47 protein-coding genes (1 of these 47 cut by a window edge) are annotated in these 47,952 nt (G+C 39.4%); 10 read left to right on the top strand and 37 right to left on the bottom strand.

Annotated elements, in window-relative coordinates; translation table 11 throughout:
• The 4 genes from H6G14_RS01600 to H6G14_RS01615 form a co-directional block, all read left to right on the top strand.
• A protein-coding gene (locus H6G14_RS01600) for an iron uptake porin (protein WP_190565394.1) crosses the window boundary here: on the top strand, positions 1–1,667 show its 3' portion. It extends 97 nt beyond the left edge of the window; only the last 1,667 of its 1,764 coding nucleotides appear in the window; the start codon falls outside the window, past its left edge; it ends in the stop codon at positions 1,665–1,667.
• A 327-nt stretch (positions 1,668–1,994) separates the two neighbouring features.
• On the top strand, positions 1,995–2,819 hold the full coding sequence (ssuC, locus tag H6G14_RS01605) for an aliphatic sulfonate ABC transporter permease SsuC (protein ID WP_190565395.1): 825 nt from the start codon (positions 1,995–1,997) through the stop codon (positions 2,817–2,819).
• Positions 2,820–2,867: 48 nt separating this feature from the next.
• Complete coding sequence (locus H6G14_RS01610; RefSeq protein ID WP_190565396.1) at positions 2,868–3,650, top strand: ATP-binding cassette domain-containing protein; 783 nt, start codon at positions 2,868–2,870, stop codon at positions 3,648–3,650.
• A 213-nt stretch (positions 3,651–3,863) separates the two neighbouring features.
• On the top strand, positions 3,864–4,463 hold the full coding sequence (locus H6G14_RS01615; protein WP_190565397.1) for a thioredoxin family protein: 600 nt from the start codon (positions 3,864–3,866) through the stop codon (positions 4,461–4,463).
• A 119-nt stretch (positions 4,464–4,582) separates the two neighbouring features.
• On the opposite strand, the gene H6G14_RS33450 is transcribed toward H6G14_RS01615, so the two are convergent.
• Positions 4,583–4,918, bottom strand: a complete 336-nt coding sequence (locus H6G14_RS33450; RefSeq protein WP_242053322.1) for a hypothetical protein — start codon at positions 4,916–4,918, stop codon at positions 4,583–4,585.
• A gap of 145 nt (positions 4,919–5,063) precedes the next feature.
• Positions 5,064–5,573, bottom strand: a complete 510-nt coding sequence (locus H6G14_RS01625; protein ID WP_190565398.1) for a GNAT family N-acetyltransferase — start codon at positions 5,571–5,573, stop codon at positions 5,064–5,066.
• A gap of 139 nt (positions 5,574–5,712) precedes the next feature.
• Between H6G14_RS01625 and H6G14_RS01630 the strand changes: the two genes are divergently transcribed.
• Complete coding sequence (locus H6G14_RS01630) at positions 5,713–6,060, top strand: DOPA 4,5-dioxygenase family protein (RefSeq protein WP_190565399.1); 348 nt, start codon at positions 5,713–5,715, stop codon at positions 6,058–6,060.
• Here H6G14_RS01630 and H6G14_RS01635 read toward each other — a convergent pair.
• A complete protein-coding gene (locus H6G14_RS01635; RefSeq protein WP_190565400.1) occupies positions 6,057–6,725 on the bottom strand; it encodes a class I SAM-dependent methyltransferase in 669 nt (222 codons plus the stop codon). The two genes, H6G14_RS01630 and H6G14_RS01635, sit on opposite strands and share 4 nt — an antisense overlap.
• Before the next feature lie 221 nt (positions 6,726–6,946).
• Between H6G14_RS01635 and tnpA the strand changes: the two genes are divergently transcribed.
• From tnpA to H6G14_RS01650, 3 genes are read left to right on the top strand one after another with little or no spacing between them, the layout of a single operon-like run.
• On the top strand, positions 6,947–7,351 hold the full coding sequence (gene tnpA, locus H6G14_RS01640) for an IS200/IS605 family transposase (RefSeq protein ID WP_190565401.1): 405 nt from the start codon (positions 6,947–6,949) through the stop codon (positions 7,349–7,351).
• A complete protein-coding gene (gene tnpB / locus H6G14_RS01645; RefSeq protein WP_190565402.1) occupies positions 7,335–8,543 on the top strand; it encodes an IS200/IS605 family element RNA-guided endonuclease TnpB in 1,209 nt (402 codons plus the stop codon). The genes tnpA and tnpB overlap by 17 nt, the downstream gene beginning before the upstream one ends.
• 36 nt (positions 8,544–8,579) lie before the next feature.
• Positions 8,580–9,140, top strand: a complete 561-nt coding sequence (locus H6G14_RS01650) for a putative antibiotic biosynthesis monooxygenase (protein ID WP_190565403.1) — start codon at positions 8,580–8,582, stop codon at positions 9,138–9,140.
• Between the two features lie 119 nt (positions 9,141–9,259).
• Here the strand turns inward: H6G14_RS01650 and recJ are convergent, their stop codons facing one another.
• From recJ to H6G14_RS01685, 7 genes are all read right to left on the bottom strand, one after another.
• Positions 9,260–11,578 carry a single-stranded-DNA-specific exonuclease RecJ gene (gene recJ / locus H6G14_RS01655; RefSeq protein WP_190565404.1) on the bottom strand — a complete coding sequence of 773 codons (2,319 nt, stop codon included), beginning with the start codon at positions 11,576–11,578 and terminating at the stop codon, positions 9,260–9,262.
• A 17-nt stretch (positions 11,579–11,595) separates the two neighbouring features.
• A complete protein-coding gene (locus H6G14_RS01660; protein WP_190565405.1) occupies positions 11,596–12,237 on the bottom strand; it encodes a GNAT family N-acetyltransferase in 642 nt (213 codons plus the stop codon).
• 69 nt (positions 12,238–12,306) lie between these two features.
• Positions 12,307–13,176, bottom strand: a complete 870-nt coding sequence (locus tag H6G14_RS01665; RefSeq protein WP_190565406.1) for a PD-(D/E)XK nuclease family protein — start codon at positions 13,174–13,176, stop codon at positions 12,307–12,309.
• A gap of 193 nt (positions 13,177–13,369) precedes the next feature.
• Positions 13,370–13,573 carry a hypothetical protein gene (locus tag H6G14_RS01670; protein WP_190565407.1) on the bottom strand — a complete coding sequence of 68 codons (204 nt, stop codon included), beginning with the start codon at positions 13,571–13,573 and terminating at the stop codon, positions 13,370–13,372.
• Positions 13,574–13,585: 12 nt separating this feature from the next.
• Complete coding sequence (def, locus tag H6G14_RS01675) at positions 13,586–14,149, bottom strand: peptide deformylase (protein WP_190565408.1); 564 nt, start codon at positions 14,147–14,149, stop codon at positions 13,586–13,588.
• 132 nt (positions 14,150–14,281) lie between these two features.
• Positions 14,282–15,286 (bottom strand): DUF2278 family protein, encoded by a 1,005-nt coding sequence (locus H6G14_RS01680; RefSeq protein WP_190565409.1) that lies wholly within the window; start codon positions 15,284–15,286, stop codon positions 14,282–14,284.
• A gap of 129 nt (positions 15,287–15,415) precedes the next feature.
• Positions 15,416–16,039 (bottom strand): hypothetical protein, encoded by a 624-nt coding sequence (locus H6G14_RS01685; protein ID WP_190565410.1) that lies wholly within the window; start codon positions 16,037–16,039, stop codon positions 15,416–15,418.
• Between the two features lie 291 nt (positions 16,040–16,330).
• Here H6G14_RS01685 and psbP point away from each other — a divergent pair, with 291 nt between their 5' ends.
• On the top strand, positions 16,331–16,876 hold the full coding sequence (gene psbP / locus H6G14_RS01690; protein ID WP_190565411.1) for a photosystem II reaction center PsbP: 546 nt from the start codon (positions 16,331–16,333) through the stop codon (positions 16,874–16,876).
• A gap of 146 nt (positions 16,877–17,022) precedes the next feature.
• Here psbP and H6G14_RS33455 read toward each other — a convergent pair whose 3' ends face one another.
• On the bottom strand, positions 17,023–17,187 hold the full coding sequence (locus H6G14_RS33455) for a PEP-CTERM sorting domain-containing protein (RefSeq protein ID WP_338421175.1): 165 nt from the start codon (positions 17,185–17,187) through the stop codon (positions 17,023–17,025).
• Between the two features lie 40 nt (positions 17,188–17,227).
• Here H6G14_RS33455 and H6G14_RS01700 point away from each other — a divergent pair, with 40 nt between their 5' ends.
• Complete coding sequence (locus tag H6G14_RS01700; protein WP_190565412.1) at positions 17,228–17,821, top strand: nucleoside triphosphate pyrophosphatase; 594 nt, start codon at positions 17,228–17,230, stop codon at positions 17,819–17,821.
• Between the two features lie 176 nt (positions 17,822–17,997).
• Here the strand turns inward: H6G14_RS01700 and lpxD are convergent, their stop codons facing one another.
• From lpxD to H6G14_RS01830, 26 genes are all read right to left on the bottom strand, one after another.
• Positions 17,998–19,047: a UDP-3-O-(3-hydroxymyristoyl)glucosamine N-acyltransferase gene (gene lpxD / locus H6G14_RS01705; protein WP_190565413.1), complete on the bottom strand. Its 1,050-nt coding sequence runs from the start codon at positions 19,045–19,047 to the stop codon at positions 17,998–18,000.
• A gap of 65 nt (positions 19,048–19,112) precedes the next feature.
• The gene (locus H6G14_RS01710; protein ID WP_190565414.1) at positions 19,113–20,087 is read right to left on the bottom strand and encodes a glycosyltransferase family 2 protein; all 975 of its coding nucleotides are present in this window, start codon (positions 20,085–20,087) and stop codon (positions 19,113–19,115) included.
• Positions 20,088–20,215: 128 nt separating this feature from the next.
• Positions 20,216–21,487: a lipopolysaccharide biosynthesis protein gene (locus H6G14_RS01715; protein WP_190565415.1), complete on the bottom strand. Its 1,272-nt coding sequence runs from the start codon at positions 21,485–21,487 to the stop codon at positions 20,216–20,218.
• Between the two features lie 53 nt (positions 21,488–21,540).
• A complete protein-coding gene (locus H6G14_RS01720) occupies positions 21,541–22,497 on the bottom strand; it encodes a glycosyltransferase family 2 protein (RefSeq protein ID WP_190565416.1) in 957 nt (318 codons plus the stop codon).
• Between the two features lie 39 nt (positions 22,498–22,536).
• The gene (locus tag H6G14_RS01725) at positions 22,537–23,493 is read right to left on the bottom strand and encodes a glycosyltransferase family 2 protein (protein WP_190565417.1); all 957 of its coding nucleotides are present in this window, start codon (positions 23,491–23,493) and stop codon (positions 22,537–22,539) included.
• A 22-nt stretch (positions 23,494–23,515) separates the two neighbouring features.
• On the bottom strand, positions 23,516–24,697 hold the full coding sequence (locus H6G14_RS01730; RefSeq protein ID WP_190565418.1) for a glycosyltransferase: 1,182 nt from the start codon (positions 24,695–24,697) through the stop codon (positions 23,516–23,518).
• Between the two features lie 233 nt (positions 24,698–24,930).
• Positions 24,931–25,881, bottom strand: coding sequence for a glycosyltransferase family 2 protein (locus H6G14_RS01735; protein WP_190565419.1), 951 nt, complete (start codon positions 25,879–25,881; stop codon positions 24,931–24,933).
• Positions 25,882–25,934: 53 nt separating this feature from the next.
• A complete protein-coding gene (locus H6G14_RS01740) occupies positions 25,935–26,879 on the bottom strand; it encodes a glycosyltransferase family 2 protein (protein WP_190565420.1) in 945 nt (314 codons plus the stop codon).
• A gap of 42 nt (positions 26,880–26,921) precedes the next feature.
• The gene (locus H6G14_RS01745; protein WP_190565421.1) at positions 26,922–28,052 is read right to left on the bottom strand and encodes a polysaccharide pyruvyl transferase family protein; all 1,131 of its coding nucleotides are present in this window, start codon (positions 28,050–28,052) and stop codon (positions 26,922–26,924) included.
• Between the two features lie 10 nt (positions 28,053–28,062).
• Positions 28,063–29,328 carry a lipopolysaccharide biosynthesis protein gene (locus H6G14_RS01750; RefSeq protein ID WP_190565422.1) on the bottom strand — a complete coding sequence of 422 codons (1,266 nt, stop codon included), beginning with the start codon at positions 29,326–29,328 and terminating at the stop codon, positions 28,063–28,065.
• Complete coding sequence (locus tag H6G14_RS01755) at positions 29,315–30,727, bottom strand: glycosyltransferase family 4 protein (RefSeq protein WP_190565423.1); 1,413 nt, start codon at positions 30,725–30,727, stop codon at positions 29,315–29,317. Before H6G14_RS01755 ends, H6G14_RS01750 begins: the two co-directional genes overlap by 14 nt.
• The gene (locus tag H6G14_RS01760; RefSeq protein ID WP_190565424.1) at positions 30,724–31,707 is read right to left on the bottom strand and encodes a glycosyltransferase family 2 protein; all 984 of its coding nucleotides are present in this window, start codon (positions 31,705–31,707) and stop codon (positions 30,724–30,726) included. The genes H6G14_RS01755 and H6G14_RS01760 overlap by 4 nt, the downstream gene beginning before the upstream one ends.
• A 44-nt stretch (positions 31,708–31,751) precedes the next feature.
• Entirely contained in the window at positions 31,752–32,717 is a 966-nt protein-coding gene (locus H6G14_RS01765; protein WP_190565425.1) for a glycosyltransferase family 2 protein, read from the bottom strand.
• Positions 32,718–32,783: 66 nt separating this feature from the next.
• Positions 32,784–33,863 carry an acyltransferase family protein gene (locus H6G14_RS01770; RefSeq protein ID WP_190565426.1) on the bottom strand — a complete coding sequence of 360 codons (1,080 nt, stop codon included), beginning with the start codon at positions 33,861–33,863 and terminating at the stop codon, positions 32,784–32,786.
• A 68-nt stretch (positions 33,864–33,931) separates the two neighbouring features.
• On the bottom strand, positions 33,932–35,341 hold the full coding sequence (locus tag H6G14_RS01775; RefSeq protein ID WP_190565427.1) for an O-antigen ligase family protein: 1,410 nt from the start codon (positions 35,339–35,341) through the stop codon (positions 33,932–33,934).
• 2 nt (positions 35,342–35,343) lie between these two features.
• The gene (locus H6G14_RS01780; protein WP_190565428.1) at positions 35,344–37,527 is read right to left on the bottom strand and encodes a GumC family protein; all 2,184 of its coding nucleotides are present in this window, start codon (positions 37,525–37,527) and stop codon (positions 35,344–35,346) included.
• A 194-nt stretch (positions 37,528–37,721) separates the two neighbouring features.
• Positions 37,722–38,912: a glycosyltransferase family 4 protein gene (locus tag H6G14_RS01785; protein WP_190565459.1), complete on the bottom strand. Its 1,191-nt coding sequence runs from the start codon at positions 38,910–38,912 to the stop codon at positions 37,722–37,724.
• A 71-nt stretch (positions 38,913–38,983) separates the two neighbouring features.
• On the bottom strand, positions 38,984–40,198 hold the full coding sequence (locus H6G14_RS01790) for a glycosyltransferase (RefSeq protein WP_190565429.1): 1,215 nt from the start codon (positions 40,196–40,198) through the stop codon (positions 38,984–38,986).
• A gap of 505 nt (positions 40,199–40,703) precedes the next feature.
• Positions 40,704–40,874: a hypothetical protein gene (locus H6G14_RS01795; protein ID WP_190565430.1), complete on the bottom strand. Its 171-nt coding sequence runs from the start codon at positions 40,872–40,874 to the stop codon at positions 40,704–40,706.
• A gap of 254 nt (positions 40,875–41,128) precedes the next feature.
• The gene (locus tag H6G14_RS01800; RefSeq protein ID WP_190565431.1) at positions 41,129–42,250 is read right to left on the bottom strand and encodes a sensor protein KdpD; all 1,122 of its coding nucleotides are present in this window, start codon (positions 42,248–42,250) and stop codon (positions 41,129–41,131) included.
• Positions 42,251–42,512: 262 nt separating this feature from the next.
• On the bottom strand, positions 42,513–44,072 hold the full coding sequence (locus tag H6G14_RS01805; RefSeq protein ID WP_190565432.1) for an ATP-binding response regulator: 1,560 nt from the start codon (positions 44,070–44,072) through the stop codon (positions 42,513–42,515).
• Positions 44,073–44,210: 138 nt separating this feature from the next.
• On the bottom strand, positions 44,211–44,753 hold the full coding sequence (locus H6G14_RS01810; protein ID WP_190565433.1) for a pentapeptide repeat-containing protein: 543 nt from the start codon (positions 44,751–44,753) through the stop codon (positions 44,211–44,213).
• 59 nt (positions 44,754–44,812) lie between these two features.
• The gene (locus tag H6G14_RS01815) at positions 44,813–45,187 is read right to left on the bottom strand and encodes a hypothetical protein (RefSeq protein ID WP_190565434.1); all 375 of its coding nucleotides are present in this window, start codon (positions 45,185–45,187) and stop codon (positions 44,813–44,815) included.
• Positions 45,188–45,202: 15 nt separating this feature from the next.
• Positions 45,203–45,748, bottom strand: a complete 546-nt coding sequence (locus tag H6G14_RS01820; protein WP_190565435.1) for a hypothetical protein — start codon at positions 45,746–45,748, stop codon at positions 45,203–45,205.
• Between the two features lie 5 nt (positions 45,749–45,753).
• Positions 45,754–46,083 (bottom strand): TrkA C-terminal domain-containing protein, encoded by a 330-nt coding sequence (locus tag H6G14_RS01825; RefSeq protein ID WP_190565436.1) that lies wholly within the window; start codon positions 46,081–46,083, stop codon positions 45,754–45,756.
• Between the two features lie 352 nt (positions 46,084–46,435).
• Entirely contained in the window at positions 46,436–47,629 is a 1,194-nt protein-coding gene (locus tag H6G14_RS01830; RefSeq protein WP_190565437.1) for a histidine kinase, read from the bottom strand.
• Between the last annotated feature and the right edge of the window lie 323 nt (positions 47,630–47,952).

Below are 47,952 nucleotides of genomic sequence, written 5' to 3' on the forward strand. Positions count from 1 at the left end.
ATGTATCTGAGACAAAACCAGAAGTTGAGGAAATTTCGTCAAATAGTGCAACTCAAATTGCCAATGTAGAGGTAATTGAAACGCCAAATGGTTTACCATCTCAAACAGATAGTTTACTTGATCAAGAGAATCTCACAGAAGAAGAAAACTCCCTAGAACAAGTTACATCTGTTTCTCAGTTATCTGATGTTCAGCCTACAGATTGGGCATTTCAGGCTTTACAGTCTCTAGTGGAACGCTACGGCGCGATCGCTGGCTATACAGATGGTACATTCAAAGGCGATCGCGCTCTTAGCCGCTATGAATTTGCGGCTGGTCTAAATAGTGCTTTAGACCGATTCAATCAAATCATCGCCAATTCTACAGCAGACTTAGTTAGACAAGAAGACTTAGACACAATCAAGAAGTTAAGAGAAGAATTTTCTACAGAATTGGCTGCACTTCGAGGAAGACTTGATACAGTAGATGCAAAGTTAGAAACCATCAAAGAACAACAATTTTCGCCTGTAGTGAAACTCACAGGTCGAGCGCAGATTGTTCTTGGCTCACTGTTTGCTGGCAATAATGTTGTAACTGGACGGCCAGCACCCCGCGTAGTAACACAGCAAGGATCAGTATCTTTGCGATTAAATGCCAGCTTTACAGGTAAAGATTCACTGGGTATAACCCTGGGGGGCGGAAACATTCAATCATTGGGACAAACAAGAGCTGGATTATTAGGTACTTTTGATGGCAGAACTGCTGATAACTCCAGTATTACCAGACCACCTAATGATATTTCTGTTGGTGGTGTACGCTATCGGTTTCCATTTGGTTCAAATACCCAAGTCAACATCTATGCTTTATCAGATGGAGCTAATGAGCTAGGTTTTACTGTTCCGATTAATCCATACTTTGAAAGTAGTCTAGCAACTGGTTCTAATGGGATTTCCCGATTCTCACGACGAGCTTTAGTCTATCAATATGGAGACGCTGGCGGTGGAATAGCAATACTCCACAGATTAAATCAACAGTTCCAGTTGGGAGTAGCTTATAGCGCACCTAACGCCAATAACCCTGGACCAAATACTGGCTTCTTCACAGGGCGATATTTAGCCTTGGGACAGATACTATACACCAGCCCTGAGAAGAATTTTCGAGCGGCTCTAACTTACGTTAATACTTATAGTCCACCAAACGCCCAAGGTTTAAGTGGAACAAACTTTGGCCCAGCAGCAGGAAGTAACTTAGTCAATAGCACCGTAGCGGGGACGGGGACAGTAGCAAATCTTTATGGCATACAAGCTTTTTATCAATTTAGTCCCAAGTTTGCTATGAATGGTTGGGTAAGTTATGGCGCACACCGCTATTTAGGACGTGGTGATGGCCGAGCTATGGATTGGGCTGTAGGAATGTCGTTCCCTGATCTTGGAAAAAAGGGAAGTCTAGGGGGATTGTTTGTGGGTATGGCTCCAACACTTATCAATCTTAGCAAAAATGTGGATTTGGGAGCAGGCTTAGGACAAGCGGATAAAGACCTTTCCTTACATATTGAGGGATTCTACCAATATAAAGTTAACGATAGGATTGACATTACACCGGGTTTTATTTGGGTTACAGCACCCGATTCCAATGCAAACAATCCTGATAGTCTATATGCTTGGATTCGTACTGTCTATAGGTTTTAGGGATCATCAAGAGATATGAGGTGGGTTGTTTTGTCGCTAACCCACCGTTATTTCGGAACCTCTATCTTTTCAGGTTGCTTTTTACAAAATTTGGTGTAAAATTTTGATTGTAATCTACGGTAAATCGGTCAATATACTGTATTTAACAACTAAATACCCAAAGATAGGGGAAATTTTATAGGCACAATCACTAAAGAGTTTTTCAGGACTGAGTAAGAAAAATTTAGGGTTTAGTAAATTTTTATGGGGAATGTAAGGGGTATGTAAATCGGAATTTTGTAGGCGAAAACCTTGTTGTAGACTATTTTGAATTGGGAGCGTAGCAACGTGACTATTAGTCTGAGAAATACCAAAAGTTACAATTTATCACTCAAATTACTCATCGAGCATCCATATATCCAAAAAATAGTTCCTTGGATTGTGCCTTTCTTAGTCCTAACACTTTGGGAAACAGCTTCTAGGTTCGGTATACTTTCCAGTAGAATTTTGCCCGCACCAAGTGGTGTGTTGTTCACAGCATTTAAATTAGCTGCTAGTGGTGAACTTTTCCATCACGTAGGAATTAGTGCTGCACGGGCGATATCGGGTTTTATAGTTGGTGGTAGTATTGGGTTTAGTTTGGGTTTGCTCAATGGCTTTTCTCGCGTAGCAGAAAAGTTGTTGGATAGTTCCTTACAAATGCTTCGTACTATCCCCAATTTGGCAACAATTCCCCTAGTAATTTTATGGTTTGGGATTGGCGATCAAGCTAGATTATTTCTCGTATCACTTGGGGTTTTCTTTCCACTTTATCTTAATACATTTCATGGTATTCGTAGCGTAGATCCTGGATTAATTGAAATGGGAAAAGTCTATGGATTAAAAACTCCGCAGCTTTTGTGGCACATCATTTTCCCAGGAGCATTATCTTCAATTCTGGTTGGTGTGCGTTTCTCTTTAGGGATTATGTGGTTAACCCTAATTGTGGCAGAAACCATTGCAGCTGATTCGGGAATAGGTTACATGGCAATGAACGCCCGTGAGTTCATGCAAACAGATATTGTGGTGTTAAGTATCGTAATTTATGCCTTACTCGGTAAGTTAGCAGATGCCGTTGCCAGAACATTAGAAAGTAAATTCTTGGCATGGAATCCCAATTATCAACTCAAATAATCATAAAAATCGAAAGTTAAAATTCAGATTTCAGGAGAGGTTTGGAAAATGGTTGCCAATTTACAAGCAAACGTACAAGGTACACAGCTAAGTATTTTAGATTTAACGAAAGCTTTTGGTCAGCAAACTGTCTTAAACTCTTTGAATTTAGAAGTAAAACCAGGGGAGTTTGTGGCAATCGTAGGGCGTAGTGGTTGTGGTAAAAGTACCTTGTTGCGTCTAGTATCAGCTTTGGATAAACCAAGTTGCGGTGGCATATTATTAGATGGAGAACCATTGCGTAAACTTGGTGATTCTATCCGTGTGATGTTTCAAGATCCTCGATTATTACCCTGGAAAAGTGTGATTGACAACGTGGGTTTAGGCTTGCATGAAAACTGGGAAGATAAGGCTCTTTGGGCATTAGAGAAAGTTGGACTCAAGGATAGAGCAAAAGAATGGCCATCTGTACTTTCTGGCGGACAACGCCAACGGGTTTCATTAGCGAGAGCTTTAGTCAACCAACCACGTTTGTTGCTACTTGATGAACCTCTAGGAGCATTAGACGCTCTCACTCGTTTAGAGATGCAGCATTTGATTGAAAATTTATGGCAAGAACGCGGATTTACAGCTTTTTTAGTGACTCATGATGTGGAAGAAGCTGTGGCACTAGCAGATAGAGTAATTCTTATTGAGAATGGACAAATTACTTTAGATGTACCTGTCGATTTACCACGTCCTAGAGATAGGAGTAGTGATGTGTTTATCAACATCAGAGAAACTGTGTTAGAGCAAGTAATGAAAACTGAAAATGTGTATGCCAACAAAAAGTTAATACAATTAAGTAATTGAAATTTATGAGCTGAAAATTATAAATTCATATAGGAATCATAATTGATTTCTGTTGGATTAGTCTTCAATAGCCTATAATTGAGATTGATTTTACTGTGCTGTATTTCTACTAAGTAATTGCCATAACAAGTGTGTGGCTGTAGCTGTTTAAGTTCTGTTTTGGGAACGTAGAGGGGCGCAAAGTTTAAAGAATTAAGTAAGGATTGATGTTTTATGGTAAGGACTGTTTCGACAATGTTACCTTTGGGTACTTTAGCACCTGATTTTTCTTTACCGGATGTGGTTTCTGATAAGAGGATTTCTCTGGCTGATTTTGCTGATAAAAAAGCTTTGTTGGTTATATTTTTGAGTCGTCATTGTCCTTTTGTACAACATATTAAGTTTGAATTGGCACAAATAGGAAAGGATTATATACAAAGTAATCTGGGAATTGTGGCGATTAGTGCCAATGATGTTAATACTCATCCCGATGATGCACCAGAATTTTTGAAAGCTTTTGCACAGGAATTAGATTTAAGTTATCCTCTGCTTTTTGATGAAACACAAAAAACTGCTAAAGACTTTTTTGCGGCTTGCACTCCTGACTTCTTTCTGTTTGATGCTAACCGCAAACTCGTCTATCGTGGACAGTTGGATGATAGCCGTCCGCAAAATGGAATTCCTGTAACTGGTAAAGATTTGCGGGGTGCGATCGCATCTGTTTTAGCTGGTCGAGAGGTAGACTGGAATCAAAAACCTAGCATCGGTTGTAATATCAAATGGAAGCCAGGTAATGAGCCTGTGTATTTTCAAAATCCAGCGATCGCTGTTTGATAATTACTTGCTTTTCAATACGGTTCGGTTAAGTTATAAGCGATGTTAAACTAATTCGCAATTACTTGTTGTAACGGGGATTTAAAACTCGCCACAACACTTGCAAGCTTCCACTTTGTTTAAAAAGCCTCTGATAGACGATATCGACACTCAATACAATTAGTGCGTGAATTGGTAACATAACCAGTATAGGCTTTACTGACTGGCATGAATTCAGTTGAATCTTGTGTTCCATCGTAAAACGTAAAGCCTGCAACTACGGTATTGGCAGGCCAATCGGGTTGTGGCTGACCCAATACTGAGGAAAACAACGCGATCACAAGATCAGGTGAAAACTTGTTCTCTATGAGAGGATTATAGTTAATGGGCGATAAACCAAGTTCACGCCGAAGTTGACGAATGGGTTCTGCCCAAGAATTACTAGTTCCTAGTGTTGTAATCAGGATTCGACTCACTCAAGCACCTCTCTAAGGACTTATTTGCATAATGAATTAATTGTGAGAGATCACTCAGTTTTCATCACACTTAGCAATTTCTTGTTTACGCTTTCCTGAACCTGCTAATACTCCTGCGGTTATTAATTGAAAGACTTTAGATGCTTCAGATCATTTCGCTTGTATGATGCCAATCTTCTCGGCTTAGGCGATAAACAAAGCACTCATCGTCACCAAATCGCCGATACTCAATAAATTTAAAGTTAAGGCGCTCATAAAAGCGGTGGACACGGGTATTACTGGCTAGCGGATCAACAAGTACATTTGTTACAAGCGGATCAGCAAAACATCGAGCAAGTGCAAGCTGCATCATTTGTGTTCCATAGCCTTTACCCAAATCAGTCTCTTCACCAATCCAAATATCAATGGCACGAAAATTTTCCCCAACATCACCCCAGTAATAGCTATCCTCATGTGCTGGATCAATGATCTGGATAAATCCTATAGGACGACCATCAATTTCTGCAATCAATTGCTCTCTCCAATCGGGACAGCGATCAAGTTCTACCTCCCAGCCCCAGTCATCATTAGGATCTGAAGCAATCACATGAGGTTGCTCATCCCAATGTCGCAACAAATTCAAATCGGCTAAGGTGGCGGGGCGTAGGTTAATCACAAGTTGTTTGCAGACTGAACTTTATTTTGCTTAGGTCATCGTACAACGTTGAGCAACTTGGCGATCGCTTATGCGTAACTCAGCCACCCCATGTTAATGTGAATGAAATTCTGATTCGACCAACTCAGCAAAAACGGTAATGAAAGAAAATAGCATCATCACTGGGTTTCATGCTCATGTGTACTATGACTCTGACACTCGTGAAGTTGCCGCCAAGATACGGGAAGGATTAGGTGCTAAATTTGAAGTAGTACTGGGACGGTGGCATGATCAACCCGTTGGGCCACATCCAAAATCGATGTATCAAGTCGCCTTTGCACCCCACGAATTTCCGCAGGTTGTACCCTGGCTAATGTTGAATCGTGAGGGGTTAGATATTCTCGTTCACCCTGAGACTGGTGATGATGTTACAGACCATACAGCACACGCTTTGTGGCTAGGAAAGAAGCTGGAACTGAATATCAAATTCCTCCAGGGAATTTCTTAATTGCGTTTGCGTGCTAAGGTGAGTCCATCTGCGATCGCAATCAAACTGATGTCTATGCGATCGTCGTGAGCTAGCTTACTGTTAAACTCTCGAATAGCTACGGTAGCTGAATCCTGTACTTCCGGCTGAGTCACTCTTCCTGACCACAATACATTATCAATTGCAATCAACCCACCGGGCTTAACCAACTGCAACGCCAGTTCGTAATAGCGATAATAGTTTTCCTTATCAGCATCAATAAACGCAAAATCAAAAGTTTCCGCTTGGCCTTGTGATAATAGATACTCTAAAGTTTCTGTAGCTGGAGCAAGGTGCAAGTTAATCTTATCTGCTACGCCTGCTTGTTCCCAGTAGCGACGAGCCACAGATGTAAACTCTTCACTTACGTCACAAGCGACAATTTGACCATCCGGTGGTAGCGCTAAGGCTACACTCAAAGAACTATAGCCCGTAAATACACCCACTTCCAAAGTTTTCTTTGCACCAATTAACTTCACCAAGAACCCTAAAAACTGTCCTTGTTCTGGTGCAACCTGCATATTTGCACGAGGGTGATTAGCAGTTTCTTGGCGCAGTTGCAACAAAATTTCTGGTTCGCGTAGGGATACAGATAACAGATATTTGTACAAATCATCTGTCAGACTCAGTTTTTTACCAATAGACATATTGTTAATAGCTATAAATAATTACAGTTTGTCGCAGCTGCTTGCTTTTGCTACTTATTTATGTGGATATCTTACCATTAAGTACAGTAAATTGCTCAAAATATCGTAGTATTTGTTTTGATTTCTGCAAGCCGCACACTCGTGACATAAGCGTCATGAGTTAGGCTTTCCATATTTCCATGTTTTGTCTTACTATGGTCATGCACATGGTAAGATAAATTATGGAAGTAAAGCACGGCAGAGGATACGTTTATGCGATTGAATATCATATTGTATGGTGTGTTAAGTATAGGCATAAGGTACTGAAAGATGAAATAGCTGACTTTCTGAAAGAAGTTCTAGTTGAGACGGCAATTCTTTACAAATTCAAGGTTGAGAGTCTTGAGGTAGTAGAAGACCATGTTCACGTTTTAGTGTCTGCAACGCCTCAGCACACCATTCCTAATATAGTCAAAATACTAAAGGGAATATCAGCTAGGAAATTGTTTTTAAAGTTTCCTCAACTCAAGAAAAAGCTATGGGGAGGTCATCTTTGGAATCCTAGTTATTTTGTAAGTACTGTTTCAGAAAATACAGAAGCACAAGTCAAAAAGTACATAGAAAACCAAAATGCAGAGAGCGTTTAAAGTTACACTCATTCCTAATCACAATCAAGAGGTCTTAATCAACAAGAGTATTGGTTGTGCAAGGTTTGTGTATAACCACTTTCTGGCATTAAAGCAAGAGCTATATCAGTCCGAACAGAAAACATTAAGCTATAACGATTGTAGTCAACGTTTAACTTTACTCAAGAAAGAAATTGAATGGTTAAAGGAAGTAGATAAATTTGCTCTGCAAAACTCGCTCAAGAATTTAGAGATAGCATACAAAAACTTTTTTGCTGACTTAAAGAAGGTCAAAAGCAAAACAGGTGTAGGGTTTCCTAAGTTTAAAAAGAAGCATGGTTGTAAACAGTCCTACAAAACTAACCTGACCAACGGTAATATTCAGGTAATAGAGAATCGTTTAAAGCTTCCGAAGTTAGGGTGGGTGAAGTTTCATAAGTCCCAAGAAGTTACCGGAAAGCTTATAAACGTTACCATAACTCGGACTTCTTCTGGTAAATATGTTGCTAGTATTCTGTGTGAAACAGAGATTGAGAAACATCCCCAAGTGAGTCAAAATATTGGCATAGACTTAGGCATAAAGTCTTATCTCGTTACTAGTAATGGGGAAGTTGTAGAAAATCCAAAATATTACAGAGTTCAAAAAAGGAAGTTACTCAAGGCACATAAAAAGCTATCTCGCAGTGTAAAAGGCAGTACTAATCGAGTCAAAGCAAAAATCAAGCTGGCTCGTACTTACGAACGGATTACCAATCTTAGAGATGACTTTCTGCATAAGCTGTCAACTCGCTTAATTAAAGAAAACAGCATTATTTGTATTGAGGATTTGCGAGTTGCCAACATGGTGAAGAATCACAACTTAGCATTGAGTATTTCAGACGCTAGTTGGTCTAAGTTCGTTGCCATGCTTGAATATAAAGCCTTATGGCATGACAGAATTGTGCAGAAAGTTGGTACGTTTTATCCCTCCTCTCAGACTTGTAATTATTGTGGTTTTATCAACCCTTTGGTCAAAGATTTAAAGTTACGTGAATGGGCTTGTCCTGGTTGTAGTGGTTACAATTTGAGAGACAATAACGCAGCTTTGAACATATTAGGTGAGGGATTGAGATTAATAGCCGCCGTGGGTATCCCGGAGGCTCTAAACGCCTGTGGAGAACTCGTCAGTCCTGGAGCGATTCAGGCAGATATCGTTGAAGCAGGAATCACGTGACTTTCAGTCATGTGAGGTTCAATAGTACTTATACAAATGGAACAAGACGATCAAATTATCACGGTGGTCATTTCCCAAGTTGTCAAACCAGGTTGTGAAACAGCATACGAAGCTTGGTTGAAAGATATTACCACTGTTGCCAGAACCTACACTGGTCATATGGGAACTAATGTTATTCGTCCTCAACTTGGAGTGCGAACAGAATATGTGATTATCTTCCGATTTGACGGCTACGAAAATCTTAAGACATGGATGACATCACGCGATCGCCAATATTGGCTAACTCAAGCCGAAACTTTGGTAGAGTCCGAACCCCAAGTTCAGCAAATCAATGGCTTAGAAGCTTGGTTTTCTCTTCCCGGTCAACCACTAAAGACACCACCACGCTATAAAACAGCTTTACTAACTTGGGCATCTGTATATGTGTTGATTAATTTGTTAAATACATTTATCACGCCTCTACTACGGGGCTTACCCCCTTTCATTATCTCGTTGATCATTACAGTTACTATGGTTTTGCTGTTAACTTATGTTGTCATGCCTAGAGTGAGTCGATTGTTTAGTTCCTGGCTATATCCAAAATCACGAAAAATTTAGACATTAAAATCACTTTTATGCAACTTTATTAGCCAGCAGAAAACTCAGTTAATTATCGTTTCAAGGGAGAATCATTTCTAGTCCGTTAACAGTCAACTGTCAACTGTCAACGATTATTTTTAAACCCTATTAACCATTGCTACAACAGTAGACAAAGGTACTTCTGCAAAATATTTCTGCTGAAATTGTTCTTCGCTGATGGTTGCTAAAAATTCTGCAATAGCAACATCGGCATTGCTTTCAACTACAGTATTAGAACTCCAAATAAATTGCAAAGAACGGTCTTGTCTTGTGACTGTAAAGCCCCAATATTTTAAAGCTTTGATGCCTAAAAGTAAGCTTCTGTCGCTAATTTTCAGTTTTTCTAAAATTTGTGTGCGGGTGGCTAATTGATTTGTTCGACTGAGATATTTGGCAATACCAACTAGGGTCAACCAAATTTCTTGCGGTGGTTGCAGATTGGGTTTAGACCAAGCAAGGACTAATTGTTGATTATTGTAGAGCGATCGCCGCCACCAGGCGCGTAAATCATCCCAATTCATGGGGCATTCTTCTAGGATGAGGGATTGGGGACTGGGTACTGGGGATTGAGGACTAGGGAGGTTGCGCCAGTCGAGAATTTGGGTTGAATGTTGGGTCTTGAGTTCTGAGTTGGGGTTGGGACGGACGGCGATTAATCTGATTTCGTAGCGTTTTTTAAAGGTGTTGTAGTCTAATTCCGCTATGCAATCACATCTCCCTATGGGTAATTCATCTTTGTAATGTCCCCACCAAATACCGGGAAAGGGATTTTTGCTGGAGTCATCACGGATATCAAATTCGGCTTTGATATATTGTACTTTTTTGCCTTGCGAATCTTGTTGATTGCGATGCCAAGCATTTTCAAACCAGCAATTTTGTATCAAGAGTTTGGGAACGGGGTTGCCCATACCGCAAGGTTCTAGCAGTTTTAATTCTAAAAATAACTCTTTACCTAAGTCTGCAACGGCGACTGCTATATCGGCTTGTACTGTCGGGGAGAGATTGACACTACCCAAGGTTTGCCGTAGTTGCTGATTAATTGCTTGGGTAAAGAGGGGGATGTTTTGGGCTAACAAACTCAACCCAGCCGCAAAAGGATGTCCCCCAAAACGATGTAATAGATGTGCTTGGTGTTTCACCAATTGGTATAAATCAACAGAATTCACTGAACGGGCTGAACCACGGGCGAGGGATTGGGAAGAATCTTGCTCATTCTCCAGTCCCTCAGTACTTAATAAAATCGTGGGGCGACCTGTTTCTTGGGCGACTTGTCCGGCGACTAGGCCTAATACGCCTGCTGGCCATTGGGGGTCTTCGAGGACAATGACGCTGGTAGTTGATAAGTCTAACTGTGTAAATTTTTGGGTGACTTGTGCTTGTACGTCTTTCTGTAAGGATTTGCGCCTGGTGTTGGCTAGTTCTGTGACTTCGGCTAATTGATGACAGCGATTGATATCACGACTGGTTAAAAGTTCTACACAGAAACTAGCATCGCCTTGAATGCGGCTGACCGCGTTAATGCGTGGCCCTAAACCAAAAGAAATATCTGTGGGGCGATCGCCACTCCTCTGGCACAATTCTAATAATCGCCCTACCCCTGGCCTACGCCTGGCGGCTGGTGGTTGTTGAAAATCGGCTTGCAGTCTCTGAATACCCAACTGTGCTAAATAACGACAATCACCACTAAGTTGTACCAAATCAGCGATTAATCCGACTGCAACTAAATCGAGTAAATCTTCTAAAGGATTTTGGGGTATATCCGGTAAGGATTGATAAAGGGCTTCTATTAATTTATAAGCTACTCCTACACCCGATAAATGAAATAGCTGATGTTCCTTGGGTAAATAGCGGGGGTTAATAATTGCTGTGACTGGTGGACGTTCTAGGGGTAAGGTGTGATGGTCTGTAACTATGACATCTATACCTAATTTTTGGGCATAGATAATTTCGTCAATATTTGTACTGCCTGTGTCGCAGGTGACGATTAATGTATAGCCTTGCTTGGCTAAATTAGTAATACCAGATTCATTCAATCCGTGGGATTCTTTGAGTCGATTAGGAATGTAATAATTCAACTGTTGATATTGCTGAAAAAATTGCCCTAAACCATCCCACAAAACAGCAGTGGAAGTAATTCCATCAGCGTCGAAGTCTCCCCAAATGGCGATTTTTTCACCTTTGTCGCGTGCCTGTTGTAATCTTGTCACTGCCAACTGCATTTCTTGCCCAAACTCAAAGGCGCTGGCTGGTCGATAATTTTTAAAGTTAATAAAGGCTGCTAATTGTGATTCTTCTTTTATACCCCGTTGCCATAATAATTGTGCTGCATATATTCCTTTAGACGCAGACACATACTTTTTTACTGCTTGAATAAACCATTCTGGTGGCTGTTCAGTTGCTGTTATGATCCACTGCATTGAATTAATTCAAAAACTTAAATTGGACTTTGCTCATCACTAATTTGAGTTTCATTGATTAAGGGATTAATGACTACCTCGTTAGCACCTCCATCTGCTTTACGTGCGCGAATGGCAGGACGATAACGCCTATAACCTGCTCTCTCAGCTTTTTGATGTTCGTAGTCAATTAGTCTGCCATAATAAGGATGCTTGCTTAAATTCATTGACAAGAAAATATGCTGGCGGATATTACCAAAACCTTTGCGGTTGAAAAATTTCACTGCTGGTGTATTGGTGGGGTCAGTATCTACTAGCATAAATCGCGCTCCATCTTCAATCATCCGAGCCACGACTTTATCAACTAATTTGTCAGCAACTCCCTGACGTTGAAATTTAGGGTTAACTGCTAGCCATAAAATGTATCCGTAAGTCCAAGACGCTTTGGTAATAATAGTTCCTAGAATAAATCCTGCTAGTTCTCCATCTGTTTCGGCAACTAAACAGTATTCTGGGTCTGTGTTATATAGTCCAATTACTTCCCATTCATCCCAAGTACGATAAAGGTAAGGATATAAATCACTAGTAAATAGTTCTTCTCCTAAATGATATACAGGGGCGATATCATCTATACCTAATTCGCGCACGTAAATAATATCATTTTCCTCAAAGTTTGCCATAATTTTGTGAAAAAATAGGATTTAAATTAGTGTATTAACAAGAAAAGATATATGTATTTTAAGTTTTTTCTAAAGTGATACTTCTTCAATAGCGTCGAGAGCAGGGAAAGATTTATTGATTGCTGGTGCTGTGATTTCCAGAGAATTTGATTCGCTACTATTTAGTTTATGTTCAATTGTCGGTAGGAGACGATCGCCGATGGTGGGGCGTAACCCATCACATTTTTTAGCAAATTGGCAATAATCACAGGCTTTACTATTCACGGGTACTTGGGGAAATAAAGTCCCTTGTTGATAATTATTTAGCCATTTAGTTAATTGACCTAGTAATTGATCAAGTTTTTTCGCTGTTTGAATGTGTAAATTCTGACTGTAAGTAAATTGAATATTTTGGGGTTTGCCTTGAGATTGTACAAACCAGTACGTCATAGAAATATTTTCGGGTGAGTATTGGCTAGTTTCAGCTAATACATACATATATAAACGCGTTTGCCAATTCTGGGCTAATTTACGCTTGTCTGGTGGTTTAGGGTATGTTTTCCAGTCGAGAATTTGGGCTTGTTGGTGGTCTGCAATTAATAAATCATAGATAACTGTGAGCAAATAGTCTTGAAATTGTAGAGTCCGGTAGTGTTCACTTTCTCGGAAAGTTTGTCCATCGGTAGGGGTGAGAATTTCTGGTGCTGCATTAGCAAAACCAGACATCCAGTTTTGTAGTTGGGTATCAGCTTGCAAGAAACTATCAATTGGCAGACCCATTTCTTGTTGCTGCATTAACAAGTGAAAGCGGCTACCTAAAGTTAGTTTGTCCGTATGATCGGGATCTGAAGGTGAGTTGAGTTGTTCTAAGTGGGTATGTTGAAATTTACGCGGACAGGTTTCGAGTAAATTCAGTTGTCCTTGGGACAGACGTATTAATTGATTGTCGGTTGTCAGCATAATCCTATTTTAGAAGCGATCGCCTATGCTGAGTGCTGAGTAAAAAATTTCTCTAAACCCCTAAACCCCCAAACCCCTACACCCTTACACCCCTAAAATTAATCACTCTACTGGGCTGAACAATAAATAAAAGGTGAAAGAAATGAATTTTGCCTTTTAGTTCATCCTTTCACCTTTTTTATGTACCTGATGCTTATTTAATGTTAGCCTTTGCGTCCCTCACTGCGGCAAGAAAAAATAATCCTGTAAGAGGAATGCTCAAACCCAGGATAACTGCGGTGGTTTGGAAGCCTAAATCTGGTTGTCCATAACTGAGTTCAAACACCGAGCCAACAGCTGCGATCGCACTTATGCAAGAGCCAAGGAGAAATAAACCGCTTTTTGGAGTTAAATACACTACTAGTCCACCCTATGCTACTGGTTTCACTGCTTGATACGAGAAGCCATTTTTAGATAACTCCTGTGCCAAAGTCAAGGAATTATCTACACGGTCTACAAATACTACACCGTTGAGGTGATCCATCTCGTGTTGAATGCAGCGTCCGAGTAGGTCAGTAGCTTTTAAGGTCTGAGGACGGCCATTTTCATCTTTATAGGCAACTTCTACCACTTCCGGGCGTTTGACATCCATATAAACTCCCGGAATGCTTAAACACCCTTCTTGGGCGCTACAGACTTCGCGGCTGACTTGTTTAATTGTGGGGTTAATTAATACCAGTGGCGGATTCGCTGGGTTATCGGGTTCACAATCGATGACAATGAGTTGTTTATTAATTCCCACTTGGGGTGCAGCCAAACCAATGCCATCGCTGCTGTACATCGTTTGCAGCATATCGCGGATCAATTGCCGGGTTTCATCATCTACTTTGGTGATCCGCTTTGCTGGTTGACGCAGCACGCGATCGCCTAAATAGTGGAGTTGCAGAGGTGGATTTTTTAACTTTTTTTTCTCAACAGCAATTTCAGAAGGCATGACTTTTGTCGGCTAGATTGTGCAAATTCCTACTAAACCTCATTCTATCAATTTAGTCATTAGTCATTGCTCAACAGTCAACGGTCAACGGTCAACAGTCAACGGTCAACGGTCAACAGTCAACAGTCAACATTAAAACAAAATTGTCCAACCTTGCTTTTGAGCCTGTGTTTTGGTGTAGGAAACACCATCAATCTTGATGCCTTTCTCATCTAGGAGAGTAATAATACCACCACTGTTGTCTAATTGAATACTATTGCTATCAATAGGTACTTTGACAACTTCACCTGGATTGATTACACCATATAGGCTTTGTTTGCGCTTGTTCCTATCTGCTAATGACCAACTATCCAAGTCTACTTTCTGGGGTGAAATATTAATTAAGGTAACTGTCTCTTTTTCCACATCCTCACCCGGAGGATTCACTAATGCAGCCACAATCCGCACGGCTCCAGTTGTGACAGTTGGTGTGATCATGTCTATATCGTCTATTCTGTTGCCAGTGATATCGTCGGTATGGAATGTCTGAGACTGGAAGGCTAAGAAAATACCTACCCATTGATTTCGGGTCGGGTAGTGAATCAGCAGTCCGCCATCTTGCCAAACACCGTTGTCTTTTTTAAATTGGGCGGCGTTACCCTGGTTCATGTGGATGTCATGAATACCGTTCCCTGGAAGAAACCCGAAATATTTGTCTTTGATATCCATTTCAGGGCCCCATCTTTCACCAAAAGGATAGAGGACTGCATCTGTGGAAGCGATCGCTCGTGCAATGTATAATTCCAGCAATTCATTCAGGTCATTGTCAGGCCCCGGCACATCAAAAGGCAAAGGCTTCATCTGTTTGGGGTCAAACAAATTTCCCCGAATGTAGTCTAAAGCAATTCCCCCAGGTTGGCGTGGCAATTCATAGAAACCGAAATCTAACTCTAATAATTCTTTAGTTATGGGATGGGAGAAATTTTCATCCACAAGATAAAGCAATTCTGAAGGGCTTTGCTTTGATTTGACGTTGATAGCAATCCGGTGCTTTTGCTTGTTGTCCGTTACAAGTATTTGGTAATGGGGACTAGAACCTTCACCCAATTTACGATTTAGCGCACGACTTTTTAATACACCATAATTCTTTAAGGGCATTTATTTCTCCTAACTTTTAGGGTGCAGAATGCTACAACTGGGTAATTGCTGGTTAACTAAGTTAATTACTAGGTATTGCTGGAATTGGCTAGTACCCCATCGGGTGATTTTTTCGCTTCTATTAGTCAATTAGCCACACACTAATCCCAGCCAATGGGGATAGGCATAAGAATTAGTAGCTAGTAATTTTACTCCTCGATAAGTTCTGAATACTGCTTTGGCTGTCGCTTGCAAGTTTGCCATTAATCTTTGATCCTCAGCATTTGCTTCTAAGGCTAAACTCCACCACGTATTATTTTGAATGAGTAACTGGGTAATCTCCAGACTGCAAGCGTTATCAATATACTCATCATTAGTAACTGATTCTACTGAGAAATCAGATAGAACTTGATAAGACTGTAAATAACGAATTTTCTGTACGCTTACCCAAGAAGATTTACTTAAAACTGTTGCAGGATAAAAGCTTTCTCCTGTCGGGTCATCACAAGACCATTTAGACCATTTCTCAGCTTTTCCGGCGATGAGTTCTCCAAAGCCTACTACACCCAGTTCAGCTGTCCGCCATTTCACTTCTAAGCTACCATGTCGGAGTTTGATTCCCAAAAAATTAGATTCTGGGACGTAGAGATAGATATCTTCCCGTTTTTCTGGTAATTGCTCCTGGTCAATTAAACAGCAACGCTGAAACCAAACTTTTATGTCTTCTGGTATCGTACCAGGATAAAACCAACGCAATTCGTTACTTATGAGCATAATATCAAAGTGTTGAGTGCTTGGTAGTGAATGGTCAGTCAGAAATCATTTCCTACCTGTAAGCTAAAGCGCGCCTAAATTGCATAAATACGAATAAGGGCTGTCAACTGTCAACTGTCAACTGTCTTCACGATGGATTATGCAACTTAAAAGCAGAATAGCTTAGGATATTTTGAATTGATGTGTTCCCAGTCCTTCTTGGTCACGCGAAGCGATCCAGTTGATGGGACAATGAAAGTGAGAAATCATGCCTACCTTCATATTGCTTCCGGCCTAAAGGAATCTGTAAAGATGTGGAAAAGAATTGTATTGACGTTGCTATTGGTCTTGAGTTTTAGCTTAAGTAATCCTCATGTAGCCAAGGCTGCTGGATTCAAAAGCTTTGTAGACACTGCTGATGGCTATGAGTTTTTATACCCTAATGGCTGGTTGCAGGTAAAAGTTGCTAACGGCCCTGATGTGGTATTTCACGATTTAATTGAAATTTCCGAGAATATCTCTGTTGTCATTAGTCCCGTTCCCGATGACAAAAGTTTGCAAGAACTGGGTACACCAACAGAAGTAGGTTACAAATTGGGAAAAGCCGCTTTAGCACCTCCTGATTCTGGTCGCTCGGCTGAACTAGTCAACGCTTCTGAGTACGAATCAGAGGGTAAAACATACTATCATCTTGAGTATTTAGTAAAGCTCCCCAATCAGCAAGAACGACATAACATCGCCAGTGTGGCTGTTAGTCGTGGTAAACTTTTTACCTTTAACGCTTCGATTCCTGAAAAACGTTGGCGAAAAGTCAAAGGGATGATGGAAGATGTTGCGAACTCTTTCGTAGTGTATTAATAGAAAGTAGGAAATAGCTGTTGAGAGTTGACTGTTATCAATAATCAGGTAGATATATCAGGTCAGTTGTAAGACTTGATGGGCATAAAAAATAAACTCCTTCAATAATTAATTGAAGGAGTTACTTTAAGCCTTTATTGATAATTTTAGGAAATTTTTTTGAGCTGCTTGAGACTAAGTTTGAATCTTTGGTTATGTTTGAGTACTGAACCAGCGCCGAGAGTCCCAAGGGCGATTAAGCTAAGTATAGAATTAGGTTCAGGGACGTTGATTATGATTGCAGATATTGTGAATGATTTGCGTATATATATGGAATTTTCCCACTATTTGTTTTTTACCTAAGTAAATTTTATGAAAACTACGCGATTTATACTAGCTTCTGCTTCTCCGGCGCGTCGCCGCTTATTGCAAACTGTGGGTATTGAACCAATAGTTAGCCCTAGTAATTTTGATGAGTCGCAAATTCAAGAAACTGAACCCGGAAAGTTGGTGCAAATTCTCGCTCAATGTAAGGCGGAGGCGATCGCGCCACAGTTTCCATCAGGGTTGGTGATGGGGTGCGATTCGGTATTGGCTATTGATGGTAAAATTCACGGTAAGCCAGTAGATGCGGAGGAAGCGATCGCTCGTTGGCAGTTAATGCGAGGTCAGGTTGGCGACCTCTATACAGGTCATGTTTTGATTGATAATTTACAAAATCGCACTTTAGTCAAGTGTCAAGTAACAAGAGTTTACTTTGCTAATATTAGCGATCGCACTATTCAAGCCTATGTTGCCACAGGTGAACCCCTCAAGTGTGCAGGCGCTTTTGCTTTGGAAGGTTTTGGTAGTTTATTTATAGAAAAAATCGTTGGTTGTCACAGCAATGTGATTGGGTTGAGTTTACCCTTGTTGCGACAGATGTTAGAAGAATTAAATTATGATGTCACTGATTTTTGGAAGTAGTTAGTACTTACGCATGAAACGAAAAATCAAGGGTTTGGAGAAGGGTGTAGGGGTATAAATCAATTCAAAATTCAAAATTCAAAATTCAAAATAAATGTTTGAAACTCCTACACCCTTACACCTTTACCCCCTTACACCCAGTCTCAACAGACAACCTGGGTGCGTAAGTCCTATAATTACCTTTTACTTCTCTCCTCTGATTGACGTTGTGATTTTCTAAAAGCTTGGTACATATCTGGTAAATGGGTATACAGAGCAGCGATTTTGAGATAAATTTTGTGGGGAATCGCCGGAGTACCAGAGACAACTTCTCCTGGCTTAACATCGTGGAGAATACCTGTTTGAGCAGAAGCAATCGATCCGTCACCCATTTTCGCCTGATTTGCAATTCCCACTTGTCCTGCCAAAATCACGCGTTTGCCTAATTTTACACCTCCAGCCATACCCGTTTGGGCAGCGATCGCACAGCCTGCACCAATTTGGCAACCATGAGCAATCTGAACTAAGTTATCAATTTTGGTATCGTATCCCACTCTAGTTTCTCCCACGGAAGGGCGATCGATGGTAGTGTTACAACCTATATCTACGCGATCTTCTAAAACTACATAGCCTGATTGTTCCATTTTGTACCAACCAGTCCGGGTAGGAACAAAACCAAAGCCTTCTCCGCCGATGACAGCGCCACTGTGAATAACACAATCTGCACCAATTTGGCTGCGTTCTTCGATGGTGCAGTTAGCGTGTAAGATGGTGCGATCGCCTATTTTTACATAAGGGTAAATAACTACATTGGGGTGAATAATTACACCGTTACCAATTTCTACCCCTGGTTGAATCACGACATGGGAGCCAATGTAAACATCATTACCGATTTTAGCTGTGGGGTGAATAACGGCTGTGGGATGAATTTCTGGAGTTGGGGTGTATGGTTGGTAAAATAGAGCGATCGCTTTAGCAAACAACAATCGCGGTTCTGGTGTCGCCATCCAAACAATACCCCGCTCTTGAGCTTGAGCCTGTATCGCTTCATTTTGTGGCAAAATCAAAGCACTAGCATTTGTCTCAGCGATACAAGATGCAAACTTCGCACCTTCTACATAGCTGAGATTACCACTTATGGCTTCATCAATAGCTGCCATCCCTGTAATTTCAGGGTCATTGTTTGGGTTTTGAGCGAGGCTATGGTTTATAACCTCTAGCTTTGATATGATGTCGCTAAATTTCATGTTGAGCTAACTACTAAAAAGTTACCGTTGCTGATGGTTGATAACTTGCTAGTTTATCAGTTTCACTACGGCTGTACTTGGAGATTTTTCATCTGCTTACTTTTTTTGATAAATTGCAACAAACGGCTCATTAATTTCGGGGAAAGTACTATAATTAACAAAATTTTGATTATTAACTTATATGTATATATCTCCTTGAGAGTTTGGGGTCTTGAGCGAATATAACTCAACAAATTGCCAATTACATACTTAATATCAACGGTTGAATTATTATCAATACTGTCTAGATATAACTCTACGTTGTATCTATAAATATTAGATAAACTATGCTTCTTCAGGTATTGTAATTCCAAAGGAAGTACTTTCATCGCTTTATCTAAAATAGCCAAACTAGCTTCCCGAATTATTTGTAATTTGAATGACTTGGATGTAACAGAACGACGATAAAAAATTTGATGTTGTTTGACTACAACAAAAGGCCATTTATACGCCAAGCGTAACCAATAGTCCCAATCTTCACCTGATCTCAACGTGGTATCAAACTCTCCTATCGATGCTATTGCTGCTTTACGAATTAGAGGATTCGAGCCATTAGTGAGAAAATTCGCTAATAACAAATCAGTATATACATTCCCTTCATACAAAGGTTCAAAAGGTTTTAATAATTCTCCTTTATCATCAATTGTATAAGTCCAGCTATAGGCTACACCAGCCTCTGGATAATGATTTAAAGCAGCTAATTGTAATTCAAGTTTATCAGGTGTCCACAAATCATCAGCATCCAGAAAACTGATAAAATCTCCTACTGCATGAGAAATTCCATGATTACGAGCGCCAGAAGCTCTACTATTTTCATATGAGTAAACTTTCAAGCGCGCGTCGTCAACATTTTGTATAACTTCTACTGTTCTGTCTGTAGAACCATCATTGATCACAATAATTTCTAAATCTGAGAATGTTTGTTTTAGAACTGAGTTAATCGTTTCTAAAATCGTGCGTTCAGCATTATAGGCTGGGATAATGACAGATATTTTAGGCATATTTATTATTAATCTCCAAAAAATAATTCAACCAAATAAGCAAACTATACAGCCTGTTTAAAAAAGTAGTCTACTAAAACCCAAATATGCTAATCAACTCTCAACCTAATTACTTTTAAAGCATTTCTCTAAACCTTGCTCAAAGTGTGAGTACGATTGTGAAAAATATATCTATAACTCCATAACACAGACACAGGAATGAACAGTATATGAGATAATAAAACACCTACGGCTACCCAAAATACTCCCCACTGAACTGTTAATAATACTGCGGCGGCAAAAAATATAGTAAATAGAAGATTAATATTTAAGTTGATATGGGTTTTATCTACAGCATTGAGTAAAAGTGAATTAGCCCATCCAAATACTCTAGGAATAACCGACAAACAAATTAAAATCAAAATTGGTACTGCTGTTTTCCATTTTTCACCAAAAACTATAGGCACATATATAGGAGCTAAAATAGATTGGGCTAGAATAATCGGTATGACAAATGATAGAATCTTCTTTAAACTATTAAAATATCTTTGTTTAAATTCTGTCAAATTTTCTCTGACTGCACATATATAAGGAAATAAAGCAGACATAAATGTATTAATTACATTTATACTGATACCAGAACCAGCATTGAAAGCGAAAAAGTAAATCCCTAATTGTTCTGTACCGAGAAATTTCCCAACTATTAAATAGTCTAAATTATTTCTAATTTTATTCAGAAACTCTACAGCCAGCATATTTTTACCAAAACTGGTAACTTCGCGCCATTTCTCAAGGGAAAATTTTGTCGGAGGTCGCCAAGAGTTATTCATCCAAGTGACAATAACCCAAACTGGAGTTGATAAAACTATAGGTAGAACTATAGCCCAAATTCCCATACCTAAAAGAGCAAAAACAACTGTAATGACATTGCCAATAAATGCTTGAGTAGCATTACATAAAGCTGTAATCTTCAGATGGTTATCGCGTTCAATTAGAGCAGAATTAATCATGTAAATAGGGTATATCAGATATACAAGAGCAAGCGTACAGATAGGAAAAACTAATTGTTGATTACCATAAAATTGAGCGATAGGAAATGCAGCGATACACTGGCACAAGAAAACTGAAATACCCAGAATTAGATTTAGCCAAAATGAAGTATTACATATTGTTTTTAGATCCTTTTCATCGGCTTGAATAATCTTTGCACCAATACCACCTCTGAGAGTGAAAACATTGGCAAATTCAAAAATTGTGTAGATGAGAGCCATTGCTCCATAATCTTGGGAACTAAACATTCGCGCTAGAGTTACTGTCGTTCCTAAACGAAAAATACGATTTATCAACTCTGCTGTTCCCAACCAACCTACATTGCGGATAAATTGACTTGATAATAGTTGTTTTATCTTTTTCATTAACATGAGCAGCCAGTTGATATTAGCAGGTGAAATAAATACATAAACAAATAGCAAGATTAGGTTGCAGCGCCTAAAACCAATCTACGCAAGTTACGAATGAGCGATCGCAGGTTATCATAGCCTTGAGAGCCTAATAATTGCATAATCACAATAGCTACACTCAAGCGTAGGAAATAGGCTGTGAAAAAAATCTGTGGGTAATGTAAAAGAGCTAGGCGACGATATTTGATTGCTTCTTGGTGATTCTTTTCATCCATACAAGTCCAAGCTGTATACAGATTTATCCACCCATAGCTCCGGTTTCGCAAGTATAGTAGTTCTGTTGGGACAGTCTCAAAAGTTTTTTCAAAAACTCGGCGGATATTTTTGAGCATCTTCGGACGATTTTTGCTCATACTTTGTGAATGTCGGCGGTAAAGTGTGAGAGGTTCCTTGACAACTGCGAAGTGATAATGAGCCGCCAGCCTAATCCACATATCACGGTCTTCAGAACTGGTCAATTCTGTGTCAAATAAGCCTACTTTATCAAAACAAATACGGCGCACCATCGCCGAACTACCGTTAGATATTTTGTCATTGACAACCATTTGTTCCCAGACATACCCTTCGACATCGGAAGCTACAATGACACCTGTAGGTTTACCAGTTTCGTCAGTCCAAGCTGTCCACGTATAAACTAAACCAGCTTGTGGGTAATTATCCAAACATTTCACTTGCTTTTCTAGCTTAGTTGGTAGCCATAAATCATCAGCATCAATAAAGGCTATATATTCTCCAGATGCGTGGTTAATTCCCGTGTTGCGCGCTCCCGATAAGCCTTGATTTTCTTGAGAAATTACTTGCACTCGTGGGTCTGTGATTTGTGTAGTCCAGGCAATAATATTATCTGAACTACCATCATTAATAATTAAAATTTCTATATCAGTAAAGGTTTGTTGTAAGACACTCTCCACTGTGGCAGGGAGGTATTTCATTGCATTATAAGCGGGAATAACGACTGATACTTTTGGCATAAGTTTGAAGGTAGTTTCAATGCGGAATTATGCAGGAATTTAAGGTATTAAGGCTAAGACGTTTCTTCGCAAAGCTCGACTGATATTTCTGACTCCATCCAACCCAGAAGCACCAAAGAAACGAGTTACCAGTATGGCAAATTTTTGAGATATGCCAGACTTAGAATAAATAACTTGAGGGTCGCTATTATAAGCTTGTTGACGATAATAAATAGCTTGTTCGTAATTTCTGTTATCTAAAGCTCTCCAGGCGAGATATAAATAAACTAAAGCGTAGGCGCGTTGTTTTAAATTTTGCCATTCTGGTGGCACCGATTTAAAAGTTTTCTCGATAACTGATTGATTTTCTCGAAATACGCGATCGCAGTTTTTTGACATACTGCTACGATGTTGTCGATAAAGGGTTAATGGTTCTTTAATTAAAGCAAAACTATATCGAGATGCAATGCGAATCCACATATCCCAATCGGATGAGCCACCCATTTCTGGGTCGAATAAACCTACCTCTTGAAAACAAGCGTTCCTGACTAGAGGTGAACTACCACAGACAACAGTAGGACATTGAATAATTTGTTTCCAGACATTACCTTCGGCGTTAGTTTTCAGTACCGTCCCTGTAGACTTCCCTGTTTCATCAACTAGCATTACCCAAGTATCTACTAAGCCAACTTCTGGATTTTGATCTAAGCAAGATACTTGTTTTTCTAGTTTGCTTGGTTCCCACAAATCATCTGCATCCAAAAATGCTATGTATTCACCTTGCGCTTGCATTACACCTGTATTATGTGCGCCTGTTAAACCTTGGTTGTCTTGAGAGATGAGGCGGATTCTAGCATCGGTGAGACCGGAAACCCACTCAACAATATTGTCAGAACTACCGTCATTAATTATTAATACTTCAAAGTCGGTAAATGTTTGAGCAAAAACAGTTTCCAGCGTTGTTGGTAAATAAGCCATAGAATTATAAGCTGGAATCACGACAGAAACTTTAGGCATAATGTTTAGTTTTTGAATGTAATTAATGATTTTGTTGATGACCTTGAATAGTTTTTAAAATCAATTCACGGTACCTTAAAGCTATACTTTCCCAACTGAAACGCAGAGCATTTTGACGCGCTCTCACTTGCAAATCTTGAGTTAAAATCTCTCCAAGAGCCGCAGCATAAATATCTGGATTTGTCACATCACATAATCTACCAGCATTACCGACAATCTGACGACGCATTTCGTCATCTGTAGCAACCACAGGTAAACCACTCGCCATTGCTTCCACATAAGCCAATCCAAATGGCTCATCAATTGAAGGTAGAGTAAATACATCAGCACTGCGATAAACTGTCGGCATTTGTTCATAGGGAAAACTTTGAATTTTAAAACGCTCTTTCCCTAATAACTCATCACCCTTAGCTTGAAAGTAATCACGGTCAATACCATTGCCGCATAATAATAGACTGGCTTGGGGTAAACGAGCTAATGCCTCCATAGCTAATTCTATGCGCTTATGGCTATGACGTTTGAGAGAGGCGACACAAAGAACAATAGGTTTTGGTAAACCAAAATCGATGTCATTTCCTATTGGAGTAAATCTATTTATATCTACACCATTAGGGATAATGCTCACCTTTTGCTGAGGTTTTACACTACGCGCAAATGCAGCCATTGCTTCAGAAAAAACCACTAATTGATCAGGGTTAAACTTCAAGTTACGTGTTAATGATTTACCTCCTCCCAATAGACCAACGTGTTCGGTAAAGAGTATTGGCGTACCTTTGATAGCTCTCACAAAAGCTGCCATTGCCATGCCGCCATAGTCATTACAAGGAAAGATCAAATCAGCAGATTTAGTTAATAGTTGAATAGCACAGGGGAAAAAATTGCTGAGATGCTCAATCACTATTTCAGGATGGCTAGCAAGCCTAGACAGCAGTTTAGAAATAAGCGGATAGCGGACAAATTTAAAAACTTGATTGCGTGAAATACCACCAGATGGAGAGGAAAAAGAGCCACAATCAGCGCCGCTCAAAAGTTCTACATCGAAGTATGAATTAAGATGTCTTGCTAACTCTATGGCAAAAATTTCTGAGCCACCACTCCAATTTACTCCCGCACTAGGATGTACTAATACAACTCGGTAACGCTGTTGGTTTTCTGATAGTGATAGATGATTTTTGTTTGTAGAGTTAATTATTTGTTGTGTCATTTTTTAGCTGCGTTCATGGATTTGCAGTTAGCGTGAATGTTTTGCGATGACCTACACTCGCCTATATTGCCGTCGGCATAAATTACTATATGAGGATGGATGATGATATCTTTAGTAAGTAATTTTTGTCCGCGTTTGGAATCACGGCATGGATTTTAAAACATCACGGCCAAAGCCATTGTATCCAGAGACTAAAAAACTTTATCCCCCTAAAAGGAAGATATTTTTCTTAATTATTTAATCATCAGTAGATTATTTTTCTCTCTTAGGATATAAATTTTAGTTAATATCCATTTTTTTATCAGCCAGATAATTAAATTCTGAGCATAATTTGTCAATAAAATTGGCGGGTGCAAGCGAATTGCTTGCCATAGTTTTTCTCTGGCGTGACGGACTGCATCAATATTGTTAACATTTTGCTTAAGATATTGTTGTGTAGAATATTGATAAATCCATGCCAGACTCTGATTTTTTAAATATTGCAATTCTGGTTTTACAGACTGAAAAGTTTTTTCAATCACCAATAATCCATTATCTTCCATATTTTTAACTTTACTAGATGACATTGAAGTTAAAGACTGGCGATAAAAAATTTGGTGTTTAGGAACTACAACAAAATTCCAAGTAGCTGATAAACGCAACCAATAATCCCAATCTTCACAAGCTGTATATTTAGAATCAAACTCTCCTACAGATTTAATGGCTTGCTTACGAATTAGAGGATTTGAACCACTAGCAAGAAAATTATTAACTAACAAATTAGCTTGAACATTACCCTCAAAGAATAGGGAAACGCCAGGGATGGAAGATTTTCCTTGCTCATCCATAAAATAAGTCCAACTATAAGCAACTCCCGCCTCTGGATTTTGTTGTAATGCTGCTAGTTGCAATTCTAATTTATCTGGTGTCCATAAATCATCGGCATCAAGGAAAGCAATAAATTCTCCAATTGCACGATAAATTCCTCTATTACGTGCTACTGGTAAACCACCATTTTCATAAGAGAATATCTTCAAACGCTCATCTTGAATATTCTGAATTAACTCTAGAGTCCGGTCAATGGAACCATCATTAATAATAATCAATTCAAAATCTGAAAATGTCTGTTGCTGAACAGAGGATATTGTCTCTAAAATCGTGCGTTCAGCATTATAGGCAGGAATAATTACAGATATAGTAGGCATAAGTATTTTCGGATAATTTATTTTTTGATTTTCCCTAACTAGACAAATACTCATTAAATATTGTGAGATTTTTCAGGAATATAAACCATGTGAAACTGTAATACTAACCAACTTTTAATAAGTTTTCTTATGAGACCATGAGTATAGTCTTCTAAAAGGTTTTTTGGATAGAGAGTAATAGCCATTTTTAATCTTTTAGCGGCTAATTTAATATCTGCGAGTTTATCGCTGTTGTATTTCAAAGATTGTTGAGCCGTAAATTTGTAAACCCATGCTAGACTTTGTTTTTTTAGATGTTGTAATTCTGGAGGAGCTGCATTAAAAGCTCTCTCTATGACAATGGAGCTATATTTTTCCATAACATCTAATTTAGATGTCATAGCAGTTGGGGACTGACGATAGATAATTTGTGCTTTTTTAACTAGAGCAAAATTCCATTTAGCAGCTAACCGCAGATAAAAATCCCAATCTTCGCAAGATTTCAGTGTAGGATCAAAAAGTCCTACAGAGTCAATAGCTGCTCGCCGAATTAGAGGGTTGGAACCGTTCTGTAAAAAATTTTTGACTAGTAATTCAGCATAAACATCACCTGCAAATGAATTAGATTCGTCAGCATAAGAATCTGCTTCATTGGGAAATTTATAATAAGTCCAACTGTAAGCTAGTCCTGCTTCTGGATATTCTTGCAATGCAGCAAACTGACGCTCCAACTTATCTGGTGTCCAGAGATCATCAGCATCAATGAACGCAATAAATTGACCTACAGCATGGGTAATACCGCGATTACGAGCTACGGGTAAACCACCATTTTCATAGGAAAAAATTTTCAAGCGATCATCTTGAATCTTTTTCACAAGTTCAAGAGTATTATCTGTTGAGCCATCATTTATCACAATGATTTCAATATCTAAAAAAGTTTGCTGTTGAACAGAAGCAATGGTTTCAATAATTGTTTTTTCACCATTGTGTACAGGAATAATTACAGAAATTATTGGCATAAAATTTAGCCTCCCTAATATTGCCACATCTACACTAGTTAATTAGTTTTTAGCAATTTCAGACATATCAATCAATTCCCGAACTGTATGGGCTATTTTTTCAGGATCTTTGACAAAACGACAAAAGGGAATTTGATGTGTCCAAGCATCATAAAAAGCTTCATTTTTGTGGTATGAGTTAGGGAGAAAAATATGGGGAATTCCCATCAAAGTAGAGAGAATATGACCATGTAGCCTATTTGTAATAATTAACCGATGTTGTTTAAACTGGTAAACTCCCTGATACATATAACTCCAAGCTTTTCGATGCGATTCAGGGTTATAAGCTTGAGAAAAAGCCTTAGTGTAGGGATGGAAATATTTCCAGATTTGACGAGTAATCCATTCATCAGGAAATAATTTGCCTTGTTCCCAACCGTCGAAGATTCTGGCGAAACTTTGAATTACAGTATTATTCGGTAATTTTTTGTAAGCGTCACTTTCATATTTATAAGAAGCCCAATCTTCTACTATTAAATTAGGCAAGTCAAGGTTATTAGGAGAACTAGCTTGGGTTAAATTTAATTCTTTATCGTTTCTAAAATGATAGAGAATAGAACTTTTATTTTGATATGAAGAAGCTATTCCCGGAGTATTAACTAATTGGAATGCTGCATCAGGTGATTTAATAATGCGACAATTAGAGAAATAATTTGTTGCTAACTGATAACTGTAGTTATCCCGAACAAATATAGTTAAATTAGGATGTGAATTGAAGATACGAGCAGCCTTGACTAAATTCTCTTCTTCTTGGAAATAAATACTTTGAGGAAAAATGATAATTGGGTTTTCTTTATATTCAGATATGATATGCTCTCTAAAATTTTGAAACTTTAGCCATAAATCGCCTAGATTTCCTCCTCCACTTAAAAAAATAGGAATTTCAGGTGAGGATTTATAGTTACTCATTTCTTGGGCTGAGAAACTTTCGACACTAGCACTATAAATAATTTTGGCTTGACGAATTTGTTGTAAATAAAGCAATTCTCCGAGCCAAATTAAGCTGTCACCAATGTTCGCATAGTCAGGATAATCTAGGAGGACACATTGTTCAAAAGGCTCTATTTTGCCTAAAGCTTCGTGTAGATATTGTTTAATAGTTTCTGGTGTTGTCAGATTAAGGACTTGTATCATGTGTTATGACCTATAGAGTAATGAATTGTTTTTTGTAAAAAGTGCGGTTAACAACCCAAATGTTAAACATGGGGGCTATGAATAGTTGGCAGATAACAACGGCGATCGCTACATAAATAATTCCTCCATGTACTGATATTAATAGGGCAGTAGAAAATAGTATTGTATAGATTAAATTCCAATAAAGAGTTAAGCGAGTTTTGCCCATTGCGTTCAGTAAAAGAAATGTAGCTCTACCAAATTGCAGGCTTAAAGCAGATAGACAAATTAGCATCAGTACGGGAATAGCGGATGACCATTTCTGCCCAAAAATAATTGGAACATAGATGGGAGCTAAACAGGTTTGCAATAGAATTAGAGGTGTGATTACAAAGTAAGCTTTTTTCAAGCTACTAAAGTATCTTTCTTTGAGTTGGCTTAAATTACTGCGAACTTCGCACAGGTAAGGAAATAATGCTGAACTAAATGTATTAATGATGCTCATGCTAATACCTAAGCCAGCATTAAAAGCAAAATAATAAATACCTAATGCTTCAATACTTAAAAAACCACCAATAATTAGATAGTCTATATTCCCTCTTAATTTACCTAGTAGTTCAATCGCTAGTAAATCGGCTCCAAAGCTAATAACTTCTTTATATTTGTCTAATTTAAATAATTTAGGTGGTCGCCAAGAATGATTTCTCCAAGTGATGATAATCCAGACTGGGGTTGTCAACACCATAGACCAAACTATAGCCCATACACCCATACCCATAAGGGCGAAAACCACAATAATGATATTGCTTAATAATGATTGAATAACATTACATAATGCTGTAATTTTGAGTCGATTTTCTCGTTCAATGATAGCGGAGTTAACCAAAAACAAAGGAAACATTAAATAGACTAAACCAACTGTACAGATTGGCAAAACCAACTGTTGATTTTTATAAAACTGAGCAATAGGAAAAGCAGCAATGCACTGGAACAAAAAAATTGCTATGCACAAAATCCAGTTCAACCAGTAAGATGTGTCACAGATAGTTTTCACATCCTGCTCATCAGCTTGAACAATCTTTGCGCCAATTCCCCCTCTGAAGGTGAAAACAGTGGCAAAATCAAACACCGTATAAACAACCGCCATTAATCCATAGTCTTGGGGGCTGAACATCCGCGCTAGAGTGATGGTTGTTCCCAGGCGGAAGATGCGATTGGCTAATTCTGCGGCTCCTAGCGCGCCAGCATTGCGAATAAATTTGTTTGATAGTGACTGTTTAAACTTACTGATGAGCATGATGTGAGTTCTGACCTAAAATAAAGTCTCGTAGTTGTTTGCCAACTATTTGCGGTGCAAAGTAACTCTCTACACGCTGTCGCGCACGTTTACCTAACTCCCGTCCCCAGGCTTCGTTGTCGAGAACTTGTGTGAGTGCTTGTGCTAATGCTGTCGCATCTTCTCGCGGTACGACTAGGCCGCCAGAAATGTCTCCACCTGCAAAAATGTCCGGTACACCAGGAGCGTCAGCCGCTACGACTGGTAGACTACAAGCCATTGCTTCCAAAGGTGCAACGGGGAAACCTTCTTGGCGAGAGGGAAGGGTGTAGACATCAGCAGCCGAGAGATAACGTTGCATGATAGCGCGATCGCTCACAAATTCATTTAGCCATAACACCCCTTTTAGCTGCATACTGGCAATACGCTGGTGTAATTGCTCGGCATCGCTACCTGTACCCACAATTAATAATCGCAGGTTAATATCTGGACGCTGATTGCAGATTTGCTGCCAAGCTTCTAGTAATATATCTAGCCCTTTGCGCTCTATCTCTACTCTGCCATGCCAGACGACTACCCTTGCATCCAGGGGAATATCTAGTTCTTTTCGTGCTTGGAGGCGATCGCTTCCTTGCCAAGTTGCTATATCTACAGGGTTGAAAATTTGCCCGATTTTGCTAGCTCGAATCCCGTAAGCAGATTGGATACGCTGAATCTCGGTTTGGGTAGCGACAATAACACCCGCGCAGTTGCGAAAAGATAGGTGTCGCCAGGGAACTTCTAGCCAACTCTGAGTGCGATCGCCTCCTTGGAAGGTAGCGAACACGGGAATACCAGTCATTTTTCCCAGGAGTGTACAACTATCGAAGCGGGCATACTCATATTCTTGACACAAAATTGCTTGACAGTTTTCGCGCTTTAGTTCCTCAGCTAATAACCCCAGGGGTGTACAGAGGTAGGTTCCCACACTTTTAGCCAAATCTTTCACGGGTGTCAACAGAGAACGGCGGATGGTATTACTATCCTGAATCTCTTTAAAAGATTGAGATGCACTAGCGCCATAAACATTCAGTGATTTGCGCCGCACAGCACGGTAAGGACGATATGTTGGGGATGGGGGTAAAACGCAGATTTGGGTATTGGTGGGTATATGAGTAAAGCGTGATGGACGATCAACACGGGCGGAAATGCAAAATAATACCGTCCGCACACCGACTCCCTTGAGAGCGCTGATATAGCCGAACATCCAGCTACCGACGAACTCTTTACAGAAAGTCTCGAAAGAAATATTAATGCTATCTAAGAAATCGTCAATCAAATCATAACAGTGGAGTAAGGCGATCGTTGGTTCTGGAATTTGTAATTCTTTTGTATCTGTGTTCTGTGGCTCGGCAAATTCTTGATTCAGAATATTTTTCATGCTTCTAACCTCGGAACACTCAGAGAAATACGTTGTTTTGTTAACTGCAAAACATAATTAGTCACCTGTGGGGGAAAAATCTTTTTCAAGAGAAACTTGATTAATAACTTTTGAGTTGTTCTCTCCAGTAAAATCTTTTGATTTAACCTAATGGCTGCCAACAAATGTTGCTGCGCTTGGTGAACTGCAAATTTGTCATCACGATGTTGAATATACAAACTTGAGCAGTAGAGATGAAAGCTACTCATAGTATATTTTTTCAAATATTGTAGTTCTGGTGGTGCTGCTTGATAAGCCTTTTCCATTGCTATCAGACAGGCTTCTTTCATCACCTCAACTTTAGATGACATCGCCCCAGGAGTCCGACGATAAAATATTTGGTATTCAGGGACTACAACAAAATCCCAATTAGTTGCTAGGCGCAGCCAATAATCCCAATCTTCACAAGATTTGAGCATCGGATCAAATTCACCTACTGAATTAATTGCCTCCTTTCGTATTAAGGTATTGGAACCACTGTGAATAAAGTCACTAACTAACAGATTTTGATAAACATTTCCGGTAAAAGAATATTGAGATGATGGCAAATATGCTATGGGTTCTCCTTGTTCATCTACATCCATAAAACAAGTCCAACTATAGGCAACTCCGGCTTTTGGGTGCTGTTGCAAAGCTTTTAATTGCATTTCCAGTTTATCAACAGTCCATAAATCATCTGCATCAAGAAAAGCAATAAATTCTCCAGTTGCATGAAGAATACCACGATTACGAGCTACTGGTAATCCACCATTTTTATAGTTAAAAATTTTTAACCGCTCATCTTTGATACTTTGGATAATTTCTGGAGTTCTATCTGTAGAACCATCATTAATAACAATGATTTCCCAGTCAGTAAAAGTCTGTTTTTGTACAGATTCGATTGTTTCTTTAATAGTCAATGCTGCATTGTAAGCAGGTATAATCACAGAAATTAATGCCATATTTTTTCACCAATAATAACTAGCTTTAGTCTTGATTAATCTTATTACTTTTGTAAGGCTAACTTGACCCGCCGCATAGTGTGAAATAATGGCAGCAATTTACTATAGCCGTCAGCCCCAAACCATCGCATGAGATTAATAGCTATACTCAAGCGGATATATTCTTGGGAAAAGCGTAAACTGGGATAATAAACCAAAGCTTGCTGACAAAACTCACGAGATTTTTGATAATCTTTTTGAAAACTTTGTAGTGGCTTCCAAGCTAGGCAAAGGTAAGTAAAACCATAACTTTTATTTTTTAAAAACTGTAAATCTTGTGATGCAGTCGCAAAAGCTTTTTCAATGACTATAGCAAAACTTTGTGCCATTGCTTCCCAATTTTTAGAAGCACTATTTGACCGTTGTCTGTAGTAGACTAAAGCTTCTTTGACAACTTTAAAATCATAGCTTGTGGCAATGCGTAGCCACATATCCCAATCTTCTACATAAGAGCCTAAATTGCGGTCAAATAAACCTCTTTTTTCAAAACAGACTCGACGTACCATAGCCACACTACCACACTCAACAATATTATGTTCAGTCAACTGTGGCCATACATAACCTTCTACCTGGTTTTTAAATATTTTCCCCGTTGATTTACCCTGCTCATCAATATAAGCAACCCACGTATAAACCAAACCAACTTCTGGATTTTCATCCAAAACACTAGCTTGTTTTTCGAGTTTAGTTGGCTCCCAAATATCATCAGCATCCAGAAATGCAATATATTCACCTGAAGCATTAAGAATACCAGTATTTCTTGCTCCCGCTAATCCTTGATTTGCTTGAGAAATCAATTTTAATCTTGGATCTAAAATTTGAGAGACAAATTCTTCAGTTTTATCAGAACTACCATCATTAACAACTACCACTTCAAAATCGTGATAGGTTTGCCTTAAAACACTTTCAAGTGTCTCTGGTAAATAAGGCATGGCATTATAAGCTGGAATTACTACAGAGATTTTTGGCATATATTGGCTTTTTTCTTAATAAGGAGAACCGTAAAAATTCGATTAGAAATTAATGTTTTAAACTATCTAAGCATTGGCTGTTTTTCTGGGTTGAAAAGCAAAGATCAATGGTTTTTCAATGAACGAATGAACTATGCAGCCAAACACAATAGACATTACAGCAATTACAAGACCAATACTATTTAAAACAAAAATATTTTCGGTCATACTAGGATAAATCTTGTGGATGATTTTGCTAATATTATTAATCGCAAATCCATGTGCCAAGTAAATAGAGTAAGAAGCATCACCTAAATATACAAGCAAGGGAGGAACCTGAATATTTTTTGTGTTCTCTAGAGAAACACAACCTAGTACAAGCAACATGGAAGGAATACCAAAGGTAATGACTTGCGACAGATTGACAATTTGATGGTAATAATTAATTGCCGACAATGTGTAAAGAAAAGCGCCAACAGAGATTAAAACCATTCCCCATTTAATTTTGGATCTAGCAAATAAATATGCTGCCAAGCAACCCAAAGCAAATTCCAGATTATAATGACTAAAAATGAACTTAAGAAATACGCTATCCGGTGGTAAATTCAGCAATCCCCAAAAATTACCTAATACACCCAATAGCCAAACGCCAACTATGGGGAACGAAATTCTAGTTGGTAAAGCAATTAATAAAGCAAAAATTATATAGAATAAAATTTCATAGCTTAAAGTCCAACTTACCCCCAAGAAACTGCTCGAAAGAATTTCTTGCTGCTGGGGAAACAAGGTAAAGGCTTTCAGCGTTTCAAGAAAGCTTATTTCAGTGCTGCTGGGATTGTAAGACAATGTAAAAGAAGCTAACAGTTTTAGGCTAAGAAAAACCCAGTATATGGGGTAGATCCGCAGAAATCTTTTAAATAAAAATGTAAATGTTTTACTTTTATTAGCAATATCTTTTTTGTGGACATACAAAATAATAAATCCACTCAAGACAAAGAAAAAATCTACACCGGAGCCGCCAAAATTAAATATTTTAAACCAAAAATCTTGACCAAAGTTTTGATTAAAAATCAAGTCTCCATGTGCGAGAACTACCAGCACTGCTGCTAAACCCCGCAATACTTGGATAGTATAAAGTTTTTTCTTAGTTTGAGAATTATCAGCCATGATGTGTCCTTATTATTAATCTGTGTAATATGGAATTTAAGAATGTTTATTTTGAATTTTGAATTGTATTACGTTGTGGGCTTGGCGTTCCAATCCCAACCCGCTACCGCCAGCAAAGTAAACCAATAAAAGAACAACATGGTATGACTCCAAACATTTTCAGTAATCATCCCTACAGGCATTGTTAAAATAAGTGCTAATAAAACCAAGCAAAGACTATTCTGTGTTTTATTGAATAGCGATCGCCTCATTAACTGCACAATTCGCCCAATCTGTACACCAAAGAAGGCTATAAAGCTGACTAAACCGACAATTCCACCTTCTGTTAATGCCCGGACGTAATCGTTATGGGCATATAAACCGTTACTGGCAATATGTGTAGTCACGCCCAACCCGTAACCGAACAGTGGGTACTGTTTCCAGGCTTCGAGTAATTCGTGCCATTGAGCAATCCGCCAGTTGAAGCTGTTATTGTCGCTATAAGACAAGAGAATTGCTCGCCATATATCTATATCTGGGTTGAGCAAAGGTGTTTGTGCTATTGATCCCAGCCGTTGTTGTCCAAACTCTGTACTACCAAACAGAAATATCACCAAGCCGAAGAAAAACACTGCACCGATAAGTTTCAATAAACTTAATCTGGGAGCAATTAACACCAGCATGAATACAGCCAACATCATCAAGCTAAATAATGCTTTTGTACTGACATAAAAGAAAGCCAATAAGCCCAGCAACAGCAACCAAGGCCAGCGTACTTTAGTAATAGTTAGCTTCCAGGTAGTCAGACCAATAAATAATAATAAGAAGGTAGCAAAACTGTTGGGATGCCCAATACTACCTCTAATGCGAGAACCTTCAGACAAAACCCCCCCAGACAAAGGTGCAAACTGGGATGGCAAAAGCCCAGGAACGAACATTTGTAAAAATGCGATCGCCAAAGGTATGACTAAAGCCCAAAATAGGAGATTGATCACCGTTTGGGGGTGAGTCTTCTCCTGTAGCTGCATGACTAGTAAATAAAGCATCAGCCAGGAGAACAAGCGAACCCATTCTCGCAAACTAGTAGCAAAAACCGCGCCATCGAGTCCTAGTCCACCTATAGGTAAAAGCACTAGCCACATTGCTTGGAAAATTATCCAAGCAACAAAGAACCACAAAAACCAATCGGTGTGAACAGTGCGCCTTTGAAATAACAGAACGACTACATATAGTAAGGTGAGGATGTCGATAGCGATCGCAAAGGCAGAGGGTAAGGGCGGAGAAACAATACCATCTATAGCACTGCGAATAATCAAAGCACTCAATACGGCTTGCTCTAGGTTTCTAAAAAAGAAACCCAGTACCACTAATGAAACTACTGCTAAACCAGGTAAAACTGGACTAGCACCAGCAGCAAACCCGGCAATCAAACCGATAGTTAGTACTCCTAACCAGATAGCTAGAGCAGAAAAGTTAATTGAGCGCTGATAATTCCGCATCTTCAGTTCGACCTAGAATCGTTGGATGAATTTCTGGCGCTACTACCCAGAGATGTTAAACGTCGCAAAGGTCTAGATAATATCGAGGGATATTCCTCCGATGGGTAACGGTAGTATTTTTCTGTACCAGTTGTCATACCATTGACCACTACCCCCAAAACAGGGATGCGATTTTGGTTGAGTTCTGATACCGCTCGTTGTAATACCTCCTTCAGGGTAAAACCGGGGCGTGTGGTGAGGATGACTCCATCACTCATCTGACTCAAGGTAGAAGCATCAGCGCAGGCGCTCAAGGGTGGGGTATCAATAATGACTAAATCGTAGCGTTGGGCTGCTTCTGCCACCAAAGACTTCATCTCAGCTGACTCTAGGATCTGGGAAGGTCTTCCCCTCAACTCACCACAAGTCAACACCGAAAGATTTTCTATGGTTGTTGACTGCACCGCACTGAGTAAAGGTCTAGTCCCATCAATTACATCTGTAATTCCTGGTCTAGGAGGTAGGTTAAATAAGGTGTGTTGTGAGGGTTTACGCAAATCAGCATCAATAATTAATGTCCGCCGAGATAACATGGCGGAGACCGCAGCCAGATGGGAAACGATAACTGACTTACCTTCTCCAGAGAGGGGACTGCTGACAACTATGACCTGCAAATTGTCAACATTGCGAAACTCTAGATTCTTCAGCAACATCCGGTAAGGTTCCACCAAACCCAAGTCATCAAGAAATTGTTCGGCTGGTTCCAGACTCAGTTTGGTTGCCGGAAGACGGGGTAAAACTCCCAACAATGGTAATTGCAGTAACTCTTCGGCTTCTGTCGCATCGCGCAGAGTGTTATCCATGAGTTCCAGTAATAATACCAACCCTACAGCTAAGATGCTGCCAAAGAACCCAGCAATCACAATTACTACTGTACGTTTGGGGGATGTGGGTAACTCTGGGGCGATCGCCGTTTCAATAATGCGGATGTTGCTAACTTTCTGCGCCTCCGCAATCTGTGCTTCTTCTAGTTTGCTTTGGAGAAACTTGAGTGATTCGGCAGCTTCTTCCCGTTGACGAGTGAGGACGGTTAACGGTTGCTGTTGAATGGGGATGAGTGCCAAACGACTTTGAATATTAGCTCTCATTTTCTGGATAGCATTCAGCTTATTTTCTACGGCTAAACGCGTAATATCGTTAGTGATTAAGTCAGAAATCAAGGTTTGACTAATCTGGTCATTAGATAAATTGTTGAAATTAGCTGTTTGGTTACTAGAAGATACCCTAGCCATTTGCTGTCCATACAAAGCCCGGATTTCATCCCTTTGTTGGACTAGATCCAAAACTGTGGGATGGGCTTCTTTATATTTGGTACGCGCTTCTATGAGTTTGGTTTCGATATCAGTTAACTTAGTTCGCAATACCTTGAGTTGTTCGTCTTGCCCTTCTCTGACAGAGGCATAAGCGGTATTGATATTTTTCGCATCTGTCACTTGGCGTAAAGATGCGTCACGCGATCGCGTCTCTTGGAGTTGCACCGCCAAGATGCGTTCTTGATTTTCCAGTTCCGCTAAACTATTTACCAAACTCCTGGTCTGATCATCTGTGGCGACAACGCCGCTTTGCTGTCTGTATTTGGTTTCCGCGAGTTCTGCTTGTAATAGACGTTGACGCGCTGTGGGTACTTTTTGGGCTAAAAATTCCCTGACCTTAGTAGCTTCAGAACTGATGGTTTTGATATTTTCCTCCACCATCGCCTGAGATACAGCATTGAGAATCTGCGCTGCTTGATTTGGATTGGGACTTTGATACCTCAAATCTAAAATGTTAGTCGCTGGGACTATAATCACTTTCAAATTCGACCGAATATCTGAAGGTGTTAGTGGTTTTTGTGTGGAACTATCTTTTATCGGCGGATTGAGTTTAGAAATAGCCAGTTGCAAGACTGTTTGTGACTTCAGTAACTCTGCCTGATCTGCTAAGGGGTTACGTCCAACACTTGTAGGGGTTATCTGTGTCAAGTCACGGCCTAATTCAGACACACTCGCCTTTTTATCATCCAACATCAATCGTGCTGATGTTTCATACAAACGTGGTGTCACAGCCAAGTAAGCAAATGACGCTCCGATGACAGCTGCAAACACAGTCACAGCCGGAAAGCCTCTGCGTCCCAAGACTCCTAGTAAGGTTGAAATGCCTTTTCCCATTACATATACCTGTAATTCACAATACTCTACGAGAAGGCTTGCACCTGTGTGATAAAGAAGCCAGAAATGACCAAATAAGGCAAAAGTTAAAAGCTAAAAGGCAAAAGAAGGAAAAAGAATAATGGTCACAAGCCCCTCTTTTTATGGGGATTATCTTTTTACTTTTTACTTTTTACTTTTCACCTTATGTGCAATTATTCTTTACTGCCAACTCTGGCTAGACTAACTTCTCTAGACTTCGATGCACCTACCGGTTGATCTGAATTTAACAGCGTTTTATATAGTTTGAGATTTTCCGCAGTTATATGCTCCCAACTATAATTTACTTGAATATTTCTTTGGGCATTTTTAGCCATCACTGTTATTTGTTGGGGATGACGAATTGCCCAATCCAAAGAACTCACTAAAGAGTCTGTATTACCAGCCATAAATAGGGTTCCCATGCCTCCATTAATCAATTGTTGGTGAGGCAAAATATCACTAGCTATCACTGGTATACCTTCCTGCATAGCTTCCAGCATTGCTAGAGGTAATCCCTCTAAATCGGAGGGTAAAACAAACATTCCTGCACCGCGAACGATTTCCCATAAGCGAGGGCCGCGCAGTTCACCAGCAAAAATAATATTGGGATTATTAGCGACCTTTTCTAATAATTGAGAGGTATAAGATTGAGTATCGCTGACACCTCCAGCTAATACTAGTTTCCATCCTGGTGCTTGTAATTTAGAAAAGGCTTCTATCAGTAAATCAGGACGCTTTTCGGGAACGATTCTGCCGACAAATATCATGTAACGCCCTGGTTCTAGACCCAGTTTTTTACCATAGGTAAAATTGGGATCTGATTCACCGTAGCTTGCGGGAGCGTTGGGTATATAAACTGTTTCCCGTCCATAGGTTTCCGCAAAGTAGGTTTTAAGAGCATCAGAGACAACAATCATACCGTGAGCAAAACGAACTGCGGCCTGTTCTCCCCCTTGAATTAGCCGAGTCGAGAAGCTACCCCATTTGGCGCGTTGCCAATCTAAACCTTGACAAGTAACTACAATTTTCGCTGAGTTGGCAATTCTGGGTAGGAAAGTGAACAGAGAGGGGCCAAGAGCATGGAAATGGACAATATCATATCTTTCTGCGGTTGCAGCGATCGCTCCTAACGCAGAGGTGACGAATGCGTCTGCTCCTCTGGCATCTATCCCAGGTAAGGAAATGACTCGCACACCTTGAAAATCATAATTTCCCAGCCAAGCAGTATCTGTATATGAAGAACGAGCAAATAAATCCACGCTATGACCTTGTGCAACTATCCGAGGATATACTTCTGCACAGTAATGCTCAATGCCACCCTGTTTAGGGGGAAGACCTTTTGCACCAATTACAGCAATTTTCATAGTCATGATGTTGAATTCTTTGATGAGGGAACACACTAAAATTAAAGACAGTTGGGAAAACTGTCTGTTTGTCAGCTAATTACCGAGAATTCTTTTAATTCCCAACGATTTAACATATCGCCATAAACATCTCTCACAACAGTACGCGCAGCATAAGGTTGTGCCGTGCGGACACAAGCCTCAATGGGATAATCTTGTGGCTTTAATAATATCCGCCGTAAAGCATCGGCTATAGAATCCGGTGTCCTTTGCTCACAGACAATACCACTATCGCAATGAAGTAACTTAGGAGTTTCACCGCATTTAGTTGTTACCACCGGCGTTCCACTAGCCAAGGCTTCTAAGACAACTAAGGGTAAACCTTCATAAGCACTGCTCAAAACAAAAACACTACTCAAACGATGTAACCTAGCCAATTCTTTTTGTTTCAATGCTCCCAGCATCGTCACCTGACTGGATAAGCCTAACTGTTCAATTTCCTGACGCACTGGAGTAGCTAATTCTCCATCGCCTGCTATTAATAGGTGCGTGTGGGGTTGATTTAAAGCGGCGAAAGCACGTACTAACAACAAGGGATCTTTTTGGGGATGCAGTCTTCCAGCAAACAGAATAAAACGTGTTGCTGGGTCTAGTCCCATCTGCAATGCTAATTCGCGCCGATTAGCTTCCCTTTGCGGCTGACTCCCAGAATAGAAAACCTCGTTATCAAAGGAGTTTTTTACGAATGCCACACGGTCTTGTAATTGGGGATAACGCTGGCGGTAAAACTGTGCAGCATCACTGTTACAAGACAATATCTGACTAAACTGGCGGATTAATAGACTCTCAAGAGCAAAGTAAGCTGCGGGAAATCTGCGCCACAGTATGGCTTTGCGGTCGGCCACAGTTGCCATCTGTGTGTGAATATCGTTGTGAATAAATATCGTTTTTTCTCCCTGCCAGTTCATGGCTGCCAAGCTAGGCTCAAGCCGATGAAAGTGCATAAAATCTGATGACAGGGAACGGCCTAACAATGCGGCCGTATATTTGACTGTAGTTGGGATTAAACCTCTAACGTTATCGTCTTCTAACTTGAGGATTGGTAAAAAGCTAACCTCTCTACCTGCAAATTCTGCATCTTGCCATTTACCAAGGGACTGACTAGAATCGCTAGCTGTTCCCACCAGCCGCACCTCAAAATCACTAGGAGCATACTTGATAAATGTGTTGATTAATGTCTGAATTCCTCCAATAGAAGTTTGCCAGGGATTGAACTGGTAAAAGATGGTTAGAACTGGTTTACGCATTACTCACACCCTAGGCGATATTATCACCCCGCAAGTTTGCAATTAAGTCAATAGGGAAAATATTGCAAAATAGTTGTAAAATTTATAACTACTTTACATAAGAACACACAGGTATATGGTAGTATCTCTAGGTTTAAAAGTCACTGCATCATTCCACTCTTTATAAAAACTTTACATTGCAGAGAGTATATACACTTGTAAAACACTTACGCAACAGAGAATTTAATTTAATTAATTTAAATCAACTTCATCATAGCTTCATCTAATTTGTGTATTTGTGCGGAAACAGGCTTATTGTCTTTTGTATTTGCCTGTACGTTGCTTTTTTTTAATTCAATGTGCTGCCAGTATGAATAGATTCATTGGGGGATGGGGGATTGGGGATTAGTAAAAGAATGAAGTGCGGTTGATAGGTAAAACTTACCATTTTGCTTATTCACGCAACAACGCCCAAAACAGGGAGTAGGGAGTAGGGAGTAGGGAAAAGGCAGAAAATACCCTACTCCTACTTGGTTTGAAGCCTCCCCCTTCGGGGGATACGGTGTACACACAAGTCGTGAAATTCCACCTGAAACTTGGTTTCGTCCTCTAGCTTTAGGTTGTGCGATCGCTCTGGAAGCCTGTCATTGCGAGGAGGAACGACGTTCACGAAGTGTTCCCGAAGGTTAGCAATCACTTTAACCACGGGATTATGTGATTACTTCGCTCCGTGCTGCTTTAGGGAAGCATCATAAGCGTTCCAATTCCGAACTTTGTACTGGGCTTTCGTTTTCATCGTTGGGCTAGGCGGCAAGAGAATATAGGCGATAGGTAAAATTTACCATTTGGCCTATTCACGCAACAACGCCAAATTTTAGCTTTCAGTTACAAAATAATCAGAACGCTCTGTTGGTTATATTTCTTTTCCGTAATATATTTATAATTTTTTAATTATTTCTCAGTAGCGATGATGTGTAAATCAATGTTTTGATGTCGAATTAGGTCTACTAATCTCTGCGTAAAAGAGCCTTTAAACCATCTTTTCCATCGAGGCTGTTGGCTTTCACCAATAACAATTTGAGTGATGTGATACCTAGTTGCAACTTGAGCAATTTCTTGAGCAATATTGTGACTTTTAATATGCAAAAATTCACCACCAAATTCTTTACATAATTTTTCACAAGTATCAATATGTAAACTTTCTTTTTTAGTGAGGAATTGTTCAGGGTTAGCAACAAAAATGGTATAAAGTCGCGCATTCATGTAATTAGCAATCCTAGCTCCCCGACGGAGTAACTGCACTGAATTAGGATAGGTAGACACACAAACTAAAACTCGCTCGTGAATATTACAGTTCTGCCCTTCTAATTTAGAAGTGTTTGCTTCTTCCTCTACTGTATCCGCGACTTCTCGCAGAGCAAGTTCTCGTAAAGCAATCAGATTACGACGCTGAAAAAAGTTTTTTAGGGATTGCTCAATTTTTTCAGAAGCGTAAATTTTGCCTTCTCGCAATCGCTCTTCTAGAGTTTCTGGAGTAACATCAATAACTACAACAGCATCAGCTTCGTCAAGCAGGCGGTCGGGAATACGTTCTCTCACCACAACACCTGTAATTCTTGCCACTAAGTCGTTTAGACTCTCTAGATGTTGAATGTTAACGGTGGAGTAAACATCAATTCCTGCGGCCAAAATAACTTCCACATCTTGATAACGTTTTTCTCGTTGAGAGCCAGGAACATTAGTATGAGCTAGTTCATCAATTAACACTAGTTGAGGAGAACGCTGTAAAATCGCATCTGTGTCCATTTCCTCCAAAGTAACGTTTTCTCTAATGCTGACTTTTCTCTTAATTACCTCTAACCCTATAGATTTTTGGGCTGTTTCTTTGCGTCCATGAGTTTCTAAGATGCCAATCACAACATCAATACCATCTTGTTTAAGCTGATGTGCTTCTTCCAGCATCCTGTAGGTTTTGCCCACACCAGGAGCCATACCGATGAATATTTTATGCTTTCCACGTCGGTAAGGACGAATGTAAGAGTTGTCAGGAGAGATTGTAGAGCTATTGGACATGAATAGGTGATTAAACTAGGTTTTTAACGATTTATTGCACAAAGAGTAGAGTATTTCGTTCATTTTTAGGAAAGTGACTCTAGTTTCGCCAAAAATACCTAAAAAATCTCCTATAAGTATATTGGTCAGCAATTATTTTAAACTGCTGAGGAGCTAATTACGCTATTGATGGAGTTGGTAGACAAAATAATATTCTATTTACAGATTTCTCAATTTTACAACACGGGCTGAAGCTGAAAAGCATTTTTTTACCCTTAAATCGTCATTCATTGATTTCAAGTAAACTAGAAATCGCAACAACTAGCTCATCAGGCTCTACAGGTTTAGCAAGGTATTTTTGAAAACCAACCGCCAGAGCTTGTTGCTGGTATTCTTTGGCAGCATAAGCTGTGAGGGCGATCGCTGGAATTTCTCTATTATGCTGTTGTTCCAACTGTCTCACTCTAGTCAATAGGGTATACCCATCTTCTTGAGGCAGACCAATGTCAAATACAAACAGGTAAACTTGAGAATTACAAACAGCTACCATTGCTTCCTGTACTGAAGCGGCAGTAATAACCTCAGAGCCTTCCTGCTCCAAAATGGAAATCAGTAAATCCCTAGAGTCTACTTCGTCGTCAACTACTAATATTCGTAAATCTGTAAGGCACAGCTGATTATTCCGTACTTGACAATCATCTTGAATGTTATTTGAGTCAATATACGTAGCTTCAGTTAAGTAATTAGTTTCTAGGAATTGTTTTGACATTAATGGTAACTTAACTGTAAAGGTAGCACCATACCCTTCGCCTAAACTGGTTGCCTCAATCGTTCCTCCATGTAGTTCTGTAAGCTGGCGAGCGATCGCTAATCCTAATCCTAAACCTCCGTAAGACCGGGTTGTTGAACTATCTGCCTGACTAAAACGGTCAAAAATAAATGGCAGAAATTCGGCATTAATTCCAATTCCTGTATCTTTAACTGTAATTACCGCATCTGTATTTACTTGCTTGACTTGTAACAAAATATAACCGTGTTCAGGAGTAAACTTGACTGCATTCAACAACAAATTCCCAAAAATTTGTTGTAATCGTGTTTCATCTCCTAAGACTTGTCCGTCGAGGGGATCTAACTTAGCTTGTAAATGAATCGCTTTTGTGGCGATCGCCGGATTTACAGATGTAATTACTGTGTTAACAATTGCCACCAAATCAACAGGGGCAACCTGAAGAGAAAATTTACCTGTAATAATCCCAGAAACATCTAAAATATCTTCGACAATTCGTGCTTGGGTTTTGGCGTTGCGAACAATAGTTTCCAAAGCACGCTTTGTTGTGCTGCTATTTGGCGTTTGGTTGAGGAGGATTTGCGCCCAACCCAGAATAGCATTGAGCGGTGTTCGCAATTCGTGGGATAGTGTGACTAAAAACTCATCTTTTAATCGATTTGCTGCCTCGGCATTAGCGCGAGCCTCTGCTCGCTGTACCGCTAACCGTACAGCTTTTGCTAAACGAGAATAAGATTTGGGTGACTTGAGTACGTAGTCATCCAACCCAGACTTCATCGCCTCAACTGCTATTACCTGACTACCGCTACTGGTGAACATCACAACTGGGCAATTAGGATAGTGCTGCTTGATAGTTCTCAGAATAGATATGCCATCAATCCAGCTTATTTGATAGTCGGTAACTACTACATCAAAAACACCATTTTCTAGTGCCTGTGCTAATTCCTGTGGATTTTTAATTTCTGCGATCTGTACATCAGCAAATTCTTTCTTCAGGGAGCAAATCGCCAAAAGGCGATCGTTTATATTGTCATCAATTAACAAAACATTTAACATATAGGACTCCTATTGATTTTTGAAAAAAATCCGTACCCCTCTAAATCCCTTCTTTTCTGTTCGCTGCCTACACAAATAATTTCAGGAATTAAAGTGGATTCCTATATAAGTTAAATTTAGGTATTAAAATACCTGAGTTTATTTTAATAGCCCAGTTTTTTGAGGGGGCATATTGTTGCAACCTCCTGACATCATCGTGCCACTCGGTAATGTTGTTCTGCACAGATTCACAGAACGGCTATTTTGAAGATTCTGGCTTATAGATGCTTTGATAAGATTTGCATGGCTGAGATTACTATTTCTCAAGTCTGTCATTTTTAGGTTAGAAGCTTCCAGATTTGCTCTTTGTAAATTAGCATTAACTAGCAAGCTAAAACTCAAGTTTGCTCCAGTCAAATCAGCTCCTTGTAAATTTACATTTCGCAAGTCTGCCCACTGTAAATTGGCATACCGAAGATTAGCATTTTTCAGGTTAGCTCCCTGAAGGTTTGTTGAGCGTAAATCAAATCCTTGTAAGTTAGCTTCTGACAAATTTACTCCCGATAAGTTACAGCTAAAGCATCGCCCTGTTTCTTGAAGCTGTTTCATCGGATTTTGACGCAGAAAATCATTGCCTTGGTTAACTAAAGTGGGAGTTAAGACAAGTGCTACAGGAAGAAGACGTAAAAAATTAATCATCATCTGAACTAAATTCTAGATTGCGAATTTAGATATTCCTAAAGTTTTGTAGGTAAGACATTCTATCGCGGCTGGTATTCAGAGCAGTTGATTGCTTCTTTGGTAAAAACAACCGAGGGGTTTACTGCACACTTGAGATAATTATTGTCATCAAAAAATTTACAGGTTTTACAGGGATATTGCTTCAGACGAACAATGTTTGATAGACGATTTCTATTTTCTGTAATCTTCACAAGGCTGGAAATCATAAACCAGTAAATTGCTCCCATAGCCATAAAGCAAATAAGAGCTAAAAATACTATAGCAACAGGTATATCTCCATCCTTGTTTTTTGCCTCATTATGTGTTGCTGCTATTGGTTGAGTTGCCATCAAGGTGGATTGATTTGCACTTGTTTCTGCGGACACATAAAATTGTGGTATTTCCGAAAACTGCATATCGAAATTCTCTATTTACCAAGGAGATAAATGCTGTTTAATAGGTTTCCATCCCACCTTTTGAAACAGACTCGCCATTGAAAATGAATTAGAGGGATTAACTAACTGCTGTTTCTCTTCTCGTACTATTGGGATGCTTCCTACACCAATACTTTTGCTCTTCCAAGGTGAGGTAGCAACTTCAATCTTATGAATCTGTAGTAGCCCACAATATTTAAAGATAGTAGTACCCCAAGGGCCAGGTTGTTCCTTCATTTGAGTGACTAAAAGTGTAGAAATTCCTGCTGATAACCAATCTGCTTGTAATACAGACGGAGCTTCGACAATAACAATTGATTCGGCAGAAATTGTATGCTTGACTTGAATTTTTTGTCCACCTATGAAAAGAGTTTCATTAAAAGATATGAGATTATTTTGAGCCTGAATATCGCTGATGTCACCTTTAATTTGGGTTGTAATCGGAGCGCCTAAGTCTTTAATCATCTCAGGATCTGGTGCATTATCTGACAAAAAGTAAATATCCATATCTAAAAGATGTGCAGAACTACAATTATTTAACATACTTGCTATCGCCGAAATAAAGAAGGTTGAGTAGGTATTAGTCGAGCTTCTAGTAAGCAAGCATTAAGTGAATAATAAACAGAATGAATTTTTTTTAAAGTGACTTTTAGGGCTGGAACCATCATGGGATGTATTGCTATCGCCAAGATGTAATCTCCAGAATAAATTTCAGGGTTTTCTTGTGCGGGAATGACCTGTTCTTTTCTTAATATCCCTAAAAAACTACACTTTTCAGGTAACTGAATTTCGTTTAAAGGAATACCACAGTAAATACTATTGGGTTGGATTAAAACACCAAATAGGCTTGGTTCAACTACACTTTGATGGTTAAACACAAAACATTTTTTATTTAACTATAGTGTTATTGTGCATCATTTTATGTAGAAAAATATGCGTAACTAGGTATATTTTTAAAAAATTAAACGCTAAATAAAAAATAAACATATGTTTATTTTCTATCTAAACAATCTATATTTAGAAATATAAATTTGTTATATCAACTACTAAACATTTTGAATATAAAAGTAAAAATAACAAAACTGTATTTTGCCACCATGCGTCATTTAGAAATATTACTCATACCAAATTGCAGCCAAAGCATAGTAACTTGGACTGGAAGTGGGGGAATAGGAATATTACGTTTGAGCGCGATTTAAAATTAGACAAGGTTTTAGAAAAAACTAATTTTTATTTAAATGAGATTAAATGAAAGTCGATTTGGGAAAACGATGTCCGATCGCAAATCGCTTGTTTACTATTGGAGTTGTGGATTGCAGCATTGGGTAGTCGGTGAGCGAATATACGCATCAGTTGGCTAATCAAAGATCCTCTAAAAATCTTCTGCCAGCGATTGTGGCAAGATTGACCTAAAACTATTTGTGTAATTCGGTGAAAATCTGCAACCTGAGCAATTTTTTCGGCAACGTTATGACTGGATTCTTGTAAGAACTCACCGTTTAACTTTTGACAAAGATTTTTACAGCTTTGAATATGAAATTCTTCTTCTTTTGTCAGGAAACGTTGGGGGTCGCTGACAAATAAAACATAGAGTGGAGCCTTCATACAGCTGGCAATTTTGGCTCCTTTGTGAATTAATTGCAGGGAGTGTGGCTGGGGAGAAACACAAACTAGGATGCGTTCATGTACACAGCAAGCTTGTGCAAGTGAAGCGTAACCTGCTTCTTTGATTCCTTTTTGCTCAATTTTATCAGCTACTTCTCGTAGTGCCAGTTCTCGTAGTAATACTAAATTATGATGCTGAAATAAATTTTGCTGCGATCGCTCAATTTTATCCAGTGGATAAATCTTACCATTCAATAATCTTTCTTCTAAGGTTTCAGGTGTGACATCCACAACCACCACTTCGTTAGCCACTTCTAATAAATAATCAGGGATGCTATCTTGCACAACAATTCCCGTCATTTGGGTAACTAAATGGCTAAATTTCTCTAAGTGTTGAATGTTAACTGTAGAGTAGACATCTATACCTGCTTTCAGTATTGCCTCCACATCTTGGTAGTGCCTGTCTCTCCCAGACCTCGGTATACTGGTGTGCGCTAGTTCATCAATCAGAACTAGCTGAGGTTGACGCGCAAGGATAGCATCTGTATCCATTTGAGTGAGTATTAATTCACCCTGTTGTACAATTTTGCGAGGAATTACCTCCAAGCCAATAGCTTTGGCAGCTATATCTATGCGCCCGTGAGTTTCCAAGTAGCCGATAACTACATCTTTACCTTGGTGTTTGAGTCGGTGGGCTTCATCCAACATTTTATAGGTTTTGCCCACGCCAGGAGCCATACCAAGAAGGATTTTATGTTTGCCACAATGAGAAGGACGAGTATAGGTACTGTTAGCTGAAATAGGGAAGGGGTTAGACATGATTGGAGTATCAACGTCAATAAAATTAATCTTACACCTATTCAATGTTTAAAACTTCCTTAAGAATATTTAATTTTTGCACTTTTAATGTATCCAATTTGGGGCGATCGCTTTCTAAGTAAGACCAGTAAAAAATAACCGCGATCGCTCTGAGTAACTACACTGCAAAAACTTATTACAATCCACCAGAATGCTGATTCAACTCTGTACTAATCCCAGGGCAAACGCATCTAAATATAGTACAAGAATACTAAGCAAGGGATAAAGGCAGGCATATCTAACGGCAAGGTTCTGTCTAAGTAGGTGGTATAGAGGATAAGTAG

Origin of the sequence: Nostoc parmelioides FACHB-3921 (assembly GCF_014696625.1) — a bacterium.
GTDB classification, from domain to species: domain Bacteria; phylum Cyanobacteriota; class Cyanobacteriia; order Cyanobacteriales; family Nostocaceae; genus Trichormus; species Trichormus parmelioides.

Bases quoted from the DNA above. Each gene is read 5' to 3' on its own strand.
- H6G14_RS01610 (WP_190565396.1), top strand. From the start codon at position 2,868: ATGGTTGCCAATTTACAAGCAAACGTACAAGGTACACAGCTAAGTATT.
- H6G14_RS01615 (WP_190565397.1), top strand. From the start codon at position 3,864: ATGGTAAGGACTGTTTCGACAATGTTACCTTTGGGTACTTTAGCACCT.
- H6G14_RS01630 (WP_190565399.1), top strand. From the start codon at position 5,713: ATGAAAGAAAATAGCATCATCACTGGGTTTCATGCTCATGTGTACTAT.
- H6G14_RS01635 (WP_190565400.1), bottom strand. From the start codon at position 6,725: ATGTCTATTGGTAAAAAACTGAGTCTGACAGATGATTTGTACAAATAT.
- tnpA (WP_190565401.1), top strand. From the start codon at position 6,947: ATGGAAGTAAAGCACGGCAGAGGATACGTTTATGCGATTGAATATCAT.
- tnpB (WP_190565402.1), top strand. From the start codon at position 7,335: ATGCAGAGAGCGTTTAAAGTTACACTCATTCCTAATCACAATCAAGAG.
- H6G14_RS01650 (WP_190565403.1), top strand. From the start codon at position 8,580: ATGGAACAAGACGATCAAATTATCACGGTGGTCATTTCCCAAGTTGTC.
- recJ (WP_190565404.1), bottom strand. From the start codon at position 11,578: ATGCAGTGGATCATAACAGCAACTGAACAGCCACCAGAATGGTTTATT.
- H6G14_RS01660 (WP_190565405.1), bottom strand. From the start codon at position 12,237: ATGGCAAACTTTGAGGAAAATGATATTATTTACGTGCGCGAATTAGGT.
- H6G14_RS01665 (WP_190565406.1), bottom strand. From the start codon at position 13,176: ATGCTGACAACCGACAATCAATTAATACGTCTGTCCCAAGGACAACTG.
- def (WP_190565408.1), bottom strand. From the start codon at position 14,149: ATGCCTTCTGAAATTGCTGTTGAGAAAAAAAAGTTAAAAAATCCACCT.
- H6G14_RS01680 (WP_190565409.1), bottom strand. From the start codon at position 15,286: ATGCCCTTAAAGAATTATGGTGTATTAAAAAGTCGTGCGCTAAATCGT.
- H6G14_RS01685 (WP_190565410.1), bottom strand. From the start codon at position 16,039: ATGCTCATAAGTAACGAATTGCGTTGGTTTTATCCTGGTACGATACCA.
- psbP (WP_190565411.1), top strand. From the start codon at position 16,331: ATGTGGAAAAGAATTGTATTGACGTTGCTATTGGTCTTGAGTTTTAGC.
- H6G14_RS01700 (WP_190565412.1), top strand. From the start codon at position 17,228: ATGAAAACTACGCGATTTATACTAGCTTCTGCTTCTCCGGCGCGTCGC.
- lpxD (WP_190565413.1), bottom strand. From the start codon at position 19,047: ATGAAATTTAGCGACATCATATCAAAGCTAGAGGTTATAAACCATAGC.
- H6G14_RS01710 (WP_190565414.1), bottom strand. From the start codon at position 20,087: ATGCCTAAAATATCTGTCATTATCCCAGCCTATAATGCTGAACGCACG.
- H6G14_RS01715 (WP_190565415.1), bottom strand. From the start codon at position 21,487: ATGTTAATGAAAAAGATAAAACAACTATTATCAAGTCAATTTATCCGC.
- H6G14_RS01720 (WP_190565416.1), bottom strand. From the start codon at position 22,497: ATGCCAAAAGTATCAGTCGTTATTCCCGCTTATAATGCAATGAAATAC.
- H6G14_RS01725 (WP_190565417.1), bottom strand. From the start codon at position 23,493: ATGCCTAAAGTTTCTGTCGTGATTCCAGCTTATAATTCTATGGCTTAT.
- H6G14_RS01730 (WP_190565418.1), bottom strand. From the start codon at position 24,697: ATGACACAACAAATAATTAACTCTACAAACAAAAATCATCTATCACTA.
- H6G14_RS01735 (WP_190565419.1), bottom strand. From the start codon at position 25,881: ATGCCTACTATATCTGTAATTATTCCTGCCTATAATGCTGAACGCACG.
- H6G14_RS01740 (WP_190565420.1), bottom strand. From the start codon at position 26,879: ATGCCAATAATTTCTGTAATTATTCCTGTACACAATGGTGAAAAAACA.
- H6G14_RS01745 (WP_190565421.1), bottom strand. From the start codon at position 28,052: ATGATACAAGTCCTTAATCTGACAACACCAGAAACTATTAAACAATAT.
- H6G14_RS01750 (WP_190565422.1), bottom strand. From the start codon at position 29,328: ATGCTCATCAGTAAGTTTAAACAGTCACTATCAAACAAATTTATTCGC.
- H6G14_RS01755 (WP_190565423.1), bottom strand. From the start codon at position 30,727: ATGAAAAATATTCTGAATCAAGAATTTGCCGAGCCACAGAACACAGAT.
- H6G14_RS01760 (WP_190565424.1), bottom strand. From the start codon at position 31,707: ATGGCATTAATTTCTGTGATTATACCTGCTTACAATGCAGCATTGACT.
- H6G14_RS01765 (WP_190565425.1), bottom strand. From the start codon at position 32,717: ATGCCAAAAATCTCTGTAGTAATTCCAGCTTATAATGCCATGCCTTAT.
- H6G14_RS01770 (WP_190565426.1), bottom strand. From the start codon at position 33,863: ATGGCTGATAATTCTCAAACTAAGAAAAAACTTTATACTATCCAAGTA.
- H6G14_RS01775 (WP_190565427.1), bottom strand. From the start codon at position 35,341: ATGCGGAATTATCAGCGCTCAATTAACTTTTCTGCTCTAGCTATCTGG.
- H6G14_RS01780 (WP_190565428.1), bottom strand. From the start codon at position 37,527: ATGGGAAAAGGCATTTCAACCTTACTAGGAGTCTTGGGACGCAGAGGC.
- H6G14_RS01785 (WP_190565459.1), bottom strand. From the start codon at position 38,912: ATGAAAATTGCTGTAATTGGTGCAAAAGGTCTTCCCCCTAAACAGGGT.
- H6G14_RS01790 (WP_190565429.1), bottom strand. From the start codon at position 40,198: ATGCGTAAACCAGTTCTAACCATCTTTTACCAGTTCAATCCCTGGCAA.
- H6G14_RS01800 (WP_190565431.1), bottom strand. From the start codon at position 42,250: ATGTCCAATAGCTCTACAATCTCTCCTGACAACTCTTACATTCGTCCT.
- H6G14_RS01805 (WP_190565432.1), bottom strand. From the start codon at position 44,072: ATGTTAAATGTTTTGTTAATTGATGACAATATAAACGATCGCCTTTTG.
- H6G14_RS01810 (WP_190565433.1), bottom strand. From the start codon at position 44,753: ATGATGATTAATTTTTTACGTCTTCTTCCTGTAGCACTTGTCTTAACT.
- H6G14_RS01815 (WP_190565434.1), bottom strand. From the start codon at position 45,187: ATGCAGTTTTCGGAAATACCACAATTTTATGTGTCCGCAGAAACAAGT.
- H6G14_RS01820 (WP_190565435.1), bottom strand. From the start codon at position 45,748: ATGTTAAATAATTGTAGTTCTGCACATCTTTTAGATATGGATATTTAC.
- H6G14_RS01830 (WP_190565437.1), bottom strand. From the start codon at position 47,629: ATGTCTAACCCCTTCCCTATTTCAGCTAACAGTACCTATACTCGTCCT.